The organism is Agrobacterium sp. 10T429, assembly GCF_056393925.1.
In genome coordinates this window covers 335,880-392,174 of the sequence record NZ_JBFTGV010000002.1, presented here as the reverse complement: position 1 = coordinate 392,174, position 56,295 = coordinate 335,880, and the positions used below count along the sequence as shown (strand labels likewise).

General features: G+C 58.5%; 56 protein-coding genes and 3 tRNA genes (2 of these 59 running past the window's edge). 23 read left to right on the top strand and 36 right to left on the bottom strand.

What is annotated here, in order from left to right; all coding sequences use genetic code 11:
- The 3 genes in view from AC1DCP_RS06915 to ccoG are tightly spaced (each overlapping or abutting the next) and all read right to left on the bottom strand, a layout consistent with a single transcriptional unit that may run on beyond the window.
- Positions 1-656, bottom strand: the beginning of a protein-coding gene (locus tag AC1DCP_RS06915) for a cation-translocating P-type ATPase (protein WP_081308410.1). 1,636 nt of this gene lie to the left of the window's left edge; the window shows 656 of its 2,292 coding nt (coding positions 1-656); its start codon is at positions 654-656; its stop codon lies beyond the left edge, outside the window.
- Positions 653-1,153 carry a FixH family protein gene (locus tag AC1DCP_RS06910; protein WP_065687355.1) on the bottom strand — a complete coding sequence of 167 codons (501 nt, stop codon included), beginning with the start codon at positions 1,151-1,153 and terminating at the stop codon, positions 653-655. The genes AC1DCP_RS06915 and AC1DCP_RS06910 overlap by 4 nt, the downstream gene beginning before the upstream one ends.
- Complete coding sequence (gene ccoG, locus AC1DCP_RS06905; protein ID WP_065687354.1) at positions 1,150-2,733, bottom strand: cytochrome c oxidase accessory protein CcoG; 1,584 nt, start codon at positions 2,731-2,733, stop codon at positions 1,150-1,152. Before ccoG ends, AC1DCP_RS06910 begins: the two co-directional genes overlap by 4 nt.
- Before the next feature lie 120 nt (positions 2,734-2,853).
- On the opposite strand from ccoG, the gene AC1DCP_RS06900 reads away from it, so the two are divergent.
- Together AC1DCP_RS06900 and AC1DCP_RS06895 are read left to right on the top strand one after the other, a co-directional pair.
- Entirely contained in the window at positions 2,854-3,258 is a 405-nt protein-coding gene (locus tag AC1DCP_RS06900) for an SRPBCC family protein (protein ID WP_003515301.1), read from the top strand.
- Positions 3,259-3,269: 11 nt separating this feature from the next.
- A complete protein-coding gene (locus tag AC1DCP_RS06895; RefSeq protein WP_003515303.1) occupies positions 3,270-3,626 on the top strand; it encodes a VOC family protein in 357 nt (118 codons plus the stop codon).
- Positions 3,627-3,674: 48 nt separating this feature from the next.
- On the opposite strand, the gene ccoP is transcribed toward AC1DCP_RS06895, so the two are convergent.
- The 5 genes from ccoP to cobU all read right to left on the bottom strand — a co-directional run bounded on the left by ccoP (position 3,675) and on the right by cobU (position 7,836).
- Entirely contained in the window at positions 3,675-4,538 is an 864-nt protein-coding gene (ccoP, locus tag AC1DCP_RS06890) for a cytochrome-c oxidase, cbb3-type subunit III (protein ID WP_065687353.1), read from the bottom strand.
- Positions 4,539-4,541: 3 nt separating this feature from the next.
- Positions 4,542-4,694, bottom strand: coding sequence for a CcoQ/FixQ family Cbb3-type cytochrome c oxidase assembly chaperone (locus AC1DCP_RS06885; RefSeq protein WP_003502810.1), 153 nt, complete (start codon positions 4,692-4,694; stop codon positions 4,542-4,544).
- A gap of 12 nt (positions 4,695-4,706) precedes the next feature.
- Entirely contained in the window at positions 4,707-5,438 is a 732-nt protein-coding gene (gene ccoO / locus AC1DCP_RS06880) for a cytochrome-c oxidase, cbb3-type subunit II (RefSeq protein ID WP_065687352.1), read from the bottom strand.
- A gap of 10 nt (positions 5,439-5,448) precedes the next feature.
- Positions 5,449-7,071, bottom strand: coding sequence for a cytochrome-c oxidase, cbb3-type subunit I (gene ccoN / locus AC1DCP_RS06875; RefSeq protein WP_065687351.1), 1,623 nt, complete (start codon positions 7,069-7,071; stop codon positions 5,449-5,451).
- A 243-nt stretch (positions 7,072-7,314) separates the two neighbouring features.
- Positions 7,315-7,836, bottom strand: coding sequence for a bifunctional adenosylcobinamide kinase/adenosylcobinamide-phosphate guanylyltransferase (gene cobU / locus AC1DCP_RS06870; RefSeq protein ID WP_013636175.1), 522 nt, complete (start codon positions 7,834-7,836; stop codon positions 7,315-7,317).
- A 506-nt stretch (positions 7,837-8,342) separates the two neighbouring features.
- On the opposite strand from cobU, the gene AC1DCP_RS06865 reads away from it, so the two are divergent.
- The gene (locus AC1DCP_RS06865; protein ID WP_013636176.1) at positions 8,343-9,035 is read left to right on the top strand and encodes a DUF599 domain-containing protein; all 693 of its coding nucleotides are present in this window, start codon (positions 8,343-8,345) and stop codon (positions 9,033-9,035) included.
- A 69-nt stretch (positions 9,036-9,104) separates the two neighbouring features.
- The gene (locus tag AC1DCP_RS06860; protein ID WP_112152864.1) at positions 9,105-10,070 is read left to right on the top strand and encodes a heparan-alpha-glucosaminide N-acetyltransferase; all 966 of its coding nucleotides are present in this window, start codon (positions 9,105-9,107) and stop codon (positions 10,068-10,070) included.
- Between the two features lie 160 nt (positions 10,071-10,230).
- Here AC1DCP_RS06860 and AC1DCP_RS06855 read toward each other — a convergent pair whose 3' ends face one another.
- Both AC1DCP_RS06855 and mgtE read right to left on the bottom strand, forming a co-directional pair.
- Positions 10,231-10,617, bottom strand: coding sequence for a MerR family transcriptional regulator (locus tag AC1DCP_RS06855; protein ID WP_003515319.1), 387 nt, complete (start codon positions 10,615-10,617; stop codon positions 10,231-10,233).
- Positions 10,618-10,702: 85 nt separating this feature from the next.
- Complete coding sequence (gene mgtE, locus AC1DCP_RS06850) at positions 10,703-12,130, bottom strand: magnesium transporter (RefSeq protein ID WP_013636179.1); 1,428 nt, start codon at positions 12,128-12,130, stop codon at positions 10,703-10,705.
- Between the two features lie 370 nt (positions 12,131-12,500).
- On the opposite strand from mgtE, the gene AC1DCP_RS06845 reads away from it, so the two are divergent.
- The 3 genes from AC1DCP_RS06845 to AC1DCP_RS06835 are packed head-to-tail and all read left to right on the top strand — an operon-like array spanning position 12,501 to position 15,632.
- Complete coding sequence (locus AC1DCP_RS06845; RefSeq protein ID WP_476774196.1) at positions 12,501-14,804, top strand: FdhF/YdeP family oxidoreductase; 2,304 nt, start codon at positions 12,501-12,503, stop codon at positions 14,802-14,804.
- 13 nt (positions 14,805-14,817) lie between these two features.
- Positions 14,818-15,120 (top strand): hypothetical protein, encoded by a 303-nt coding sequence (locus AC1DCP_RS06840; protein WP_013636181.1) that lies wholly within the window; start codon positions 14,818-14,820, stop codon positions 15,118-15,120.
- A 17-nt stretch (positions 15,121-15,137) separates the two neighbouring features.
- Complete coding sequence (locus AC1DCP_RS06835; RefSeq protein WP_038491055.1) at positions 15,138-15,632, top strand: peptide deformylase; 495 nt, start codon at positions 15,138-15,140, stop codon at positions 15,630-15,632.
- Positions 15,633-15,635: 3 nt separating this feature from the next.
- On the opposite strand, the gene AC1DCP_RS06830 is transcribed toward AC1DCP_RS06835, so the two are convergent.
- Positions 15,636-16,064: an OsmC family protein gene (locus AC1DCP_RS06830; protein WP_003515329.1), complete on the bottom strand. Its 429-nt coding sequence runs from the start codon at positions 16,062-16,064 to the stop codon at positions 15,636-15,638.
- A 121-nt stretch (positions 16,065-16,185) separates the two neighbouring features.
- On the opposite strand from AC1DCP_RS06830, the gene AC1DCP_RS06825 reads away from it, so the two are divergent.
- Positions 16,186-16,353 carry a Thivi_2564 family membrane protein gene (locus tag AC1DCP_RS06825; RefSeq protein ID WP_003502827.1) on the top strand — a complete coding sequence of 56 codons (168 nt, stop codon included), beginning with the start codon at positions 16,186-16,188 and terminating at the stop codon, positions 16,351-16,353.
- Between the two features lie 75 nt (positions 16,354-16,428).
- Here the strand turns inward: AC1DCP_RS06825 and AC1DCP_RS06820 are convergent, their stop codons facing one another.
- The gene (locus AC1DCP_RS06820; protein ID WP_003515332.1) at positions 16,429-16,854 is read right to left on the bottom strand and encodes a PAS domain-containing protein; all 426 of its coding nucleotides are present in this window, start codon (positions 16,852-16,854) and stop codon (positions 16,429-16,431) included.
- A gap of 559 nt (positions 16,855-17,413) precedes the next feature.
- Positions 17,414-17,498, bottom strand: a tRNA-Leu gene (locus tag AC1DCP_RS06815).
- Between the two features lie 189 nt (positions 17,499-17,687).
- On the opposite strand from AC1DCP_RS06815, the gene lipB reads away from it, so the two are divergent.
- The 3 genes from lipB to AC1DCP_RS06800 all read left to right on the top strand — a co-directional run bounded on the left by lipB (position 17,688) and on the right by AC1DCP_RS06800 (position 20,567).
- The gene (gene lipB, locus AC1DCP_RS06810; protein ID WP_003515336.1) at positions 17,688-18,419 is read left to right on the top strand and encodes a lipoyl(octanoyl) transferase LipB; all 732 of its coding nucleotides are present in this window, start codon (positions 17,688-17,690) and stop codon (positions 18,417-18,419) included.
- A gap of 69 nt (positions 18,420-18,488) precedes the next feature.
- Positions 18,489-19,556, top strand: coding sequence for an NAD(P)-dependent alcohol dehydrogenase (locus AC1DCP_RS06805; RefSeq protein WP_003515339.1), 1,068 nt, complete (start codon positions 18,489-18,491; stop codon positions 19,554-19,556).
- A 75-nt stretch (positions 19,557-19,631) separates the two neighbouring features.
- Positions 19,632-20,567 (top strand): DMT family transporter, encoded by a 936-nt coding sequence (locus AC1DCP_RS06800; protein WP_162696060.1) that lies wholly within the window; start codon positions 19,632-19,634, stop codon positions 20,565-20,567.
- Between the two features lie 14 nt (positions 20,568-20,581).
- Here AC1DCP_RS06800 and AC1DCP_RS06795 read toward each other — a convergent pair whose 3' ends face one another.
- The 5 genes from AC1DCP_RS06795 to yajC all read right to left on the bottom strand — a co-directional run bounded on the left by AC1DCP_RS06795 (position 20,582) and on the right by yajC (position 25,453).
- Entirely contained in the window at positions 20,582-21,040 is a 459-nt protein-coding gene (locus AC1DCP_RS06795; protein ID WP_003515343.1) for a hypothetical protein, read from the bottom strand.
- 160 nt (positions 21,041-21,200) lie between these two features.
- Positions 21,201-22,046, bottom strand: coding sequence for a phytoene/squalene synthase family protein (locus tag AC1DCP_RS06790; protein ID WP_112152865.1), 846 nt, complete (start codon positions 22,044-22,046; stop codon positions 21,201-21,203).
- A gap of 23 nt (positions 22,047-22,069) precedes the next feature.
- Positions 22,070-22,462 carry an Mth938-like domain-containing protein gene (locus AC1DCP_RS06785; RefSeq protein ID WP_003515346.1) on the bottom strand — a complete coding sequence of 131 codons (393 nt, stop codon included), beginning with the start codon at positions 22,460-22,462 and terminating at the stop codon, positions 22,070-22,072.
- Positions 22,462-25,026, bottom strand: coding sequence for a protein translocase subunit SecDF (secDF, locus tag AC1DCP_RS06780; RefSeq protein ID WP_003515348.1), 2,565 nt, complete (start codon positions 25,024-25,026; stop codon positions 22,462-22,464). Before secDF ends, AC1DCP_RS06785 begins: the two co-directional genes overlap by 1 nt.
- Positions 25,027-25,105: 79 nt before the next feature.
- Positions 25,106-25,453 carry a preprotein translocase subunit YajC gene (gene yajC / locus AC1DCP_RS06775; RefSeq protein WP_003515350.1) on the bottom strand — a complete coding sequence of 116 codons (348 nt, stop codon included), beginning with the start codon at positions 25,451-25,453 and terminating at the stop codon, positions 25,106-25,108.
- Between the two features lie 207 nt (positions 25,454-25,660).
- On the opposite strand from yajC, the gene AC1DCP_RS06770 reads away from it, so the two are divergent.
- Together AC1DCP_RS06770 and fdhA are read left to right on the top strand one after the other, a co-directional pair.
- On the top strand, positions 25,661-26,533 hold the full coding sequence (locus AC1DCP_RS06770; protein ID WP_476774195.1) for an ATP-binding protein: 873 nt from the start codon (positions 25,661-25,663) through the stop codon (positions 26,531-26,533).
- A 304-nt stretch (positions 26,534-26,837) separates the two neighbouring features.
- Positions 26,838-28,028 carry a formaldehyde dehydrogenase, glutathione-independent gene (fdhA, locus tag AC1DCP_RS06765; protein ID WP_025593503.1) on the top strand — a complete coding sequence of 397 codons (1,191 nt, stop codon included), beginning with the start codon at positions 26,838-26,840 and terminating at the stop codon, positions 28,026-28,028.
- Between the two features lie 93 nt (positions 28,029-28,121).
- On the opposite strand, the gene AC1DCP_RS06760 is transcribed toward fdhA, so the two are convergent.
- The gene (locus AC1DCP_RS06760) at positions 28,122-28,787 is read right to left on the bottom strand and encodes a TetR/AcrR family transcriptional regulator (RefSeq protein ID WP_476774194.1); all 666 of its coding nucleotides are present in this window, start codon (positions 28,785-28,787) and stop codon (positions 28,122-28,124) included.
- A 111-nt stretch (positions 28,788-28,898) separates the two neighbouring features.
- Here AC1DCP_RS06760 and AC1DCP_RS06755 point away from each other — a divergent pair, with 111 nt between their 5' ends.
- On the top strand, positions 28,899-30,293 hold the full coding sequence (locus AC1DCP_RS06755) for a cytochrome P450 (protein WP_080798479.1): 1,395 nt from the start codon (positions 28,899-28,901) through the stop codon (positions 30,291-30,293).
- Positions 30,294-30,347: 54 nt separating this feature from the next.
- Here the strand turns inward: AC1DCP_RS06755 and AC1DCP_RS06750 are convergent, their stop codons facing one another.
- The 3 genes from AC1DCP_RS06750 to AC1DCP_RS06740 form a co-directional block, all read right to left on the bottom strand.
- Positions 30,348-30,551, bottom strand: coding sequence for a DUF3126 family protein (locus AC1DCP_RS06750; RefSeq protein ID WP_003515356.1), 204 nt, complete (start codon positions 30,549-30,551; stop codon positions 30,348-30,350).
- 151 nt (positions 30,552-30,702) lie between these two features.
- Complete coding sequence (gene cysE / locus AC1DCP_RS06745; RefSeq protein WP_003515358.1) at positions 30,703-31,527, bottom strand: serine O-acetyltransferase; 825 nt, start codon at positions 31,525-31,527, stop codon at positions 30,703-30,705.
- 143 nt (positions 31,528-31,670) lie between these two features.
- On the bottom strand, positions 31,671-32,447 hold the full coding sequence (locus AC1DCP_RS06740; RefSeq protein WP_367078734.1) for an alpha/beta fold hydrolase: 777 nt from the start codon (positions 32,445-32,447) through the stop codon (positions 31,671-31,673).
- A gap of 170 nt (positions 32,448-32,617) precedes the next feature.
- Between AC1DCP_RS06740 and AC1DCP_RS06735 the strand changes: the two genes are divergently transcribed.
- Both AC1DCP_RS06735 and AC1DCP_RS06730 read left to right on the top strand, forming a co-directional pair.
- Complete coding sequence (locus AC1DCP_RS06735) at positions 32,618-32,863, top strand: zinc-finger domain-containing protein (protein WP_003495891.1); 246 nt, start codon at positions 32,618-32,620, stop codon at positions 32,861-32,863.
- Between the two features lie 29 nt (positions 32,864-32,892).
- Positions 32,893-34,062, top strand: coding sequence for an FAD-dependent monooxygenase (locus AC1DCP_RS06730; RefSeq protein WP_013636193.1), 1,170 nt, complete (start codon positions 32,893-32,895; stop codon positions 34,060-34,062).
- A 2-nt stretch (positions 34,063-34,064) separates the two neighbouring features.
- On the opposite strand, the gene AC1DCP_RS06725 is transcribed toward AC1DCP_RS06730, so the two are convergent.
- Positions 34,065-35,252: a cystathionine beta-lyase gene (locus AC1DCP_RS06725; RefSeq protein ID WP_003515364.1), complete on the bottom strand. Its 1,188-nt coding sequence runs from the start codon at positions 35,250-35,252 to the stop codon at positions 34,065-34,067.
- A 376-nt stretch (positions 35,253-35,628) separates the two neighbouring features.
- Between AC1DCP_RS06725 and AC1DCP_RS06720 the strand changes: the two genes are divergently transcribed.
- The 6 genes from AC1DCP_RS06720 to AC1DCP_RS06695 all read left to right on the top strand — a co-directional run bounded on the left by AC1DCP_RS06720 (position 35,629) and on the right by AC1DCP_RS06695 (position 40,950).
- Positions 35,629-36,651 carry an amino acid ABC transporter substrate-binding protein gene (locus AC1DCP_RS06720; protein ID WP_003515366.1) on the top strand — a complete coding sequence of 341 codons (1,023 nt, stop codon included), beginning with the start codon at positions 35,629-35,631 and terminating at the stop codon, positions 36,649-36,651.
- Positions 36,652-36,758: 107 nt separating this feature from the next.
- A complete protein-coding gene (locus tag AC1DCP_RS06715; protein ID WP_003515368.1) occupies positions 36,759-37,955 on the top strand; it encodes an amino acid ABC transporter permease in 1,197 nt (398 codons plus the stop codon).
- A gap of 3 nt (positions 37,956-37,958) precedes the next feature.
- A complete protein-coding gene (locus tag AC1DCP_RS06710) occupies positions 37,959-39,116 on the top strand; it encodes an amino acid ABC transporter permease (RefSeq protein WP_013636194.1) in 1,158 nt (385 codons plus the stop codon).
- A 12-nt stretch (positions 39,117-39,128) separates the two neighbouring features.
- The gene (locus tag AC1DCP_RS06705) at positions 39,129-39,902 is read left to right on the top strand and encodes an amino acid ABC transporter ATP-binding protein (RefSeq protein ID WP_476774193.1); all 774 of its coding nucleotides are present in this window, start codon (positions 39,129-39,131) and stop codon (positions 39,900-39,902) included.
- Between the two features lie 447 nt (positions 39,903-40,349).
- Positions 40,350-40,424 (top strand) — tRNA-Glu (locus AC1DCP_RS06700).
- Positions 40,425-40,875: 451 nt separating this feature from the next.
- Positions 40,876-40,950: transfer RNA gene (locus AC1DCP_RS06695), tRNA-Glu, on the top strand.
- Between the two features lie 129 nt (positions 40,951-41,079).
- On the opposite strand, the gene recJ is transcribed toward AC1DCP_RS06695, so the two are convergent.
- From recJ to AC1DCP_RS06670, 5 genes are all read right to left on the bottom strand, one after another.
- Positions 41,080-42,888 carry a single-stranded-DNA-specific exonuclease RecJ gene (gene recJ / locus AC1DCP_RS06690; protein WP_476774234.1) on the bottom strand — a complete coding sequence of 603 codons (1,809 nt, stop codon included), beginning with the start codon at positions 42,886-42,888 and terminating at the stop codon, positions 41,080-41,082.
- Positions 42,889-42,991: 103 nt separating this feature from the next.
- Entirely contained in the window at positions 42,992-43,216 is a 225-nt protein-coding gene (locus AC1DCP_RS06685) for a hypothetical protein (protein WP_025593517.1), read from the bottom strand.
- 187 nt (positions 43,217-43,403) lie between these two features.
- Positions 43,404-44,714 (bottom strand): homoserine dehydrogenase, encoded by a 1,311-nt coding sequence (locus tag AC1DCP_RS06680; RefSeq protein ID WP_013636198.1) that lies wholly within the window; start codon positions 44,712-44,714, stop codon positions 43,404-43,406.
- Positions 44,715-44,775: 61 nt separating this feature from the next.
- Positions 44,776-45,996 (bottom strand): LL-diaminopimelate aminotransferase, encoded by a 1,221-nt coding sequence (locus tag AC1DCP_RS06675; protein WP_003515379.1) that lies wholly within the window; start codon positions 45,994-45,996, stop codon positions 44,776-44,778.
- Positions 45,997-46,296: 300 nt separating this feature from the next.
- Positions 46,297-47,256, bottom strand: coding sequence for a nucleoside hydrolase (locus AC1DCP_RS06670; protein ID WP_065687344.1), 960 nt, complete (start codon positions 47,254-47,256; stop codon positions 46,297-46,299).
- 179 nt (positions 47,257-47,435) lie between these two features.
- Here AC1DCP_RS06670 and AC1DCP_RS06665 point away from each other — a divergent pair, with 179 nt between their 5' ends.
- A complete protein-coding gene (locus tag AC1DCP_RS06665) occupies positions 47,436-48,239 on the top strand; it encodes a TSUP family transporter (protein ID WP_026330928.1) in 804 nt (267 codons plus the stop codon).
- Between the two features lie 43 nt (positions 48,240-48,282).
- Here the strand turns inward: AC1DCP_RS06665 and AC1DCP_RS06660 are convergent, their stop codons facing one another.
- The 8 genes from AC1DCP_RS06660 to hemN form a co-directional block, all read right to left on the bottom strand.
- Positions 48,283-48,981 (bottom strand): hypothetical protein, encoded by a 699-nt coding sequence (locus tag AC1DCP_RS06660; protein ID WP_013636202.1) that lies wholly within the window; start codon positions 48,979-48,981, stop codon positions 48,283-48,285.
- A gap of 279 nt (positions 48,982-49,260) precedes the next feature.
- Entirely contained in the window at positions 49,261-50,190 is a 930-nt protein-coding gene (locus AC1DCP_RS06655) for a lipid A biosynthesis lauroyl acyltransferase (protein ID WP_065687342.1), read from the bottom strand.
- Positions 50,191-50,194: 4 nt separating this feature from the next.
- Positions 50,195-51,223 carry a zinc-binding dehydrogenase gene (locus AC1DCP_RS06650; RefSeq protein WP_065687341.1) on the bottom strand — a complete coding sequence of 343 codons (1,029 nt, stop codon included), beginning with the start codon at positions 51,221-51,223 and terminating at the stop codon, positions 50,195-50,197.
- 152 nt (positions 51,224-51,375) lie between these two features.
- Positions 51,376-52,659 carry a beta-ketoacyl-ACP synthase gene (locus tag AC1DCP_RS06645; RefSeq protein WP_003515389.1) on the bottom strand — a complete coding sequence of 428 codons (1,284 nt, stop codon included), beginning with the start codon at positions 52,657-52,659 and terminating at the stop codon, positions 51,376-51,378.
- A gap of 12 nt (positions 52,660-52,671) precedes the next feature.
- Positions 52,672-53,868 carry a beta-ketoacyl-ACP synthase gene (locus AC1DCP_RS06640; RefSeq protein ID WP_003515391.1) on the bottom strand — a complete coding sequence of 399 codons (1,197 nt, stop codon included), beginning with the start codon at positions 53,866-53,868 and terminating at the stop codon, positions 52,672-52,674.
- A 209-nt stretch (positions 53,869-54,077) separates the two neighbouring features.
- Complete coding sequence (locus AC1DCP_RS06635) at positions 54,078-54,557, bottom strand: ApeI family dehydratase (protein WP_003515392.1); 480 nt, start codon at positions 54,555-54,557, stop codon at positions 54,078-54,080.
- A gap of 89 nt (positions 54,558-54,646) precedes the next feature.
- Positions 54,647-54,931, bottom strand: a complete 285-nt coding sequence (locus AC1DCP_RS06630; RefSeq protein ID WP_019566223.1) for an acyl carrier protein — start codon at positions 54,929-54,931, stop codon at positions 54,647-54,649.
- A gap of 114 nt (positions 54,932-55,045) precedes the next feature.
- A protein-coding gene (gene hemN / locus AC1DCP_RS06625; RefSeq protein WP_025593527.1) for an oxygen-independent coproporphyrinogen III oxidase crosses the window boundary here: on the bottom strand, positions 55,046-56,295 show its 3' portion. 100 nt of this gene lie beyond the right edge of the window; the window shows 1,250 of its 1,350 coding nt (coding positions 101-1,350); the start codon falls outside the window, past its right edge — the gene reads right to left on this strand; it ends in the stop codon at positions 55,046-55,048.

Sequence of the window (56,295 nt, the reverse complement as noted above, 5' to 3'; positions counted from 1 at the left end):
AACCACGCATGTCCGCCATGATGAATCGTCTCCCATAGCGAGATTGCGTAGGATAGCGTGATGGCGAGCGCAATCGGCACATCCATATTGGTGCGGCCATGCTTCAGCGCATTCCAGGCCGACTGATAGAAGAACCGGCCGCCATAGATCAGCGCCGGCGCGGCAATCATCGCCGAAATCCAGTGGAACATGTCACGCGTCGCGGCATCGGCCCCGGACCAGACGGACACGGATAGAAGCATGATATTGGCGGAAGCAAAGCCGCACAGCGCCACCGCCCTGATCAGTTGCGAGCGCAACACGTCCGAAGCATCCTGTCCGCTCGCGAAAAGATGCGTCCGGTATCCGGTTGCAAGGATTGCGCAGGCAAGTTCGGCGGGATCTGTCCTGATGCCATCGACATCCTCTTTCCAGACAATCGCCACCCGTTTGGAGGACAGGTTCACGCGCGCCTGCTCCACCTGGCGGAGACGGCGCAGCGCCGTTTCGATGGTGGTGATGCAGGCGCCGCAATAAACGCCGGGCACGCTGAGATCTGTCTGGCGCAGCCCCTGCCCCAGATCGCGGCTTGCCAGCATCAGCTCCTCTGATGATGGTGGGTTGACCGGTTCGCCGAGTTGAAGCGACCCTTCCGTTCCCGGTGCACAGCAGCTCATTGACGCCCCCTGATCACCGCGATCCGCGTGCCTTCATGCACGATGATCCTGCCGTCTTTTACGGCGGTGACCTCGACGATCCATTGGCCGGGCAGCATGTCATGCGGGCCGGTGAAGACCCCGGTAGACACCGGGGTCAGCTCCATGTCGAAATTCTGGTGCTCGCCGACCGGCCGGCGAAAACGCGCCGTTACCGTATCCGTATCCACAGGGCCGATATCTGGATGAAACACCTCGTAGCGCACGGTCTTTTCATCCACCACGAGCCTGCCCTTGATGCCGGTCGCGGCCCTTGCCTTGGCGGCCTCGGCCTTGGCGTTGAACTGCTGGCTGGCAACATAGGTATTGGGCACCACCAGCCCGCTCCAGCTGGTGACAGCATTCCAGGCCATCACCATGTTGACTGTGATGACGATACCGAAAAACATCACCATAACACCCAGCATATGCCAGCCGGTGAAAATGAAACCGGACGTCTGGCGATTGGTCGTTGTCATTTTTTCACTCCCGGAGCGTTGAAGACGGCGTCGTAACGGGCCGTCTCATGGCCGCCCGTATCGCTGACGACGAATTCGAAATTTTCAGCAGCCCGCGCGACGTGACTGCCCGGCAGGGTGACGAACACCTTCAGCGTTGTCGCCTCGTCAGGTTCCACCATCACCTCGAAGCTGCGAGAGGCTGCATCCGGCATGCCGTTTATCTTCATCACCGCACTTGGAATGCCCTCTATCGTCAGGCTCATTAGGCGCGGTTGCGGCACCATGTTGAGGATGCGAACGGTATAGCCGTTGCGGATCGAGCCATTCGATTCTAGCACATATTGCGGGTTGCGGTCGTGCAGCACGTTAAGAGCCAGCCGCTCGCGCGTCACCAGAGCCAACAGCAAGCCGATGCCGACTGCACCCCATATTGCCATGTAAAGAAGCGTGCGCGGGCGAAAGACGATGCGCCAGTCGAAATGGCGAATGCTGTTTTTGAACCCGCCGTCCTCGTTGCGCACATTCGCAGGCCGGATTGCGTGCTGGCCGTTGCCGGTCGCAAGCGCCATGTTGGACTGGTATTCGGACAGCGTCGCATAGGCGATCAGCCCGCGTGGCTTACCAATCTTGTCCATCACCCCATCGCAGGCATCGATACAGAGCGCGCAGGTGATACATTCCAGCTGCTGCCCGTCCCTGATGTCGATGCCCATGGGACAGACTGCGACACAAGCATTGCAATCGACGCAATCGCCGACGCTCTCCCCTGTGGCCGCAGCCTTTTTGGCGTGCCTCGTGCGAGGTTCACCGCGCCAGTCATTATAGGTCACGACCAGCGAGTTCTCATCCAGCATCGCCGCCTGAATGCGCGGCCAGGGACACATATAGGTACAGACCTGCTCCCGCATCAGCCCGCCGAAAACATAGGTCGTGGCGGTGAGTATCGCGACGGTCGTATAGGCGATCATCGGTGCCTGCCCCGTCATGAACTCTCTCGCCAGCGTCGGCGCATCGGCAAAATAGAAGATCCATGCCCCGCCGGTCAGAACGCCGATCACCAGCCAGATTGCGTGTTTCATCACCCGCTTGCGCAGCTTGCCGAACGTGAAAGGTGCTGCATCGAGCTTCATGCGGGCATTCCTGTCGCCCTCGATCGCCCGCTCGACGACCAGAAACAGGTCCACCCAGACGGTCTGCGGACAGGTATAACCACACCACGCGCGTCCCACGGCGGAGGTTATGAGAAACAACCCCAGACCCGCCATGACCAGCAATCCCGCGACGAAAAAGAACTCCTGCGGCCAGATTTCGATGAAGAAGAAATAAAAGCGCCGGTTGGCAATATCTATCAGCACCGCCTGGTCGGGCGCATAGGGACCGCGATCCCAGCGCAGAAACGGCGTCAGATAATAAATGCCGAGCGTGACCAGCATAACCAGCCACTTGAACCGCCGGAACCGGCCCTCCGCGCGCTTCGGGAAAATTTTCTTGCGCGCTTCATAAAGGGGTTTACGCGTTTTTGCGGAATTGACAGCTTCCGCCTCCAGCCTTTCGACGGGCTGTTGCGGGCGGTCCTGTCCGACGGGATAGATGTTCATGATTGCAGTCCGTTCTTATCTCCTTGCTTTCTCCCATCTCACCGGCGAAACATCCTTGACTTACATCAAGCGCGGACAAAGTGGCGCAGCCTGCGGCCTTGCATTAACAGGGAGGATGAGATGCCAGTCATGCAGTCAAAAATCATTCATCTGTCGGTGGAAAAACCATGGAGCCATGTCTTTGATTTCGCCTCCGACCCCCAAAACATGCCGCACTGGGCCGCCGGTCTAGCAGGCGGTCTTAAACCAGACGGCGAGGACTGGATCGCCGATGGTGGCCCGTTGGGTGAGGTCCGCGTCAATTTCGCGCCCTTAAACAAATTCGGCGTGATAGACCACGTCGTGACATTACCGGATGGCATGAAGGTGTATAACGCGCTGCGGGTAACACCGAATGGCAGCGGTGCCGAAGTCAGCTTTACCCTGCTTCGCCTGCCGGACATGACGGACGAGGATTTCGAACGGGATGCGGAGACGGTCCGGGTCGATCTGGAGAAACTGAAGTCGCTGCTCGAAACGGATTGAAGGATAAAACGATGACCACGAATACGAATGACCGGCGCATCGACTATGTCGAATTCAACGTCGCCGATATCGAGCGCAGCAAGGAATTTTACGGCGGCGCTTTCGGCTGGTCCTTTAAGGATTACGGCCCGCAATATTGCGAGTTTTCCGACGGCCGGCTGACCGGCGGGTTCACCACCACGGCACCTGTGTCAGCCAAGGGTGGACCGCTTGTCATTCTTTACGCCGCCGATATCGAGAATGCGCACCGGCGTGTCGAGGCAGCCGGTGGGCAGATCAGCGTCGCCATATTCGCCTTTCCCGGCGGACGCCGTTTTCATTTCACCGATCCGGATGGATACGAACTGGCCGTCTGGTCTGATCGCTAAGAAAAAGGGCCGCATCGAGCGGCCCTTTCCATTTGTTGGCTGCGACGTTCACTCGCCACCGCCCAGCGAGTGCACGAAGATCGCAAGCTGCTTGACCGTGGTATCACCAAGCCGTTCACCCCAGGCGGGCATGACCCCGTGTTTTGGCGACCGTATCTGCGCAACGATCCCCTGCTCCCCATTGGCCTTCAGCCAGATCGCGTCGGCCAGGTTGGGCGCTCCGAACTCGCGGTTGCCCTTGGCGTTCTCACCGTGGCACGAGGCGCAATTGTCGGCGAAAATCTGTTTACCGGGTTCTACGAGTGCCGGGTTGGAAGGCGTTCCTGTCAGGCTGACCACATAGGCGGCGACCTCGCGGATTTCCTCGGACTTGAGGATATCGCCGAAGGCCGGCATTTCCGACAGGCGCGTATCGGGATCGTCGGCAAAACGAATGCCGTGCTTTACCGTCGTATAGATATCCTCGACGCTGCCTCCCCACATCCAGTCATCGTCGTTGAGGTTGGGGTATCCCTGCCCGCCTTCCGCACCCGAACCGTGACACTGGATGCAATTGACCTTGAAGGCGGCGGCACCGCCGGAAAGGGCAAATTGCCTTAGCGTCGGATCGGCCTCAATCTCGGCGAGCGAGGAACTGGCGATTCTGTCGGAATAGACGCTCTGCGCCTGTTTGGCGTCCGCCATATCGGCGGCGATCTCGGAACGGCTGCTCCAGCCGAGCAACCCTTGCGTTGCGCCATTGATCAGCGGCCATGCCGGATAGGCGATGGTGTAGCCGATGGCCCAGAGGATCGTGAAGTAGAAGGTCCAGACCCACCAGCGCGGCATCGGATTGTTAAGCTCGCGAATACCGTCCCATTCATGGCCGGTGGTTTCGACGCCGCTGATGTCATCAATGTGTTTTTCGGACATATCCTAGTCCTCCTTAAGCGGAATGCTGGCGGCGTCGTCCGCAGCTTTTTTCGATCCGGGACGAAGGGTGAAAACGACGACGCCGGCGAAGAACAGGGTCATGGCAAGCAGGCCCCAGCTATCGGCGAAGTGGCGCATGGCCGTGTAGGTTTCCATCGTATCGCCTCCTCACCGATATCCGGCGGCATCGTCATAGGTCGAGAAATCGACCAGCGTGCCGAGCATCTGCAGATAGGCAACCAGCGCATCCATTTCGGTAAGCTTGGCTGGATCGCCATCGAAATCGCCGACTTTCGCCTTCGGATAGCGCGCCAGAAGCTCGGTCGTATCGGCGTTCGGATCGGCCTGCGCGTGAAGATCAGCCGCTGATTCCTCGATCATCTCGTCGCTATAGGGCACGCCAACGGCGCGGTTAGCCTTCAGCTCCATCGAGATATCCGTAATCTTCAACGGCGTGGTTTTGAGGAACGCGTAGGACGGCATAATCGACTCCGGCACGACGGAGCGCGGATCGGCCAGATGCTGCACGTGCCACTCATTCGAATAGCGGTCGCCTACGCGTGCGAGGTCCGGCCCCGTGCGCTTGGAACCCCACTGGAACGGGTGGTCGTACATGGATTCCGCTGCCAGGCTATAGTGCCCGTAACGCTCCACCTCGTCGCGGAACGGCCGGATCATCTGGCTGTGGCAGACATAACATCCCTCGCGGATGTAGATGTTGCGCCCGGCCAGTTCGAGCGGCGAGTAGGGCCGCATGCCCTCCACCTTCTCGATGGTGTTTTCGAGATAGAAAAGCGGCGCGATTTCCACGATACCGCCGATTGAGACGACGAGCAGCGAACCGACCAAAAGCAGAGTGGCGTTGCGTTCGATGACGCCGTGTTTGTCGAGTATGGACATCGGCCTCTCCTTATTCAGCGGGCTGCAGCGAAGGTGCGGCGTCATTGCGGACGCCCTCCTCGCGTTGATGACCGAGGATGGTCATCGTGACGTTGTAGGCCATGATCAGCGCGCCACTGAGGAACATCAGGCCACCCAGCGCACGCATCACGTAATAGGGGAACAGCGCTGCGACCGATTCCGCGAAGGAATAGACGAGGAAGCCCTGCGTATCGTATTCGCGCCACATCAAGGCTTGCTGGATGCCGGCCACCCACATCACGGCGGCGTAGATGACAATGCCGATCGTGGCGAGCCAGAAGTGCCAGTTGACCAGTTGCAGGCTGTAGAGACGATCCCTGCCCCACAGTTTCGGTGTCAGATAATAGATGGCACCGAAGGTGATCATGCCGTTCCAGCCGAGAGCGCCGGAATGCACATGGCCGATGGTCCAGTCGGTATAGTGGCTGAGCGAGTTGACGGCCTTGATCGACATCATCGGACCCTCGAAGGTCGCCATGCCGTAGAAGGCCACCGCCATTACCATCATACGCACGATGGGATCGGTGCGGATCTTGTCCCATGCGCCCGAAAGCGTCATCAGGCCGTTGATCATGCCGCCCCAGGACGGCATCCACAGCATGATCGAGAACACCATGCCGAGCGTCTGCGCCCAGTCCGGCAACGCCGTATAGTGCAGATGGTGCGGACCGGCCCAGATATACATGAAGATCAAAGCCCAGAAGTGGATGATCGACAGGCGGTAGGAATAGACCGGGCGGTTCACCTGCTTGGGAATGAAATAATACATCATGCCGAGGAAGCCGGCGGTGAGGAAAAAGCCGACGGCGTTATGGCCGTACCACCATTGCGTCAGCGCATCCTGCACGCCCGAGAAAGCGGAGTAGCTCTTGACGCCGAGGAACGACACCGGAATGGCGAGGTTGTTGACGATATGCAGCATGGCGATCGTCACGATGAAGCTCAGATAGAACCAGTTTGCCACATAGATATGCGGCTCCTTGCGCGTGAGGATCGTGCCGAGAAATGCAAGGAGATAGGCGACCCAGACGATCGTCAGCCAGATATCGACATACCATTCCGGCTCGGCATATTCGCGGCCCTGCGTGATACCAAGCAGATAGCCAGTGGCAGCCATGACGATGAAGAGGTTGTAGCCCCAAAATACGAACCAGCCCAGATTGCCGCCGAACAGGCGCGAGCGACAGGTTCTCTGCACCACGTAAAATGACGTGGCAATCAGCGCATTTCCCCCGAAAGCGAAGATCACCGCGGAGGTGTGCAACGGCCGCATCCGGCCGAAATTGAAATAGGGCGCGATGTTGAGATCGGGAAAGGCAAGCTGAAGCGCCACCACGACCCCGACCAGAAACCCGACCACGCCCCAGAACACGGTAGCGACGACGCCGTATTTCACGACCTCATCGAAATATTCGGATTTCAGCCGGGCGCGCGCGGCCTGATCGACAGGCGCGAAAGAAACACGGCGCAGCAGAAGCACCGTGCTGACCAGAAGCGTAAAGAACAGCACCCACATATGGGCGGCGAAAAGACTGTCGTGAGCGAAAGCAGCCCCGAGCAGCGCGAGAAAAGCCCCAAGGGCCACGATCGCGGTTTCTAACGTGTAATTCATTGTTGGTTTCCCCCAACGTGCAAGCAGACCGACGAAAGGCTTGGCGCGCGCTTTACGAAGCGGAAACGGGCCTTTGCGTCGGTTGGAGCATTGCCACCGGCGTGGGGAAGCCACCTTGATCCAGATCAAGAAAGAGAAGCTGTCGCAGCACCGGCAAAACCGAGCCGGGATTTGGCAATAAAAAGTACATAGAAACTGATAGAACGGACGCCGACGCGCGACACCGGCTTTATAGGGCTTGCGTCAGCCCTTCATTTTCAGCGGCAGCCCGGCTGCGACGAAATAGACTTCATCGACGATGGCCGCGACGCGCTGGTGTAACCTTCCGGCGTGATCGCGGAATTCGCGCGCCATGCGGTTTTCCGGCACAATGCCAAGGCCGACCTCGTTAGAGACGAGAATCAGTTTCGCCTTGGTGGACGCGATTGCCGCTGCCAGCGTGGCGAACGCCGTCTCGATATCGGCGTTCTCCATCATCAGATTGGTGAGCCACAATGTCAGGCAGTCGATCAGGATGACATTGTCCGGCGCATCCAGCCGCACGAGCACGGCAGCGATATCAACGGGCGCCTCGTGTGTCGTCCACTCCTCGCCGCGCCGGGCCTGATGATGGTCGATGCGATCGCGCATCTCGTCATCCCATGCCCGGCCGGTGGCCAGATAATGCAGGCGCCCGTTCGCTTTGCCCGCAAGGTCCTCGGCAAAACGGGACTTGCCGGAGCGCGCGCCGCCTAGAATGAAAACGGAGCGGTTTTTATCTGTCATGAAGAACCTGGAAGAAAAGAATAAGACGGACCGGCATCATTGCGGTTTCGCAAGCCAGAGACAGCCGTACATGAAGGGAACGATTCGTAGAAAAAGGCGTCCCCCGGTTACTCATGCCGGACTGCCGATGATACCGGGTCGGAGACGACAAAACCTGTCCGCACGATGCGGGACATATGACAGCCTTGGCAACTCCGGATGCCGGAAACACCGGTCCTGACAAAAAGCTAGGTGCGAACGGTCATTCTGTCAATCGGCGAGCGGTATCTACGAAAAATCAAGCGGAACCGGTACGCAAAACCTTGACCCGGAACCGGCAGACCTTTCCGTCCGCGACGGGATTGATAAAGCCACTTGGTTACCGGAACGTTAGCAGAAAACGAAATGACGAAGCTGCAACGCGGCGGGAGAATGTTCGCCCATGGAGGCCGCTGCCATTGCCTTGCCATGGCCTTCAAATCAATATGGCCGCGAAGATTCGCAAACAGCAAGGTGACCTGCCCGTGATGACCGTCATGGACTATATCTCGATCGTCGTTTTTATCGTGTTATGGGCCACCTATACCCACCTCACGACGGGAACGACGCTGTTTTCGCGAACCAGCCTCAATCAGGCGATGGCGGAGCGCCGGCGCGACTGGATTTACAATTCTCTCAAACGCGACTTGAAGATGATCGACACGCAGATCATGGCGGGTTTGCAGAATGGTACCGCTTTTTTCGCGTCTACCTCGATCTTTGCCATCGGCGGCTGCTTTGCTCTTCTGGGGGCGACAGATCGGGTCGAAACCGTGTTTCGCGACCTGCCCTTCGTGCAGTATGCCGGGCGCACGGCCTTCGAACTGAAGGTCATGGGGCTAACCTGCCTTTTCGGCTACTCGTTTTTCAAGTTCGGCTGGTCCTACCGCCTGTTCAATTATTGCACGATCCTGTTCGGCGCCATACCCATGGTCCATGATGTCAACGCGGATCGCGACGCTGCCGAGCGTGCCGCTGAAAACGTCATAAAGATGAACATCATCGCTGCTAAGAACTTCAATGATGGGCTGCGGACGATCTTCCTGTCGATCGGTTATCTCGGCTGGTTCATCAGCCCCTATGTCTTCATCGCAAGCACGGTCATCATCATAGTGGCGCTGTTGCGCCGCCAGTTCTTCTCCGAGGCCCGCCGCGCCATCATGGACAGGCCCGGGCCTTGAAATAGCCTTACTTCACGGGCCAAGCCCTTGAGTAGACAACGGCTTCAGACAGCTGAAACAGCGGGAATTATGGAAACAGAAACAGCTGCAATCGACACCCGCCGCAAGGGCCGCATGGGCAGTCTCGATACACTGCGCGGGCTGGCGCTCATCGCCATGGCGTCTTACCACTTCACATGGAATCTGGAGTATTTCGGCTATCTGGAGCCGGGTACGGCAACCACCGGCCTGTGGAAGCTTTATGCGCGCGCCATTGCCAGCTCGTTCCTGTTCCTCGCCGGTTTCAGCCTGTTTCTCGCCCATGGCAAAGCCATAAACTGGCCGTCCTTCGGCAAGCGTTTTGCAATGGTGGCGGGCTCGGCGCTGCTCATCACCATCGCTACCTATGTCGCCTTTCCGGATAGCTTCATCTTTTTCGGAATCCTGCACAACATAGCCGCTGCAAGCCTTGTCGGGCTGCTGTTCCTGCGGGCACCCCCGCTGGTAACGCTGCTTTTCGCGGCTCTTGCCTTTGCGCTGCCGCAATACGTCCAGTCGGATTTTTTCAACAGCAAATGGCTGGCATGGGTCGGTTTCTCCACCATGCCGCCGCGCTCGAACGATTATGTGCCGCTCTTGCCGTGGCTCGCGCCCTTTCTTGCCGGACTTGCGGTTTCGCAATTCGTCACACCGCGCAGCTGGCTGGACCGTTTTCGCAACCCAAGCCCCCCCCGCAATCTGATAGCAACAGCGGGCCGTCACAGCCTTGCCTTTTACCTCATTCATCAGCCGGCGCTGATTGGCCTCGTTTATGCGGTATCACTTGTGGCACCGCCTCCTCCTGTCGACCAAGTGGAGCTTTACAAATCGAGCTGTGAAAAAAGCTGCGTCCAGCAGGCTAACGGCCAGGAATTATGCCAACGTTTCTGCGGCTGCACGCTTGAAAAGCTGCAAGCGGAAAGCCTGTTTGACATCATGATGGAAGGCAAGCTCAGTGCGGAGCAGCAGACGAAGGTCAGCGACGTGGCGCAACAGTGCACGGTTGAGGCGCAGTAAAGAACGACACACGCCCAATCTACGCTCGGCGTCATTCTCGGGCTTGACCCGAGGATCTATCCACGTCGCGTAAAATCAAAAGCATGACGGAGTGAGAGGTTTTTCCTCTCCGCGGGAAATCCAGGGCCATCACGTCAAGCGCGACGGCGGGAAACCTGCATCAGGTCCCTACGCCGATTTCGGCAAGGCGCGTAAGGCAGGCCTCTTCGACATTGTCGAGTTCAGCCAGCGTCTCTTCGATATCCTTGCGCTTTTGCCTGAGATCGGCGCGCTTCTCATCGACCTTCTTCATCAGAAGCACAAGCTGGCCTGATTCGCCCGGCGGCTCCTTGTAGACGTGAATGATCTCGCGAATTTCTGCGATCGTGAAACCGATACGGCGGCCGCGCAGGATTTCCTGAATGAGACGTCGATCCGCAGACCTGAAAAGCCTCGTACGCCCGCGTCGCTCAGGGTGAATGAGGCCCTCATCCTCGTAAAATCGCAAGGTGCGGGTGGAAACACCGAATTCGCGCGTCAGTTCGGTTATGCTATAATACTTGTCCAAGGGCCTATCCGATTCATAACCGGACAATTATTATTTGACCTTCACGTAAAAGTCAATTTTTCCTGCCGCTTTCGCCTGTTCTGGCCTATCCCGAAATACCGTACCACCAGGTAGCGATGCCCAGAAACGAAAAAAAGCCGACAATGTCCGTTACCGCCGTCACGAAGACAGCAGAGGAAACGGCGGGGTCTGCCCCGAACCTGTCGAGAACCAGCGGAATGAGAATGCCTGCCAGCGCCGCCGCCAGCATGTTGAGACACATGGCGGCAGCAATGATTCCACCGATATGGACATCCTGGAACCACACGCCTGCAACGATGCCGATGGCACAGCCGAACAACAACCCGTTCAGGATGCCAACGCCCGCTTCACGCCTGATAATGCGGGCAGCGTTGTGAATATCTAGGCTTTTGGTAGCCAGCGCCCGCACGGACACGGTCATGGTCTGCGATCCGGCATTGCCGCCCATCCCGGCAACCGTCGGCATCAAAATCGCCAGCGCAATGATCTGCTGGATCGTCGCATCGAAAAGGCTGATGACGGAGGCAGACAGAAAGGCAGTAAGGAGGTTGACCGCAAGCCACGGCACACGCGAGCGCGAGGTGCTGGTGATGCTGTCAGACAGTTCTTCGTCGCCCACACCGCCAAGGCGCAGCAAATCTTCTTCGGCTTCTTCCTGAATGACGTCGACCACGTCATCGATGGTGAGCACGCCAACCAGACGGCCGTTATTGTCCACCACGGCGGCGGATAGAAGGTCGTATTGTTCGAAAAGTTGCGCCGCTTCTTCCTGGTCCATTTCGGCCGGAATAGAGTGGTTGGTCTCGTGCATGATCGTTTCGATCTTCACCTGACGCTTAGCGCGCAGCACCTTGTCGAGATCGAGAGCGCCGACTAGCTTGAACGTGGGGTCGATGACGAAGATCTGCGTGAAGGAATCCGGTAACTCCTCCTCCTCACGCAGATAATCAATGGTCTGTCCCACGGTCCAGAACGGCGGCACGGCAACGAATTCCGTCTGCATGCGACGGCCGGCAGAGCTTTCCGGATAATCCAGCGCCCGCATCAGCCGCACCCGTTCGGTGAACGGAAGTTGCGAGAGGATGTCCTCGCGGTCCTCGTCGTCGAGATCCTCGAGAATGTAGACAGCGTCGTCCGAATCCAGCTCGCCAATACCGGCAGCGATCTGCTCGTTGGACATCTGGTCGACGATATCGAGACGGATGCCTTCATCCACCTCGGTCAGCGCCGTCATGTCAAAATCGGAACCCAGCAACCGCACGAGCGCGTGGCGCTGCTCCGGCATGATGGACTCCAGCACGTCGCCGAGTTCAGACTCATGCAGTCGCGCCACATTCTTGCGCAGGAAAAGCAGATCGCGGTCGGCAATCGCTGCCCCCACCATCGCCAGAAAGTCGGAGCGGACAGAGCCGTCCTCGGCGTAGATATCGGAGGGTGCCTCTGTCGGTTTCAACTCTTCGGGCGCGAGAAGATCGTCGTCACGGTCTGTCATCTGGCGTCCCCTTCTTTAAATGCCGCAGTGCACGAATTTGCAGGCAGAATGGCGTTAAAAAGTATATTGTCAACAACCGGATAGGTGAAAAACAACGGGCTTCGGAACTGCGACGAAAATGTCATGGACCGCCCTTTCGCAAGACCATGATCGAAGAGCGCGGCACTCCATGATGATGCAGCGGCAGGCAGTGCACCTCAATCCGCACAACGTCCGGAAAGCCCTTGCCGTTCCGTCGGAACCGGTAGGATAGAGATTGACATATGTCGTCCATAGACGATTCTGAAAGAGCTTTTTTTATATATGATCGGCCGTTGCCAAACGGTAAGTATCCCTGGGCGGCCAGGAAAATTTCAGGAAAATCACGACAATGAGCAAGACAGATTTCATCGGCAAGGCTTCCGCCGCCGCAGGTGGCTGGGGCGCGCTTAAAAGCGTCGGCAAACGGCTGATGGAATCCGGCGCGCCGATTTCCGGCGCACGCACGCTGCTGAAGGCAAACCAGCCGGATGGATTCGATTGCCCGGGCTGCGCATGGGGCGATCCGGAGCATGGCTCTTCCTTCGAATTCTGCGAAAACGGCGTCAAGGCGGTCGCTTGGGAAGCGACGGAAGCCCGGGTGCCGCCGGATTTTTTCTCCACCCGCACCGTCTCCGAACTGCGCGGCTGGTCTGACTACGATCTGGAAAAACAGGGCCGCCTCACCCACCCGATGCGTTACGACCGGGCGAGCGACAAATATCTGCCGGTCTCCTGGGACGACGCCTTTGCCGAAATCGGCGGCGTTCTCAACAGCCTCGACAGCCCGGACCGGGCGGAATTCTATACATCCGGCCGCGCCTCCAACGAGGCAGCCTTCATCTATCAATTGATGGTTCGGCTTTACGGCACGAACAATTTTCCCGACTGCTCCAACATGTGCCATGAGGCAAGCGGTGTCGGCCTGAAAGCCTCGATCGGCGTCGGCAAGGGCACGGTGCTCCTGGAAGACTTCGAGCAGGCAGACGCGATCTTCGTGATCGGCCAAAATCCCGGCACGAACCACCCGCGCATGCTGGGCGACCTGCGCCGGGCAGCGCTTCGCGGCGCGAAAATCGTCGTCCTCAATCCGATCAAAGAAAAGGGGCTGGAGCGCTTCGCCGATCCGCAGGACAAGATCGAGATGATCACCGGCGGCAACATCAAGATCGCCACCAATTATTACCAGCCCCGGCAAGGCGGCGACATGGCGGTGGTGCGCGGCATGAGCAAGGCGATCTTCGCAGCCGACGACGCCGCAAGGACTGCCGGAGAATCTGCCATCATCGATTACGACTTCATCGCCGAACATGCGGTCGAGTTCGAGGCTTATCGTGATGCCGTCGAGGCAACCAGCTGGGAAAGCATTCTCGACCAGTCCGGCCTCACCCGCGCAGAAATCGAAGAAGCCGCCTGCATCTACATGAATGCCGGCTCCGTCATCGCCACCTGGGCCATGGGCGTCACCCAGCATCGCCACTCTGTCATCATGGTTCGCGAAATCACCAACTTCATGTTGCTGCGCGGCAATATCGGCCGCCCCGGTGCCGGTCTTTGCCCGGTACGCGGCCATTCCAACGTTCAGGGTGATCGCACGGTCGGTATCGATGAAAAAGCGCCGCCGGCGCTGCTAGACGCACTGGAAAAAGAACTCGGCGTCGCCATGCCGCGCAAACCCGGCCACAACACCGTCGAAGCAGTAGCCGCCATGCTGGCTGGCGAGGCGCAAACCTTCATCGCGCTCGGCGGCAACTTCATGCGGGCAACGCCCGACAGTCCGCTGATCGTCAAGGCTTTTGAAAATCAGAAACTGACGGTCAATATCGCCACCAAGCTCAACCATTCGCATCTGGTGCCGGGCGAAATCTCCTTCGTGCTGCCCTGCCTTGGCCGAACGGAAATCGACCGTAATTCTGCGGGCAAGCCGCAGATCGTCACGGTCGAGGATTCCATGAGCATGGTGCATGGTTCCGGCGGCATCAATCCGCCTGCCTCGGAGGAACTACGCTCCGAAGTCGCCATCGTTGCCGGCATTGCGCAAGCGACCCTTGGCAATGCGCAGGTCGACTGGAAAGCGCTTGCCGAGGATTACGATCTCATCCGAGACATGATCGAGCGGGTCATCCCCGGTTTCGACAATTTCAACGAACGCGTCCGCGTGCCGCGCGGTTTTCGCCTGCGCAACACGGCCTCCGAACGGGAATGGAACACGCCGGCAAAAAAGGCCGTCTTTTATAGCGGCCCGCTTCCCGAACAGACTGAGCATCAGCAGGCGCTCACGGGCGACAATCTTTTCGTGCTGCAGACATTCCGCAGCCACGACCAATACAACACCACGATTTACGGCATGGACGACCGTTATCGCGGCGTTTATGGCGAACGCCAGGTCATCTTCATGAATCCTGCGGATATGGAGGCGCTGGGCGCCCACTCCCGCCAGCGGGTCGATGTCATCGGCGAATATGGCGATGGCGTGGAGCGGATCGCCCAAAATTTCCGGTTGGTCCCCTACAATATTCCGCGCGGCAGTGTCGGCGGATATTATCCCGAACTGAACGTGCTGGTGCCGCTGTCAAGCTATGGCGAAGGCAGCTTCACGCCAACGTCGAAATCGGTACTCGTCTCCTTCCGCCTGCTTGCCGGTTCCGCCTCTTGAACAGGATGGCTTGATGGGTGAGGAACAATCTGCAGCGGCTTTCATGGCAGCGGTGGAGCAGATCGTGCAAGGATCGTCGCAGGCGCTTTCGGCCACGTGCGCGGCGATCCTTCTTGCCATCAATATGGATATCGCCACCGACAGCCGCAGCATCGCCAATCGGCTGGGACTTGCGCATGCCCTCGTCCTGCGCGAAATCTCCGCCCTGTCACCGCGCTTTGTGCGGGTGACGAAACGCGACGCCCGCACCCAGCGCAGTTGGCTGGAGGTCACAGCGGAGGGACAGGCGCTCGCCGCGCTATCCTCTCAAACCTGAAACGAACGGAGCATTCCTTGGCAATCAGGCCGATCCTGCCCTACCCCCATGCCGGTCTTTCAGAGATTTGCGCGCCGGTCACTGTTTTTGACGACCACCTGCAAAATCTGGTCACGGACCTGATCGACACCATGCGCGCCGCCCCCGGCGTCGGCATCACCGCGGCTCACATCGGTGTGAAACAGCGCGTCTTCGTGCTTGAGCTGACGCCGAGAACCGTGCTGACATACATCAATCCCGAAATCGTCAGTCACTCCGCGCAGACCATGCGGCATGTAGAAGGCAGCGTCTCAATGCCGGGCTTCACCGAAGAGGTGGAACGTCCGTCTGAGGTCGAGGTGAGGTTTCAGGACGTAGCGGGCGTGGAACATCGAGAAAGCGCCAAGGGATTTCACGCCATCTGCATCCAGCACGAGATCGACCAGCTGGATGGTGTGTTCTGGCTGAAACGCCTGTCGAAGCTGAAACGCGACCGGCTGGTGAAGAAATGGGAAAAATCCCGAAAGCCGTGACGATCAGCTAGCGATCGAAAGTGCAAAGTCCGCGTCGCCCTTCAAAGTGTTGCTGACGGTGCAGATATCTTCGGCCGCATGGGCAATTGCGGCGCGCGTCGCCTCATCGAAACTCCCGGCAATCTCCATCCTGATATCGAAACGAATGATGCGATAGGGCTCCTGCGCGGATTTCTCACCGGAAACGTCAACGAGCACGCTCTCGAAGCCGTCCAGCAACCCCATGCGGCTCGCCGCAATCCGGGCGCTGAGCGCCAGGCATGCCGCAAGCGACGAATAAAGGAGGTCGATCGGATTGAAGCCCGGTTCAGAGACACCCGTCACAATTTCCAGGGCGCCGCCGGTCACTGTCGATATCAGTGGGCGCCCAAGCCGCCCGACCTTGGCGGTGGCGCCAACCGGCCTCAACTTCACCTTTCCACCATCTATCATTCAAATATTCCTAATTTAATCGCGTGCAACCAATCGCATGGAACCAAAACCTGTCTGGCGCTTTTTACTCACACAACGGTGAACGACCGTTGAACCTTTATTATACAGGGAGCTGGGACCTATGGTTACATCTACGCTCGTCAGCATTCTGATCACCTTCCTGGTGATCGTGCTCGTCTTGTGGCTCATCGCACGACTGCCCGTCGGCGGCGGCGCGAAACAGATCGCGCAAGTCATCGTCATCATCATCGGCATTATTTCGCTGCTGAAATATCTCGCCGTCTTCTGATATCACGGTAGCGTGCGAACAGAAAAAGGCGGCGAAAGCCGCCTCTTTTTTCGCCATTTTCATGACACTCGATAGCTATTGGCGTGGCTCGAACTGGTAGGTTTTTTTGAGAGTGATATCGCGAACGCTGCCGAGACCAAGAAACGGCGTATTTTCAGCATCGAAAATCGCCCTGCCCTTCGCCACGATCCAGCGGATGGAACCATCAGGCAGATGCACCTTGTAGCGCTGGTCGAAAAACACGCCGGTAGTGATGCTTTCGAAAATTGCCCGCGCCACCTGATCGCGCATTTCCACATCTATTCTTTCGAGAATATCCTCAATCGACACACCTCGCGATGCCACCGCTTCGGAAAAGCCATGACACTCCGCGGTGACGGTGTCCATGATCAACCTGTTGTCGGAAATGCTCCACATATAATAGCCGAGCGCATTGTCTGAATCCGCTTTGTCCCCCTGCACGAAAACCTCCAGACCTTTTTTTCTGACAAACGCTAACATCAGACCTCTAATATTCCACCCCTTGTTTTGAGGGGGTATTTAACCGGCTACTACAACGTGTATCGATATCCACCGAAATTTAATGGCGCCTGATCCGGATGCCGGTTTCGAAAGCACGATAATTTCCAAAAAAAGCGTCGCAAAGCCAACCGCTTGCACCTACATGACTGCAAGATGAAATTGCGAAGGATGCTCATATGCTGCGAACCGCTCTTACTTTTGGGTTGCTGTCGGCAACTGTCTTTCTAGCTGGCTGCCAGACGTGGCAAAGCCCTTATCGCGGAAACGAATGGCGGATGGACCAGGTCATGGATGGCGACCCCTACCGGGTCGGTGACGGCAATCGCGCGGGGAGACGCTAAGCCGCAAACATCTCATCCGAATGGCGGCAAGATCGATAATCTGACGCCCTGAAATTTTACAGCCCGGGCTGCCGAGACGAAACAAGTCGAAGTCGCCCGAGGCGTATCTAATCGACGTAACTGCTTCTTCTTTTTTGGGGAGGATCAAAGCCAAACAATTGGCAGAAAAAGAAAAAACCCGCCGAAGCGGGTTTCTTTGGTGCGGTCGAGAAGACTCGAACTTCCACGGGTTGCCCCACAGCGACCTCAACGCTGCGCGTCTACCAATTCCGCCACGACCGCATCGTGGTAGGCGTCGACTTGCGCCGACGGGGGTGCATGTAGCAAAAGGATTTTGGGTGCACAAGAGCGTCGTGACAGTTTTTTGAAATTAAAAATCGGCCCGGCCCACCCTATATGCAGGAAGCCCGGAAATGCTGGGGTTGCAGCCTTCTCATCATTTTGCGAGAAGGCTGTGGAAAGGACTTTTTCATGCTCACACGCACGGATATCGAGACAAATATGCTGCCCGTTCCCGGCTCGCCGCCTGTTCGCTGGCGAATCTCGGAAGGTCTCGTGCCTTACGAACTGGCTATAGAAGAGATGGAACGCGAAGTTGCCGCCATAGCCAATGGCGAGGCCGACGAACTCGTGTGGCTTCTGGAGCACCCGCCACTCTACACGGCAGGCACCAGCGCCGATGTTGCCGACCTCATCGAGCCGGAGCGTTTTCCGGTCTTCGCCACCGGTCGCGGCGGCGAATATACCTATCACGGGCCGGGACAGCGCGTCGTTTACGTCATGCTCGACCTGAAACGCCGGCGCCAGGATGTCCGCGCCTATGTTGCCGCGCTGGAGAATGTCATCATCCGCACGCTCGACAAGATGAATGTCCGTGGCGAACGGCGCGAAGACCGGGTTGGCGTCTGGGTCAGGCGTCCGGAAAAACCCCTGCTTCCCGATGGTAGCATGGCCGAGGACAAGATCGCCGCGCTCGGCATCCGGTTGCGCAAATGGGTGAGCTTTCACGGGCTGTCGATCAATGTCGATCCCGACCTCGCGCATTTTTCCGGCATCGTTCCCTGCGGCATCAGCGCCTATGGCGTGACCAGCCTTGTCGATCTTGGATTGCCGGTTATGATCGGCGATGTCGATGTTCTGCTGCGAGAAGCCTTTGAGGAGGTCTTTGGCCCGGCAGTGCCCGAAGCCGGCTCCGGCGGCTGAAACCCGCCGCAACTTTTTTATCGCCTGCCAGTGCATGCAATATCGATCACCACAAGAGGAGGAACGACCATGTTCACAACGTCAGCCTATGCCTGCGATGACGGTTCTTCGCCGATGAAGCTCGCGACCATCAAGCGTCGCGATCCCGGCCCGCGCGATGTCGAAATCGAAATCGAGTTCTGTGGCGTCTGCCACTCCGATATCCATACGGCCCGCAGCGAATGGCCGGGTTCTCTCTACCCCTGCGTCCCTGGCCACGAAATCATCGGCCGCGTCGGTCGAGTGGGCGCGCAGGTCACGAAATTCAAGGCGGGTGACCGCGTCGGCGTCGGCTGTATCGTCGACAGCTGCCGTGAATGCGCAAGCTGCGCCGAAGGGCTGGAGCAATATTGCGAAAACGGCATGACCGGCACCTACAACTCGCCTGACAAGGCCATGGGCGGCGGCGCACATACGCTTGGTGGTTATTCCGCCCATGTGGTCGTCGATGATCGCTATGTGCTGCGGATCCCCGAAGGGCTCGATCCAGCAGCCGCAGCACCCCTGCTCTGCGCCGGCATAACCACCTATTCGCCGCTGCGGCACTGGAATGCAGGTCCCGGCAAGCGCATCGGCGTCGTCGGTCTCGGTGGCCTCGGCCATATGGCAGTCAAGATCGCCAATGCCATGGGCGCTACGGTCGTGATGATCACCACCTCCCCCGGCAAGGCAGAAGACGCGAAAAAGCTCGGTGCCCATGAGGTGATCGTTTCACGCGATGCCGACCAGATGAAGAAAGCGGCTTCCAGCCTCGATCTTATCATCGACGCGGTTGCCGCCGACCACGACATCAACGCCTATCTTGCGTTGCTGAAGCGGGATGGCGCACTGGTGCAGGTCGGAGCGCCTGAGAAGCCGCTATCGGTGCACGCATTCAGCCTCATCCCCGGCCGCAAGACCTTCGCCGGCTCGATGATTGGCGGCATTCCCGAAACCCAGGAAATGCTGGATTTCTGCGCCGAAAAAGGCATCGCCGCCGAAATCGAGATGATCAATATCGATCAGATCAATGAGGCTTATGAACGCATGATAAAAAGCGATGTGCGTTATCGCTTCGTCATTGATATGAAGAGCCTGCCACGCCAGAAGGCCGCCTGACCTCGTCGAGGGGGAGCGCCCTCTGGCGCTCCTGTTTCCTCGTCGGACCTTTTGGTTGAAAGCGCAGCCCTACCCATGACCAGCCAGACCGGTTTGAACGATGTCGCCAAGGGCATGATGATCATGGCGGGCTGCATGTTCGTGCTGCCCGTCATGGATGCCATCGCCAAATACATGGCGGTGACCGGCGGAATGTCACCGGCGCAGGTCACCTTCTACCGCTTCTTTTTCCAGCTTCTGTGCACCCTGCCCCTGCTGCTGCTGGTCTCACCCAAAGCGCTGTTCAGCGCCAGACGACCGTGGATGAACTGCCTGCGCGGCGTGCTGCATGCCAGTGCCAGCCTGATGTTCTTCGCCGCCGTCAAATACATGCCACTCGCCGATGTCTTTGCCATCTATTTCGTCGAGCCATTCATGCTGACGATGATGTCGGCCCTCTTCCTTGGCGACAGGGTCGGCTGGAAACGCTGGACAGCGATTGCGGTGGGTTTCGGCGGCGCTCTGATCGTCATTCAGCCGAGTTTTGAGATCTTCGGCTGGACATCGCTCCTGCCGGTCGCCTGCGCATTTCTCTACACGCTCTACCTGTTCCTTAACCGCGCTATCGGCGATGCCGACAGTCCGCTTGTCATGCAGACCATGTCCGGCATTGCCGGCACGGTGTTCATGGCGGCAGCCCTTCTGGTCGGCGACGCCTACGGTGACAAGGATTTCGCGATCTCGCTTCCGCAATCCGGCTTCACCCTCACCCTGCTCATCGTGTTAGGGTCGATATCCGGCTATATGCATCTCCTGATCGTCAGGGCCTTCAGGCTGGCGCCGCTGTCGCTTCTGGCACCATTCCAGTATTTCGAAATCATCTCGGCGACAGTTCTCGGTTATGCGCTGTTTTCGGATTTTCCGACGCCATCGAAATGGCTCGGCATCCTCATCATCGTTGCATCCGGCCTTTTCATCATCTGGCGCGAGCGTGTGCAGACGGAAGCGAATCCGCCGCTCGACGGACAATGACGCCAAGAACGCTTTCAGGCGCCCGAGGGCTGCGGTCCTTCGTCGTGATGGTCCTGCGCCTCCACAAGGCTACCGAGCAGCCACAGCGAAACCTCGGCGGCCTCTCCGGCGGATTTGAAGCGGTATGAGCCGCTATATTTCGGCGTATCGAAAAACGTAACGACGAAACCGTCACCGCTTTCCAGACTTTCGACCCTTATCCGCTCGGGATCAATCATCAGGCACACATAATGGGATCCCATATTGCGCATGAAGCCGGCCTTGTTGTCGTGCAGCCGCACGAAGGCTGCGCCGCCATCCACCGTCATATGCAGGCTTCTGATCGCCTCGGTGGGAAACGCGCGGGCAAAATCCATGATCGCCTGCCCCACATCGTGGTTATTGTCCTCATCCGTTGCCCGTGTCATGCGCCAGGCATAAACAGCGAAGACCGCAAGCAGCACGAAAACGATTATCCAGACCGCCATATTCATGCGGGAAGGCTCCCTCAGCACCGAAACATCGCGATTCGCGAATCGAAACGATGCGAACCCGGCTCAAGCTCTTAAACACCGAGGCTTGCGTGAAGTGTGGCTCTTCGGCCTCGACGCGAAAATTGCTCCGATCTGTCTGCGCGATGTGCAGTTCGAGCGATCAGAAACGCTTGAGGAAAGACGCCTTTGCCAGCAGCCATTGCCGGCGAAGCTGCGACAGTTGCACTTCGCCTTCAAACACGCCCGCTCCCGCCTTTCTGGCAGCGGCGATGACCGGGCCGGACAAGGCAACGGGAAGATAGGCCGCAAAGACATTCCGGGACATCTTGGCGCGTCTCGCCTTCTCGATGTGATCAAGCGCGTGCGTTGCAAAAATCTCGATGGCGATGCCGATGCGTTGTTTGTCGTCGCCTTCCAGAAACGTCTCGCGATCAAGCCCGGCAGCCGCGAGCATATCGGCGGGGATATAGACCTGCCCACGACGACGGTGCAGCGGCATCAGCATTAGAATGCCGGCCATGGCCTGCGCAACCCCCGCATGTCCCGCAGCTTCCGCACTTGCTGGAGTGTCTTCCGGCGAAAGCACAAGGCTAGCCAGCTGGATCAGTGCCGAGGCGGTCTCCCCCGCATAGCCTTCGAGCGCGTTACGATCCACGAACAGATCGTCATAAAGATCGAAGATGCGCGCCTCGATCATATTGGCAAGAACCGGTCGCGGCAGGCGATGTTGCTCGATCGCCAACAAAAGAGCGGCAGCAACGGGGTGAGACTGGCTGTCCCCATGCGCATTGCCATCAAGGAGATCGCGCCACCATTGCATACGAACTTCGCCAGGCAGCGCCTCGCGCACGGAATCGCGGATTCGGGCAATTTCGGCATTGAAGGCATAAAGCGCGGCAAGCGCTGCGCGCTTGTCGGCCGGAGACAGAAGGCACGCGAGATAGCGGTCGCGATCGGTGTCGCGCAGCGTCGCGAGGCAGACGTCTAGATTCTCTGTGGGTGCCATGTTTCCCCGCGCGAAACGTCCTGTCAGCCTTCGACGGCAATCAGCGCCGCAGCCACGGCGCGCGATTCCGAAAGCATGATATTATAGGTGCGCACGGCAGCACCCGTGCTCATCGGATCGACCGAAATGCCCGCTTGCCTGAAGGCTTCGCGCAATTCCTTCGGCAAGACCCGCATGCCATCACCCGTGCCGATCAAAAGCACCTCGATATCCTGCGCATCAGCCAGAACCTTGTCGAAATGCTCAAGCGTCAATTCTTTCACATCAACCGGGCTCCAGCCGTGAATGCCGGAAGGCAACAACAGGAGAGAGCCGCGGTGCGACATGTCGGCGAAACGGAAACCGCCATTGCCATAGGCATCGATGGGCGCCCGGCCGGGAAAATGGGCCGGGCGTATTTCAATCCCGCCGGCCATCAGACGGCAGGCTTGCCGCCGATGGCATTGCCGGACTTCTCATCCTTCTCGTCTTCCGCATCCTTGCTGTCGGGACGCAGCTTGAAGGCGATCAGCACCGGAGCCGCGATATAGACCGAGGAGAACACGCCGATACCGACGCCGAACAACATGGCGAAGGTGAAGGAACGAATGACCTCGCCACCGAACAGATACAGTGCCAGCAGTGCCAGAAGCACGGTCAGACCAGTAAGGATCGTGCGCGAAAGGGTCTGGTTCAGCGATACGTCGATGATCATCGAAAGTGGCATCTTCTTGTATCGCCGGAGGTTTTCACGGACACGGTCGTAGATGACCACCGTATCGTTCAGCGAATAACCGATGATCGTCAGGATTGCCGCGATACTGGTCAGGTTGAACTCTATACCAAGGAAGACGAACAGGCCGATGGTGAAGACCACGTCGTGCACCATCGAGATGACCGCACCCAGTGCAAATTGCCACTCGAAGCGAACCCAGATGTAGATCATGATCGCCGCCATGGCGAGCACAACGCCGATCGTGGAGGTCACGGTCAGGTCACCGGACACGGCCGGACCAACGACTTCCACGCGACGGAAATCATACTTGTCCTGCAACTCGCCGCGCACCAGGGTGATTGCCGACTGCTCGGCATTTTCGCCGCCGTCCTGCGCCTGAATGCGGATGAGAACGTCCTGCGGCGTGCCGAAATTCTGTGCCTGGATTTCACCGAGGTTCAGCTGGTTCAGACGCTCGCGAATATCTGCAAGATCGGCCTCACCCTGCTTGGCGCGCACTTCGATAACCGAGCCGCCCTGGAAATCGATGCCGAGGTTCAGGCCCTTGGCCACGAAGCCACCGACGCAGGCGAGCATGATCACACCGGTGATCATGAAAACCACACGGCGATAACGCATGAACGGAATGTCGCGACCGTCGAACATGGCGGTGCGTACACCCTTCGGCAGATGTTTCGGACGGCTGCGGCGAACCCAGTAGCCAAACATCCAGGCCGTCAGAGTATAGGCCGTGAAGACGGTGGTGATGATACCGACCGCAAGCGTCACGGCAAAGCCCTTGACCGGACCCGTGCCCATGTAGAACAGCACGCTTGCAACGATCAGCGTCGTCAGGTTGGCGTCGATAATGGTCGCAAAGGCGCGTGTGAAACCATTATCCAGTGACTGGATCAGCGGTTTTCCGCTCTTCACCTCTTCGCGTATTCGCTCGTAGATCAGAACGTTGGAGTCCACCGCCATACCGATCGTCAAGACGATACCGGCAATACCGGGCAAAGTGAGCGTAGATCCGATCACACTTAGGACGGCGATCAGCATGACCACGTTGACGATGAGGGCGATGTTCGCAAGCAGGCCGAAGAAGCCATAAAAGACGAACATGAAGATGAGGACGCCGACGGCGCCGATGGCGCTTGCCGTGAGGCCGGCGGTAATGGAGTCGTTACCAAGGCTCGGACCGACGGTGCGTTCCTCAACCACGGTCAGCGTGGCCGGAAGTGCGCCCGCACGCAACAGGACTGCAAGGTCGTTGGCGCCCTGAACCGAGAAACTGCCGGAAATCTGTCCCGAACCGCCGATGATCGGCTCACGGATGACAGGTGCGGAAATGACCTGATTGTCGAGCACGATGGCGAAAGGCTTGCCGACATTCTGCTGCGTCGCCTGCGCAAAGCGCTGCGCACCGCGGCTGTCGAAACGGAAGGTGACGACGGGTTCGTTGGTCTGCTGGTTGAAGCTTGCCTGAGCATCGACGAGATTGTCGCCGGAAACGAGCGCGCGGCGTTCCACCAGATAGGGAACCGGCGGATCGTCCTGCGAATAAAGAACCTCTGAGGTCGCAGGCGGACGGCCATTCATCGCTTCCTGCACCGGCATGGTGGTATCGACCATGCGGAAGGACAGCTTTGCCGTCTGGTTGAGAAGCGATTTCAGGCGCTGCGGATCCTGGAGGCCCGGCACCTGTACGATGATGCGGTCGGAACCCTGACGCTGGATGAGAGGTTCGGTGGTGCCGACTTCGTCAACACGGCGGCGCACGACTTCGATGGACTGCGACACGGCCGAGGACAGGCGATAATCCACGCCTTCATCGGTCAGGTTGAGCCGCAGCAGATTGTCGCCGCCGTCGTTCATCGTCACTTCTGTGATCGAACCGCCGACCAGCGTTCCGGCGGACACCGGCTGCGTCAGGTCGCGAAGCGCGGTTTTCGCCGCTTCATATTGAGCGGGATCGCTGATGCGAACCTGGATCTGCTGGCCGTTGCCGGTAAGCCCCGAATAGCGGATGTTGGCGTCGCGAAGCTGCGTGCGCACGTCACCCACGATCGTTTCAAGCCGTTCCTTGACGATGTCGGAACGCTCGATCTTGAGCATGATGTGCGAGCCGCCCTGAAGGTCGAGACCGAGCGTTACCTTGTTGTCCTTGTACCAGGCAGGCATGCCCTCCAGCTGTTTGTCCGAAAACAGGTTGGGAGATGCGATGAAGACGCTTGCCAGCACAAGCAACCAGATAAAGACTGTTTTCCAACGGGAAAAATGAAGCATTTCGATCTCGGTCAGGGTTGGGGTTGCGCGATGCGCAACCCGTCAAATTCGGAAGCGGACGTTCAATTATCCGGCAGGATCAGGAAGCGGCTTCCGTCTTGACCACTTCGCCCTTCACGCGCACTTCGGCAATGTAAGCACGAGCGGCACGGATTTTCACGCCTTCGGCGATTTCGACTTCGAGTTCATTGTCGTCGATGACCTTGGTCACCTTGCCAACGATGCCGCCACCAAGAACGACCTGATCGCCACGGCGAATATTGGTCAACGTTTCCTGACGCTTCTTCATCTGCGCGCGCTGCGGGCGAATGAGGAAAAAGTACCAGACCACCATAAGCGGTGCAAACAGGAAAAGCATCTCAAGGCCGGAACCGAATGCAGACGCGCCGCCCGCCGTGTCCTGGGCAAAAGCTTGACTAATGAACATATAAAACTCCTCAACGATTACAGCACGACGTCGTATGCCGCCCCAGCTTTCAAGCCGCCGGAATATAGTGGGGAACGCCGGGAATGCAACAGATGCAGAAGCCACGCCGTACCGATTCCGGACCTCTTAACCTTTATGGGCCTGAAACGCCATGCTAGGCCGGGTTGAAAACATCGTTATGAACATCGGATAAGCGGAAGAAACACCATGATTCGAGAAGAGACGGCCACCCTGCTTCTTGCCGAACTGCGCCGGCTTAACGTCGCCATGGAACGGCTGGCAGGCCCGGCACCTGCCGTGAACGACTGGAATGCGGCGGATTGCTTTGTCTGGACGCCGGTCAATTCCTTTCTGCAGCCGGTCTCGCGTCCGAACCGCATTGCGCTGAAACTCATTCGCGGCGTCGATCATGTGCGCGATATCCTGCACGAGAACACACTGCGTTTTGCCGATGGTTTTCCCGCCAACAACGTGCTGCTCTGGGGCGCACGCGGCATGGGCAAATCCTCGCTGGTCAAGGCCGTTCACGAAGATGTGCGCGCCGCAAGCGGCGTTCCCTTGAAGCTGGTCGAGGTGCATCGCGAAGATATCCACACCCTGCCCGCCTTGCTGGATATATTGAAAGCTTCCGGCGAACGCGTCATCGTCTTCTGCGACGACCTCTCCTTCGATCACGACGACACGGCCTACAAGTCGCTGAAGGCAGCCCTCGATGGCGGCGTAGAGGGGCGTCCGGACAATGTGCTGTTCTATGCCACGTCCAACCGCCGTCATCTTCTGCCGCGCCACATGATGGAGAACGAGCAATCGACCGCCATCAACCCTTCGGAAGCCGTTGAGGAAAAGGTCTCGTTGTCGGACCGCTTCGGCCTGTGGTTCGGCTTCCACAAATGCGGCCAGGAAGACTATCTGACAATGATTGACAGCTATGCCGAACATTTCGATCTCGGCCTTGATCGCGAAACCCTGCATCACGAGGCGCTGGAATGGGCGACCACGCGCGGCGGCCGCTCCGGTCGCGTCGCCTGGCAATATATTCAGGATGCCGCCGGGCGCCTGAGAAAATCGATCGACAGATAACGCCACCGTGACATCTGGCGAGAGCCGGTGTCGTTGCGGCTATAGGCGTTGTCGTATTCCCGACCGCCACATCGCCCGCCAAATGGTTTGCTGCACATATCCGGCGTAATGCCGGGTATCTGCGGCGGGCGGTGATCAAGAGGCAGGCGACGTTTGTCCAGACGCGCCGATTGTTCTTCTTTCCATCCCTTCGCCGATTGAGATTCCACGCGAGCCGCATACGGGTCCGCGCATGAGTTTTGACGATATCCTGTCCGCGGAGGAGCGGGCCGGTATTGGTGTTCAACCCAAGGAGGAGATGGATATGAGCAAAAACAGAGGCGTCGTCTATTTGCGCCCCGGCCAGGTCGAGGTCCGCGACATCGATGATCCGAAGCTGGAGGCGCCGGATGGCCGCCGTATCGAGCACGGTGTCATTCTCAAGGTTATTTCCACGAATATCTGCGGTTCGGACCAGCATATGGTGCGCGGCCGCACCTCGGCGATGCCCGGCCTCGTCCTTGGCCATGAGATCACCGGCGAAGTCATTGAAAAAGGCGTCGACGTCGAGATGCTTGATATCGGCGATATCGTCTCGGTGCCGTTCAACGTCGCCTGCGGTCGCTGCCGCTGCTGCAAGTCGCAGGATACCGGCGTGTGCCTGACGGTGAACCCCGCCCGTGCCGGTGGCGCCTACGGTTATGTTGATATGGGAGGCTGGATCGGCGGACAGGCCAGATACGTGACCATTCCCTATGCCGACTTCAACCTTCTGAAATTTCCCGACCGCGACAGGGCAATGTCCAAGATCCGCGACCTCACCATGCTCTCGGACATCCTGCCGACCGGCTTTCATGGCGCGGTCAAGGCCGGCGTCGGTGTCGGCTCCACGGTCTATGTCGCGGGCGCCGGTCCGGTCGGTCTGGCGGCTGCCGCGTCTGCCCGTATTCTCGGTGCCGCCGTCGTCATGATCGGTGATTTCAACAAGGATCGCCTTGCGCACGCCGCCAAGGTCGGCTTCGAGCCAGTCGATCTTTCCAAGGGTGACCGGCTGGGCGACATGATTGCCGAGATCGTCGGCACCAACGAGGTCGATAGCGCCATCGATGCCGTCGGTTTCGAAGCGCGTGGCCATTCGGGCGGCGAACAGCCGGCCATCGTTCTCAACCAGATGATGGAAATCACCCGTGCCGCCGGCTCGATCGGCATTCCCGGCCTTTACGTCACCGAAGATCCAGGTGCGGTCGATGCCGCAGCAAAACAGGGCAGCCTGTCGCTTCGCTTCGGTCTCGGTTGGGCCAAGGCACAATCTTTCCATACCGGCCAGACGCCGGTGCTGAAATACAATCGCCAGCTCATGCAGTCGATCCTGCACGACCGCCTGCCCATTGCCGACATCGTCAACGCCAAGATCATCGCACTCGACGACGCCGTACAGGGATATGAAAGCTTCGACCAGGGTGCCGCAACCAAGTTCGTGCTCGATCCGCACGGCGATCTGCTGAAGTCGGCCTGATAACGGCGGCTTAAGACCCGCGAGATGGGAAACGCCCGCGACAGATATTGTCGCGGGCGTTTTTGCCTGCAACATTGTCACCATCAGGTGAAATCATGGATCAACTTCAAGCATCGCCTCCAGCTCGGAGGTGGCCAATGGTGAGAGATAGGGTCGAAACAGGCTGGACACCTGCCGAAGTCCCCAGTCCAGTTGCTGCGGCCCGAATTCGGTGACCCCTTCCTGAAGGTTGAGATAAGCCGCCCAATAGGTCGAGACGATCCATAGATTGGTAAGAAGGGCCGCCCGCTCGGTTTCTGGAATCTCTGCAAGCCCTGCCCTCTCCATCCGGCTGACGATATCATCAACGGCAAGTCGCATTGCCGCGCTTATTCCGCGAACCGGCTCCACCAGCGCAGGCGCGGAGGAAAGAAGGCCGACAAAATCACGAAACAGGAAGCGGTACTTCCACACCAGCGAAAACCAGAGCCGCAGAAAGCCAGCATATGTCGATGCGGCAACTTCGTCCTCTTCGTCAATCTTTGCGAAAACCGCCAGCGCGTCGGTCTCGAACAGGGCAAACTGCGCCAGCACCAATGCCTCCTTGGTGCGGAAATGATAATAAAGATTACCCTCGTTGATATTCACTGCCCTTGCGATCTCGGCTGTGGTTACGTGATCAGGCCCCCTCTCGTTAAATAGTTGGAGTGCGGCAGCGATTATTCTCTGTCGTGTGGGGGAAGGACGCCCCGTCGATCGTCCGGCCTCGCTTTTCTTCATTGATATCGGACCCCGCTATTGAAACCTAAGGTGCACACCTTAAATGAATAAAATAAGGTACACACCTTAACAAATAAATTTGAGTGTTCAACGCGAATAAAGGACCTGTCCATGCCCGGAACCGACCTTCGCACCCCGCTCCCGGATACATCCGCTGCAGCACCCGTATCGAAATTCGCCACAGCACGTTTGGCCCTCTCACTCATCCGCAATCCGCTGAACGCATTGCCACCGGAGATTTTCAACGAACCGGCGGTGTTTATCCGTGTCGGCGGTACGATGCGCGTCCATCTTGCCGATCCTGTCCTTATTCATGAGGCCCTCGTCAAGAACGCTCATCTGCTCGGCAAGGGTGAGGACGTGCGCCGCGCGCTTGGCCCCGCTCTCGGACAGGGCCTTCTAACCGCCGATGGCGATCACTGGAAATGGCAACGGCAATCCGTTGCCGCCGCCTTCCGGCACGAAAAACTGCTGGAGCTGCTACCCGTCATGATCGAGGCGGCGGAGCGAACCGGCAGACGCTGGCGCGCATCTCCTTTCGGTGACATCGATATCGGCCATGAAATGATGCGGACCACCTTTGACATCATCGTTGAGACCATGATGTCCGGCGGCCACGGGATCGATATCGGGCGCGTGGAGCAAAGCATCACCGACTATCTGAAACCGACAGGCTGGACCTTCGCTCTAGCCATGCTTGGCGCACCCGAATGGCTCCCTCACCCCGGTCGGCGCAAGGCCCGGGCGGCTGTCGGTTATCTGCGCTCCAGCCTGTCGACTGTGATTGCGGACCGGCGGCAGAACCCTGTCGAGAGAAACGATCTGGTCTCCATGCTACTTCAGGCGAAGGACCCCGAGACGGGACGCATGATGAGCGACAAGGAAATCATCGACAATCTGCTCACCTTCATCACCGCCGGTCACGAAACGACTGCGCTCGGTCTGGCATGGACGTTCAATCTGCTGTCGCAACACAGCGACGTGGAGCGGAAAGTCGTCGAGGAAATCGCAGCCGTCACGGGTGGAAATCCCGTCGCCGCAGAGCACATCGCCCAACTGACCTATACCAGACAGGTATTTTCCGAGGCGATGCGGCTTTACCCACCTGCCCCGGTGGTTACCCGCACGGCGTTGCAGGATTTCAAGCTCGGCGACCATGATATTCCTGCCGGAACCGTTCTTTATGTGCCGATCTACGCTGTCCACCGGCACACGGCGCTATGGGACGAACCGGAACGTTTCGACCCTTCCCGCTTCGAGCCTGAAAAGACCAAGGCGCGCCACCGTTACGCCTATATGCCCTTCGGTGCAGGTCCGCGTGTCTGCATCGGCAACGCATTTGCGATGATGGAGGCCGTGTCGATCCTGGCGGTGCTGTTGCAGAACGTCCATCTCGAAAACAGATCGGCAAGTCCGGCGGAGCCACTGATGAGGGTGACGTTGCGGCCGCAAAGCCGCTTGATGATGCGTATCACCGACCGCAAAAACAAATCGCCCGCGGCGTGAACCACCGCGGGCGACTATTAATCCGGGAAAACACCCGTCACCGGGCAGTGACGATCAAAGATCGACGTCGAGGATTGCCATGGAGAAGTTGTACGAGCGGTCGCCGTCCTCGTCATCGATGTAGACAACGCCAAGGAACTCTTCGCCAAGATACACTTCGGCGGAATCGTCCTTACGGGGACGCGCCTTCACAACCATCTTTTCATTGAAGGTGCGCTTGAAATAGGCGTCGAGTTTTTTGATTTCGTCGGCTTTCACCACTATTCTCCTGTGCGGTTCGGGTTGCGCCGCTTTTGGCATGGGACAAAGGCGAAAGTAAAGTGAAAGCGGCACATCGCCAATGTCTTTCACAGGCCATGTCTTTCACGCGGAGCCTTCCACACGGACGATTGAGAAAATATCGGACCCGTCAGATATCGGCTCCGATGACCTGATCCATCAGGCGCGAGGGTTCGGAACACCCTGCCTCTCCCACCACCCGCGCCGGCACACCGGCAACGGTGGTCTTCGGCGGGACCGGCTTCAGCACCACAGAACCGGCGGCGATGCGCGAGCAGCTGCCGATCTCGATATTACCGAGGATTTTCGCGCCCGCTCCGATCATCACGCCATTGGCGATCTTCGGATGACGGTCCGCCCCCTCCTTGCCGGTGCCGCCAAGCGTCACGCCATGCAGGATGGAAACGTTGTCGCCGATAACGGCCGTCTCGCCGACCACAAGCCCGGTGGCATGATCGAGGAAGATACCCTTGCCGATGCGTGCTGCCGGATTGATATCCGTCTGGAAAATGCTGGACGAGCGGCTTTGCAGATAAAGCGCCAGATCCCTGCGGCCCTTTTGCAGCAGCCAATGGGCAAGGCGATGCGTCTGGATGGCCTGAAACCCCTTGAAATAAAGGAGCGGCTCCATGAAGCGCGTGCAGGCCGGATCGCGATCGTAAACCGCCTGAATATCGACGCGCAGCACGCTGCCCCATTCGGGCCAGTCATCCAGCATGTCCTGAAAGGTCTGGCGCAGAAGAACGGCCTGCATATCGGGATGATCGAGGAGTTCACAGATGCGATAAATCACGCATTCTTCCAGAGACCGGTGATTGAGGATTGTCGAATAAAGGAAAGCCGAAAGCAGCGGGTCCTGCGCCACGGCGCTTCGTGCCTCATGCAGCAAGCTGCCCCAGATCGGATCGACGATCGCCAGCTGTTCCGGCTGACGGGCCTCGGTACGTGCGACCATGAATGGTCTCCTCGTTTGCAGTAGTCGTTCTTTATACAGAAAAAGACGTGCATAAGAAATGGGATTCGAATGACGACTTTAAAGGCGGCAAGGCTTCAGTTTTTCTTCATGCAGCATGAAAAACCGTTTCTTGCCGCCACCCATCAAAGGCTGCGGTAAAATTCCAGAACCGCCGCCTTGAACACCCGGTCGCCAACGGCCAGCATGTGGTCACGGCCGGGAATGTCGATAGCGCGCGCATGCGGCATGATCGCCGCAAGTTCGGCACCCGATCCGGCGATATCGTCATTGGTTCCGACCGCGATCAGCGTCGGGGCATCGATCTTTGCGGCCTGTTCGCGGCTGACGAGGACACGCGACGTCTCGATACAGGCGGCGAGTGCCAGCCGGTCGCTTTTCGTCTGGTCGGCAAAGGCGCGGAACATACGGCCGCGCTCATGCGTGACGACATCGAGCGAGGGCGCTAGCAGCGCTTCGGCGATCGGATCCCAGTCGCCCACACCTTCCACCATGCCGATGCCAAGTCCGCCGAAAACCAGTGAGCGGACACGCTCCGGATGTGCCATCGCCAGAAAGGCCGAAATGCGTGCGCCCATGGAATAGCCCATCACATGAGCCTCCGCGATGCCGAGATGATTAAGCAGCGCCACCGCGTCGCCGGCCATGACGGGCGGATAATAGGCTTGCGGATCATGCGGCTTGTCGCTTGCGCCATGGCCGCGATTGTCGATGGCAATCACCCGGTAACCGGCGTCACCAAGCGTTTTCAGCCAGCCTGGATGCACCCAGTTGACGTTGGCGCTGGAGGCAAAGCCGTGAATCAACAGAACCGGATCGCCCGCCGGATCACCCTCATCGAAATAGGCAAGGCGAAGGCCGTCATGGGAAAAATCGGAAAATTGCGGCGTGTTGAGATTCATCAAGGACATCCTTTTTGCCGGACCATATGGCAGGAAATCGCAATTTTGAACATGTTTTCCTGACGATTTTTATGGAGATGCAATGCGTTTGAGGCTACATATCCGCAGCAATAAGCCCATGCTCGATGACGACCTGCGGCTTAACCACGATATTGCATTTGGAGACGAACATGGCCGGGCATTCCATTCCCCACTTCCAGAACGATGGCGGACACAGCGTGATCGAGATCGGCGTCAAGGAATTCATGTGCACCGGCGCTTCGGTGCCTTTCGATCATCCCCACATCTTCATCGACATGGGCGACGACAACGAGAAGGTCTGTTCCTATTGCTCCACCCTTTACCGCTACAATCCGTCGCTGAAGGCCGAGCAGACCAATCCTCCAGGCTGCGTCTTCCATGTGAAGGCCGCCTGACCTTCCACCTTTCCTGATCGGGGCGCGACATGCCCATCAAATCCGTAGCCATCGTCGGTGCCGGCATCGCCGGTCTCACCGCAGCGCTTTCTTTTGCCCGCCAGGGCATCAGCTCTGACATCGTTGAACAAGCCGGCGAACTGACGGAAGTCGGTGCGGGCCTGCAAGTATCGCCCAATGCCGCCCGCATCCTTGCCGAACTCGGCGTGATGGCTGAGATAGAGGCGCGTTGGACCGAGCCGGTCAGTGTCGATCTGGCCGATGGCAAATCGCTTGCCACGTTGCTTTCCTTACCCGTGGGTGCGACGGCCCGCACACGCTGGGGCGCACCTTATGGCGTGCTGCATCGCTCGACGTTGCAAAACGCGCTTCTCAATGCGGTAACGCGCAATCCGCTCTGCCGCCTGCATCTTGGCAAACGTATCGAAAACGCGACGACAGACGTCATCGCTGCAACCACGTTCCGCGATCACGACCTGATCGTCGGCGCAGACGGTGTCTGGTCCGCGGCCCGTTTCGCTGTCCCCTCCGCCCCCACTGCCACTTTCTCCGGCAATATTGCCTGGCGCTTCACGGTCGCGGCAAAAGATGTGCCGTCAGCCATCAACAAAAGCGCCGTCACCGCCTATCTCGGTTCGGGTGGCCATATCGTCGCCTACCCGCTGAAGGAAGTCGGCGGCTTCAACATTGTGGCCATCGCACTCGGCGCCGATCCCGGCGCAACATGGCGGGCGGAATCGAGCGGCCAACAGAAAGCCATGCTGCTTGCGCAGTTTCGCGGGTGGAGCCCGGATATCGTTCGGCTGCTGGCATCGTCGGAAAATCCGACCTTCTGGCCACTTTATCAGGCCGGTCCCGGACGCTGGCACAATGGTCGCGATACGGTGCTGATCGGCGACGCTGCCCACGCGATGATGCCCTTTGCCGCACAGGGGGCGGCGATGGCCATCGAGGATGCATTTGAACTGGCGGGCACATTGACCGGAACATCCCTGCCCGTACCACAGGCCCTTGCCGCCTTCGAAGCCCTGCGTCTGCCGCGCATAGAAAAGGCCCGCAAGCGGGCCTCTCTCAATCGTTTCGCCTATCACGCCACAGGCCCGGTTCGGCTTGCCCGGGACTTCGTCTTCTCGACACGTCCGAGGGCAGCCTTCCTGAAGGACTTCGACTGGCTATACGGCTACCGCGCCAAAGGCTGAGGTTAGACCGCGGCTGCCGCAGCAAACCCGGCCTCGAGATCCTTCTTGAGGTCGGCGATATCTTCAAGCCCTATCTGCAGACGGATGACCGGACCTTCCGACGGGCCTTTGGCAATCGTCCTGTCGACAAGCGACACCGACACGGCAAGCGATTCGTATCCACCCCAGGAATAGCCGAGCCCGAAGAAGGTCAGCGCATTCAGGAATGCCGCCGCAGTCTGCTTGTATTTGCCCTCTTCGGCCTTCAGCACGAAGGAAAATACGCCGCTCGCGCCCTTGAAATCGCGCTTCCAGAGTTCATGCCCGGCAAAGCTCGGCAGCGCCGGGTGCAGAACGCTCACGACGTCGTCGCGGCTTTCCAGCCAGGTGGCGATGTCGAGGGCGCTTTTCTGGTGGTGCGCAAGCCGAATGCCCATGGAGCGCATGCCGCGCAGGATCTGATAGGCGTCATCAGGCGTCACGCAGATGCCAAGATTGGTGTTCGCTTGATAAAGCGTCTTCCAGTGCTTTTCATTGGCGGAAACAAAGCCCATCAGGACATCGGAATGACCTGACGGATATTTGGTGGCGGCATGGATGGAAACATCGACACCGAAATCGAGCGGCTTGAAATAAAGCGGTGTCGCCCAGGTATTGTCCATCGTCACGACGCAATCGTGCCTGTGGGCGATCTCGGTGATCAGCCGAACGTCCTGAATCTCGAAGGTATTGGAACCCGGCGCTTCAAGATGCACCAGCTTGGTATTCGGGCGGATCAGCGCTTCGATACCCGTCCCGATGGCCGGGTCGTAATACTCCACCTCCACACCAAGCTTCTTCAGCATCGTGTTGCAGAAGCGGCGTGTGGGAAAATAAACCGAATCGACGATCAGCGCATGATCGCCGGCGCCAAGATAGGCGAGGAACGGCACGGTGATCGCTGCAAGGCCCGATGGCACTAGAATGGTTCCGAAAGAACCCTCCAGCTCGTTGACGAGATTGCATAGCGCATCGGTCGTCGGCGTGCCGTGGGTGCCATAGGTGTATTTCTGGTTTTCGGTCGAAAGCGTCTCGGCATCGGGGAAAAGAACGGTAGAACCGCGCACGATGGGCGGATTGACGAAACCGAAACAGTCGGCGGGATCGTTGCCGCCATGGGTCAGGCGCGTATTCATACCTGCGGTGGAAAGCAGGTCATTGGTCTTGGTCATTTCAGATCAGCTTTCGAAGGGATATTGACGCGAGCGACAATGCGGAGAGCCGGAGGCAAGGTCAAGTCCCGCAGAACATTCGTAGATGGGAGGATTGATCTACGCGTCAACAGCATACAAGAAGTATACAAAATTCGTGCAAGTGTATTTTTCCGCAAAAATATGCTTATATTTTCACCCTTTGCACACTTCCCGACCAAAATTTGGAAAATTCCGTTTTATAGGCACAATTATTGTCGGCATGTCTTGACCCCGCTGCCAATTACGATTGTGATAGAAAAAGCGGATCGAAAAGATCTGCTGAAGGGGGGAGCTGGGGCAAAAACAATATGCCGGTCCTCTTCCGATTGACGATAACAAACAAAGGTTGGGAAAAATGAAAAAGGCAATTCTGTCGGCCGTTATCGGCGCAGCAGTTTTGGGAGGAGCCTCGGTCGCTTCGGCTGCGACGCTTCAGGACGTGAAGTCGAAAGGTTTCGTCACCTGCGGCGTGAGCGCTGGCATTCCGGGATTTTCCAATCCCGATGACAAGGGCGAATGGTCCGGCATCGACGTGGACTATTGCCGCGGTATTGCCACTGCGGTTTTCGGCGATCCTACGAAGGCTAAATTTGTCGCTCTTTCGAGCAAGGACCGTTTTCCGGCTCTCCAGTCTGGCGAGGTCGACGTTCTGACCCGTAACACCACCTGGACGATCAGCCGCGACACATCGCTCGGCTTCAACTTCCGTACCGTCAACTATTATGACGGCCAGGGCTTCATCGCCAAGAAAGGCCTCAACGTGAAGTCCGCGCTTGAGCTTTCCGGCGCCGCCGTCTGCGTTCAGACCGGCACGACCACCGAGCTCAACCTTGCCGACTACTTCAAGACCAACAACCTGCAGTACAACCCGGTTGTTTTCGAAAAGGAATCCGATGCGACTTCGGCTTATGATTCCGGCCGTTGCGACGTTTACACCACCGACCAGTCCGGTCTGTACGCTATCCGTCTCAAGCTGAAGAACCCCGACGACAACATCGTTCTGCCTGAAGTGATCTCCAAGGAGCCGCTTGGACCGGCCGTTCGCCAGGGCGACGACCAGTGGTTCGACATCGTGACGTGGGTTCACTACGCAATGGTCAACGCCGAAGAGCTGGGCATCACGTCGAAAAACGTCGACGAGCAGAAGAACAGCGCCAACCCTGATATCAAGCGTCTGCTTGGCACTGAAGAAGGCACCAAGATCGGTACCGATCTCGGCGTGACGAACGACTGGGCCTACAACATCGTCAAGAAGGTCGGCAACTACGGCGAAGTCTTCGACCGTAACGTTGGCGCCGGCTCGCCGCTGAAGATCGAGCGTGGCCAGAACGCGCTTTGGACCAAGGGCGGCCTGCAATACGCACCGCCGGTTCGTTGATCGGCACTATCGTTGGCTAAGGACTGAAGGGAGGCTGGGCAATGCCCGGCCTCCACTTGAAATTATAGAATAAGCTCGCAAAGAGCATATAAAAGGGAAAGGTGCCTATGGCAGGCAACGCGGTCAGTTCGCAACGATCGCGCGCGCAAAGCGCGTCGTCACTCATTTACGATCCACGCATACGCGGAATTTTTTATCAGGTTCTGACAGTCGTCATCCTGACCGCCTTCGTCTGGATCATCGTGACGAATACGATCACAAATCTTCAACGGTCAAACATTTCGTCCGGCTTCGGCTTCCTCAATGGAAGAGCCGGCTTCGATATCGGCCAGTCGCTGATCGCTTACACCAGCGATGCGACCTATGGCCGGGCATTGCTCGTTGGTATTCTCAACACAATTCAGGTCGCATTTTTCGGCATCATCGCCGCGTCGATCATCGGTTTCATCGTCGGTATCGCCCGGCTGTCCAACAACTGGCTAATCTCGAAGCTGGCGCAGGCCTATGTGGAAATCTTCCGCAACATCCCGCCCCTGCTCGTCATCTTCTTCTGGTACAAGGGCGTCATCTCCGTTCTGCCGCAGGCCCGCGATTCGCTGCAGCTTCCACTTGGAACCTACCTCAACAATCGCGGCTTCTTCTTTCCAAAGCCTCTCTGGGGCGAAGGGACGTGGCTGATACCGCTCGCTTTCGTGGTCGCCATCGTCATCAGCGTCTTCATTTATCGCTGGGCGAAGGCCAGGCAGGAAAGAACCGGCGAGCAGTTCCGCACCGGCATCACCGCAACACTTCTCATCATCGGCCTTCCGGCTGCGACATTCCTCGCGCTCGGCTCACCCCTGACATTCGATTACCCGATTGCCGGGCGGTTCAACCTTGCGGGCGGTTCGGTCGTCGCACCTGAATTCATGTCGCTGTTTCTGGCGCTCTCCTTCTACACCGCTTCCTTTATCGCCGAGATCGTTCGCGGCGGCATCAAGGCCGTGGCAAAAGGGCAGACCGAGGCAGCGGAGGCATTGGGTCTTCGCGCCAGCACGACGACACGTCTGATCGTCGTTCCTCAGGCGATGCGCATCATCATCCCGCCGCTGACAAGCCAGTATCTCAACCTGACCAAGAACTCATCGCTCGCGGTCGCGGTCGGTTTCGCCGACATCGTCTCCGTTGGCGGCACGATCCTGAACCAGACGGGACAGGCGGTCGAAGTTGTCGCTATCTGGCTCGTTCTCTATCTCTCGCTGTCCATTCTCACGGCCGTGGTCATGAACTGGTTGAACGCGAAAATGGCCCTGGTGGAGAGATAATAGATGACGATCAGCAATCACGCGTTCGTGCGCCACACCATTGAAGAAGCCAAACCCGCGCCTTCAAGCGCGGTTGGCATCAGCCATTGGCTGCGCACTAAACTTTTCGCCACGCCGAAGGACACCGTCCTTACGGTTCTTGCCATCGCGTTCCTCGCCTATCTTCTGCCACCAATCTTCAAGTGGCTGTTCGTAGACGCGGTATGGACCGGTACGGATCGCATCGCCTGCCTCACCGCCTCCCAGGGCGGTGCGCTGGCCGATGGCCAGTCCGGCGCATGCTGGGCCTTCGTTTCGGCGAAGTTCGGCCAGATCATGTTCGGCCGTTACCCGATCGATGAACGCTGGCGTCCTATCCTTGTGATGGTCATGTTCACCATCCTCCTGGTGCCAATGCTCATTCCGAAAGCGCCGTTCAAGCGGCTCAATGCGCTGGCGCTTTTCATCATCCTGCCAGTCATTGCGTTTTTCCTCCTCATCGGCGGCGTCTTCGGCCTGCCGGTGGTGGAAACGCAGCTCTGGGGCGGCCTGATGGTCACCCTGATCCTGTCTTTCTTCGGAATTGCAGTGTCCCTGCCCTTCGGTATTCTTCTGGCGCTTGGCCGCCGGTCGAACCTGCCGGTAATCAAAATGCTGTGCGTGCTTTTCATCGAAGTTATCAGAGGTATTCCTCTGATCACCGTCCTGTTCTTCGCCAGCATCATGCTGCCGCTGTTCCTTCCCGACGGCTGGACCTTCGACAAGTTCCTGCGCGCTCTGGTCGGCGTGTCGCTCTTCTCGTCCGCCTATATGGCGGAGGTGATCCGTGGCGGCTTGCAGGCCATCCCGAAGGGGCAATATGAAGGGGCAGACTCGCTCGGCCTGAACTATTGGCAGAAAACCCGGCTGATCGTGCTGCCGCAGGCGCTGAAGCTCGTCATTCCGGGCATCGTCAACACGTTCATCGGTCTTTTCAAGGACACGTCGCTGGTCTCGATCATCGGCATGTTCGACCTGCTTGGCATTGTCACACTCAACCAATCGGATGCGAACTGGGCGACACCTGTCACCGCAATGACGGGCTATATTTTCGCCGGGTTCATATTCTGGATATTCTGCTTCGGCATGTCGCGTTATTCGCTGTTCATGGAACGGCACCTCGACACCGGGCATAAACGATAAGGGACGCTCAAAATGGCAGAAACCCAAACAAAAAAACTGGCCGTTTCGACAACGGACGTGGCAATCGAACTCGTCGGCATGAACAAGTGGTATGGCGACTTCCACGTCCTGCGCGACATCAACCTGAAGGTGATGAAGGGCGAGCGTATCGTCATCGCCGGCCCTTCGGGATCGGGCAAATCGACCATGATCCGCTGCATCAACCGGCTGGAAGAACATCAGTTGGGCACGATCAACGTCGACGGTATCGAACTCACCAACGATCTGAAGAAGATCGATGAGGTGCGTCGTGAAGTCGGCATGGTGTTCCAGCACTTCAACCTCTTCCCTCATCTGACAATCCTTGAGAACTGCACACTGGCGCCGATCTGGGTTCGCAAGATGCCCAAAAAGGAAGCCGAAGAAGTGGCGATGCACTATCTGAAGCGCGTCAAGATCCCCGAACAGGCGCATAAATACCCTGGCCAGCTCTCCGGCGGTCAGCAGCAGCGCGTGGCAATCGCCCGCTCGCTGTGCATGAAGCCGAAGATCATGCTGTTTGACGAGCCGACCTCGGCGCTTGACCCGGAAATGGTCAAGGAAGTGCTTGATACCATGGTCAGCCTCGCCGAAGACGGCATGACGATGCTGTGCGTGACCCACGAAATGGGCTTTGCCCGCCAGGTCGCAAACCGCGTCATCTTCATGGACCAGGGCCAGATCGTCGAACAGAATTCGCCTGCCGAATTCTTCGACAATCCCCAGCACGAGCGCACGAGGCTGTTCCTCAGCCAGATCCTGCACTGAAACGCTGCAATCAGCTAACATCATGGAACGGGGCCATTTCGGCCCCGTTTTCATTTGACGACAGCCTCTCCACGCTCGACCTCATCCATGGGCTTGTCCTAAGGATCTAAGTCAACAAAATCGAGCGGTTGCAGATCTCGGGAAAACCCCAAGGGTGACGCCGGAATGTTTGGCAAGGTTCGCCATTCATTTTGATGGCTTCTTTCGCACCAGAAGCCCCGTTGAGTGAATCACCGGCCCCTGCAAATCGTCGTTTCACATCGTTCTTCATCCGCGAGAAGCACTGAAACTGCCAAGCCGACCTCGGTTTAACCATTTGTTACGAAACGGAAATCCTTGTTTTCCAAGGGTTCTGACAGCCAATGTCATTTTTTTGTCAAATCATGCATTTTTCCGCTTGCGGACCACGGGGAGCCTGACTATAAGGGCGCCACACCACAAGCGCACGCGCCCTTCGTCTATCGGTTAGGACGTCAGATTTTCATTCTGAAAAGAGGGGTTCGACTCCCCTAGGGCGTGCCACTTGCCTTCGTGTTTCCCCCTTCGAAAATATAAAGCAGCTTCGCAGACAGCGGATTCGTCACGCGTGATCGATGAGCCGGAACCGATTCCCGGGCGACACGTTAGAGTGCTGTCCCCCCGATGGAAGGCAAGCCGGATGAATCGCCAGCGGGCAAATCGACCGGCTTGCCTTTCACCTTCCAGCCAAATCACAGCGCCGGTTCATTCTGGCGGGCAGCAGATGCCAGCTAAGGGTTGGAAAAGCACGCCCCGAGGCCTTCCACGAGTCATGAAGGCATTGCTGGCGCGCAGTGATAGCGGCGAAATTTCAAGGCCTTGGCCAGTCCCGGCGCAGTTTTCCACAGCCGTTCCGGCCTCCATAAAAAAACTCGTCACGAAGCGGAAAAAATCAATTTTTCCGCTTGCGGAGCAACGGGAGCCTGACTATAAGGGCGCCACACCACAAGCGCACGCGCCCTTCGTCTATCGGTTAGGACGTCAGATTTTCATTCTGAAAAGAGGGGTTCGACTCCCCTAGGGCGTGCCACTTGCTTCTCCTTGAAAATCAGCATTATGCGTTCAAATCTTCACGTGATGTGTGAGATAGAGGATGCATGCCGTTTCCGGCCGTCCTTCAGCTTTTCCCGTAAAATCAAGTCTCGATCTGTGCCGACTGTCAGGGCGCGAAAGCCGCGTCCAGAACACGCAGCTGCACACGCCTCTGGCCCTGCCAGAGATCGGCACCCACGGTGCCTGCCACGTGGATGGACCTGCCACGCGCATTAAGCAGCATCTGCCCCAGAGGCGCCTCTGCGGCGCGGAATGCGATGCCGTCCAGCCGTGAGCCATCCATGGCCTCCAGCGTGATCTTGACGTGGGAGGTGCCGACCAGACGCACATCGCGCAGCCGGTGGGCAGGCACGGCAAAAATGGGCTGAGAATGGCCGGAGCCATAAGGACCAGCCTGTTCCAGCTGATCGACAAGCTGCAGGGTCGCGCCAGACGCGCCGATTGCACCGTCGATCTTCAGCACGCTGCTTTCCACCAGCTCGCTCACCGTCTTTGCGGCGGCTTCCTCGAAGAAGGTCCGGAGTTTGCCGAGATTGGCGCGTTCCACCGTCAGGCCCGCGGCCATGGCGTGACCGCCACCCTTGACCAGCAGGCCGGCATCCACAGCGGCGCGGACCATTCTGCCCATATCGAAACCATTGATCGAGCGGCCGGAGCCTGTGCCCTTGCCAGAGGGATCGAAAGCGATGGCAAAGGCCGGGCGGCGGAAACGGTCCTTGAGGCGTGAGGCGAGCAGTCCAACGATGCCAGGATGCCAGTTTTCCCGTGCGGTAACGATGACGCCAGCGCCAGACCCGTCGCCATACTCATAAAGCGCTTCCGCTTCGGCTTCCGCCAGCATCACGGCTTCCATCGCCTGTCGCTCGCGGTTCAGCTCATCCAGCTTTTCGGCAATCACGTCCGCCTGTGACGAGTCGTCGAGTGTAAGCAGACGGCTACCCAGTGCGGCATCGCCAATACGGCCACCGGCATTTATGCGTGGCCCGATCAGGAAACCGAAATGATACGGTGTCACCGGCCCGCCCAACCCCGCCTTTCTGAACAGCGCCGCCAGCCCGGCGTTGTTCATATGGCGCGCGGCAATCAACCCCTTTACTACATAGGCGCGGTTCAGCCCCTTCAAGGGCACCACGTCGCATACGGTTGCGAGTGCGACTATATCCAGCAGCGCCAGCAGATCGATCGTGAACGCCTGTCTGTTGCGCCTGTCCTTCAACAGCCTGAGGGTGGCGACCAGAACCAGAAACACCACGCCTGCGGCGCAGAGATGCCCCTGCCCCGAAAGATCGTCTTCGCGGTTGGGATTGACCAGCGCCACCGCCGGCGGCAGTTTCGAACCGACCTGGTGGTGATCGATCACCACCACATCTGTTCCCGCATCCTTTGCGGCATTCAGCGATTCATGGCTGGTGGAGCCGCAATCGACCGTCACGATCAGGGTCGCGCCATTGGCGGCAAGCTGCTGCATCGCCGCCGGGTTCGGCCCATAACCCTCGAAAATACGATCTGGAATATAGATTTCCGGCGTCAGCCCGAAATGCGCGAGAAACCGATACATCAGCGCGGAAGACGCGGCGCCATCGACGTCATAATCGCCGAAGATCGCCACCTTCTCGCCGGTCTCGATGGCGCGGACCAGCCTTTCGGCAGCCTTTTCGCAATCTGTCAGCACATGCGGGTCGGGCATCAATGAGCGAATGGTCGGATCGAGGAAAGCGAGAGCCTCATCCACCCCCACCCCTCGCCCGGCCAGCACCCGGGCAATCAGTTCGGGAATGGCATGGATCTGGGACATGGCCAGCGCACGGTTCTGTGCGGCCTGATCCAGCCGCGAAACCCAACGTTGCTCTGTCGCCGACCGCTCCACGCTAAGAAATGCGCGGACCACGGTATCGGCCGGCTCCATCATTGCCATCCTGTCCATCGTCCTGTCATGCGAATGCGTATCCGCGCCTTGTCATGACAACGGGCTAAATGGCGATGGCGCCTTTTTCAAGCAAAAACGCCCGTATGAGGTTTCACACCGAGAAAATCGAGAAAAACGGGCTGACGATCGATACCGCGCCGACCAGCAGCAACAGGGAAAACACCGCAAGTGAACACCAGTTGCGCTCATATTCGGCAATATCGAATTCCATGCCTCGAATATTGTCGTTGGCATTGTGAGGCCGCGCCCGATGATGGGCGGCCAGAACGCTTTCGCGCTTACTGTCCTTGAAAAGGATAATCGATGTCACAGCCACGCCTCCCTCGCTTGGTAACATGATTAACCATAGAGCCGAATCGCGTTGTTTTCCAGCGGTTCTGAGGCGATCCCCTCAAATTTTATGGCGGCTTATCCGGTGGTCGCCAAAACAGGTTTCGGGAGAAAAAAGACCGCGCCTCCATGTGGTGGCGCGGCCCTCAAATTCAGAAAAATCGTAAAGCGTCTCAGGTCCGCTCGATGCGGATGACCTGCGGTTCGCTGACCAGATATTTCTCGTTCTTGATCGCCTTGACGGCCTTGCGGATCGCATCTTCCATCGTCGCGTGGGTCACGAGGATAATCGTCTGCGGCGCGCCTTCCACATGCACGCGCTGGCGCTGCACGATGGATTCCAGCGAAATGTTGTTATCCGCCATTCGGGTAGCGATGGAAGCGAAGACGCCCGCCTGGTCCTTCACCGTCAGCCGGATGAAATAGCCACCTTCATGGCTCTTCATCTTGGCGCGACGATAATCGGTCAGCGACTTCGCCGGACGGCCGAGCACCGGAACCTGCTGGGCACCGGGACGGCTCTTGGCGATATCGGCGATGTCACCGAGCACGGCAGAGGCCGTGGCGTTGCCGCCCGCACCTGGGCCAACCATCAGAAGCTCGCCAAGAATATCGGACTCGATCGCCACCGCATTGGTGACGCCATCAACCTGCGCAATAACGGAATCGAGCGGCACCATGGTCGGATGCACCCGCTGCTCGATACCGGATTCGGTCACCTGCGCCACGCCGAGAAGCTTGATGCGATAACCGAGCTCGGCGGCCGCCTGAATGTCCTCGCTGGAGATGTTGGTGATGCCTTCGAGATAGATGTCGTCGGCCGAAATCTTGTTGCCGAAGGCAAGCGTCGTCAGAATGGCGAGCTTGTGGGCGGTGTCGTTACCCTCGATATCGAAGGCGGGATCGGCTTCGGCATAACCCAGCCGCTGCGCTTCTTTCAAACAGACCTCGAACGACAGCCCTTCCTTTTCCATCTTGGTCAGGATGTAGTTGCAGGTGCCGTTCATGATACCGTAGATGCGCGACACGTTGTTGCCGGTGAGAGATTCACGCAGCGCCTTGATGACGGGAATACCGCCGGCCACAGCCGCTTCGAAATTGAGAAGCGCACCCTTTTCTTCGGCAATCGTCGCCAGCTCGACGCCGTGCTTGGCGAGCAGCGCCTTGTTGGCTGTCACCACATGGAGACCGCGCGAAAGTGCTGCGCGCACGGCTTTTTCCGCCTGGCCGGAAGCACCGCCGACCAGTTCCACCAACACGTCGATATCGGCTTCATTCGCAAGCTGCTCCGGCGTATCGAACCAGGTAATACCCTTGAGATCGATGCCGCGGTCACGCGAACGGTCGCGCGCGCTCACTGCAATAATCTCAATCGCGCGTCCGCAGGTAATCGCAAGTTCGTTGCTTCTCTGCTGGAGGATGCGCACGAGCGAAGCGCCGACAGTGCCGAGCCCCGCTATGCCGATTCTCAATGAATCTGCCATGGGTATGTTCCTGATTTGCTGGTGATGGTGACGGCCGGGACCCGGCCGCCTTCGGTTGCCCTTATCTGTGGGCATTGAGCGAAACGACATTGTGCATCGTTTCGTCAGCACTCGACAGGAAACGCTTCAGATTGCGCGCTGCCTGACGAATTCTATGCTCGTTCTCAACGAGCGCGAGGCGGACGTAATCATCGCCCATTTCGCCGAAGCCGATGCCGGGAGCAACGGCAATGTCTGCCTTCTCGACCAGAAGCTTGGAAAACTCCAGGCTGCCGAGATGGCGGAACTTTTCCGGGATCTTCGCCCAGGCGAACATCGTCGCCGCCGGCGGTGGAACTTCGAAGCCCGCCTTGCCGAACGTATCGACCATGACGTCGCGACGGCGGCGATAAACGCTGCGTACTTCCGCGATGTCGGAGCCGTCGCCGTTCAGCGCGTGCGTCGCCGCAACCTGGATCGGCGTGAAGGCACCGTAATCGAGATAGGACTTCACGCGGGTCAGTGCCGCGATCAGCCGCTCGTTGCCAACGGCAAAGCCCATGCGCCAGCCGGGCATGGAGAAGGTCTTCGACATGGAGGTGAATTCCACCGCAACGTCGATTGCACCGGGAACTTCGAGAACCGAAGGCGGCGGATTGTTGTCGTCGAAATAGATTTCCGAATAGGCAAGGTCGGAAAGCACGATGATTTCGTGCTTCTTCGCAAATGCGATCACGTCCTTGTAGAAATCGAGCGAGGCAACGTGCGCCGTCGGGTTCGACGGATAGTTGACGATAAGCGCCAGCGGTTTCGGAATGGAGTGGCGCACCGCCCGCTCCAGAGGCCCGAAGAAGCTCTCGTCCGGCTCCACATTCATGGAACGGATAACGCCGCCCGCCATCAGGAAGCCGAAAGCGTGGATCGGATAAGTGGGGTTCGGACACAGGATCACGTCACCAGGCGCGGTGATGGCCTGCGCCATATTGGCGAAACCTTCCTTGGAACCAAGGGTCGCGACGACCTGCGTATCGGGGTTCAGCTTCACGCCGAACCGGCGGGCATAATAACCAGCCTGCGCGCGGCGAAGGCCGGGAATGCCCTTGGACGAGGAATAGCGATGGGTGCGAGGGTCCTGAACGACTTCGCACAGCTTGTCGACGATCGCCTTGGGGGTCGGAAGGTCGGGATTGCCCATGCCGAGATCGATGATATCGGCCCCGGCCGCTCGCGCGCTCGCTTTCAAACGGTTGACCTGTTCGAAGACGTATTGCGGCAGACGCCGGACCTTATGAAACTCTTCCATCACTTTCCTCATGGAAATGGACCGGTTCTGCCGGCCCATAACGAAGTTCGTTCTTGTTGTTAAACGCCGCCGACACGAACCGATCCGGCGGGCGCTATTCATTGTACCGCAAAGCACAAGAAAACCTACAGCGGTTTTCTCGGTCCACGCGGCATCGCGATCATCCGCCTTGTGGCTCCGGCGCGGCCTTTTCAGACCACAGGCAAGGCGAATTGCGCAATGTAATCAGGAAACCTGCATAACGCCAGATTCTTGGAAATTGCAAGGCAGACCATGCTCAAGAACGGCCATTCCGGCCGTTCAGTCGCGCTCGCCCTTCACAATTGCCGCGCGGATGACGGAAAGCACCTGCTCCGGCTTGATATCGGTGCAGATGAGCTGGCTCGGATGCCCGTCCCAGTCGCCCGGCGGAAAGGCGCGGCCATCCGGCTTCTGAATGGTCTGGCCATCGGCAAGCCCGCCGCAGACGACGCGTATTGGGCCGCTGCGGGTCTCGAACAGTTCGGGCGCGACAAGGTAAACGCAGGCGCAGCTGTCATGCACCACCATGCCATCGCCGGTGCGTGTCTTGTAGAAATCGATGTAGAATTGCGACAGATCGGAAAGCAGTTGCACCGGCTTGCCGCCCGCCTCTGCCATCTCGGCCATGAAGGCGCTGGTCATCACCGTTTTCGTCGTCACGTCCAGGCCGACGACGACCACGCGCCAGGGCGCGGTGAAGACGAGATCGGCCGCTTCCGGATCGCCGTGAATATTGGCCTCAGCCGCCGGCGACACATTGCCGTTGATATCGAAGGCGCCGCCCATGACGATCACCTGCTTCACCAATGCCGCAAAATCCGGCTCTTCGCGCAGCGCCAAGGCCAGATTGGTCATGCGACCAACAGCGATCAGCGTCACCTCGCCGGGATTGGCCTTGACCGTCTCGATAATAAAGCGATGCGCGGGACGCGGATCGAGCGGCAGATCGATGGTCTCTGGAATATCGATATCGCCGAGACCGTTTTCGCCATGGATGAAAGTCGGCCAGTGGCCTTCCTTGCGGGCCGGATCGAAGGTCACGCCCGCACCTTTCGCTACCGGCGCCGTCATCTGCCATTCCCGTTTCAGGAAGAGCGCATTGCGGGTGGTGATATCGATGGGCGCGTTGCCGAAGACGGTGGTGACGCCGATCAGATCGATATCGGGGTGACGGTGCAGGAAAAGAAGCGCCATGGCATCATCTACACCGGGGTCCGTATCGAATATCACTTTATGCATAATGCCCTCATCCTGATGTCTCGTCATCGCCGCGTCTGGCGGTGCGCCACGGAAACATACCCATAAGCGGCAACACCGCAATCCCCCTGCCCGTCCCGGATCGGAGAGAAAAATATTGCGTGGCGATCTTTTCGGTGAAAGAAGAGGCCCTCTCCCTTAAGCCCGCCTGGACATGCCAAGTGCAAGACATCGCTCTCAACGTTTTCCTCGTTCTTTTCTGCGTCGCCATCTTTGCCGGATTTATCGATTCCATCGCCGGCGGCGGCGGTCTCATCACCATCCCGGCCATGCTGATCATGGGAATTCCGCCGCTCGATACGCTCGGCACCAACAAGCTGCAATCGCAGTTCGGCTCGGCGTCGGCCACCATTGCCTATGCCCGCCGCGGCCATGTCAATCTGAGGGAACAATTGCCGATGGCGATCATGGCGATGATCGGCGGCGGGCTCGGTGCTTTCACCGCCGCCTTCGTGCCGTCAGACCTCCTGCGCACCATCATGCCCTTTCTGCTGATCGCGATTGCCCTGTATTTCGCCTTCAAGCCGCAGCTCAGCGATATCGACAGCCATCGCCGCATCACGCCTTTCGTGTTCGGCCTCACCGCCGCACCGCTCGTGGGTTTCTATGATGGCGTTTTCGGCCCCGGCGCGGGTTCCTTCTACATGCTTGCCTTCGTGGGGCTTGCCGGCTTCGGCATGCTGAAGGCAACCGCCCATACTAAGCTTCTGAACCTGGGTTCGAACTTCGGCGGCTTTGTTGTTTTTGCGGCTGGAGGCGCGGTTCTCTGGAAGCTTGGCATCGCCATGGGCATCGGCCAGTTCGTCGGCGCGCAGATCGGATCGCGTTTCGCGATGAAAAACGGCGCGAAGATCATCCGCCCGCTTTTGGTTCTTTCCTGTCTGGCAATGGCGACGAAGCTTCTTGCGGATGCATCATCCGCATGGTCAATCGCCACGATCTGGGAAACCATCTTCCCGAAATGACAGGAAAAGGACACGGCTCGACGCTTGCGTTCGGACCGTGAATTTATGCCGTGGCGCGACGGCGCCTACGATCGGCGATTTCGCGGATGACCACCATTGCGCCAACCAGCTTGTAGTTGGAGGAATAGCAGGGCGACATTTCCAGCGATTTTACGATCGTATGGCCGTCGTGATCTTCGGCATAGGTGTATTTCGACGTACCGCCCTTGAAGCAATTGTCGAGCCTCTCCCGCAGATCGTTCTGAAAACGGTGCACTCCGACAAGCTCGGCGATATGACATCCCAAAGGCCCTTCCGGCGTATTGCGCGGAAAAGCATCGATCCCATTGGAGAATGACACCCGATAACCGGGAGAGACGACAACCACGGGCTCGTCTAGGTCGTTCAGCATATCCTCATCGAGAATAAGATGGCGGTGGTGCCACTCCAGGATGTCCTCGTCCTCGTCGCCGATCACCTTTGCCTTGAGCGGCATGCCGACATAGCGGTCGACCAGCGTTCTCAAAAGATCGGAATTGCGCTGCACGCAGCCGAGATCTTCCGCCTCGTGATTGAGGAGGTCGATGGCGAAACGGAATTGCTCACGAATGTCCTCGGAACTGCCGGTCTTACGCCCGATGACCCGATCAAGCAGCAGCTCCAGTTCACGCTCCAGCACTGCGATCTTGTCGGCCTCGTTCTTACCAACCGCTGATTGCAGTTCCGTATAACGCAGCCAGAACAGCTCAATCAAATCTTTCAACCCAACTCTCCCTGAACGGGTAAACAGCCCGCTCCCAATCCGAATGGATAGACACTTATCCCCTCATTGTAGCGTCTGTGCATTAAAAAATGACGTAACGACACGCAGGACCGCCGTAGGGATTAATCTCTAAAATATCATAGCTACTGCTATTTTTTCAATTTCGATAATCCATGAACGAAAAATAAGGTTCCACTAATAAGTAAAAATACTTAAAAACGCAATTTTACGGCCGAATTCTGTAAAAAATCACTAGAAATTCGGCCGCGCTGCAAATAATCAGATCTGGTGTTTAACGTCCCAACGGTCGTGATACCACAGCCATTGTTCGGGATATTCGCGGACCCAGCTTTCCACCTTGTCGTTCAAAAGCTGCGCCGTCGCCTGAATATCGACATTTCCTTTTTCATCGCGCGGAATTTCAACCCTCGGCTCTATTTCCAGCCGGTAGCGGTTATCGGGCAGGCGCACGCAACGGGCGGGATAGACATCGCAATTGAACTGCCGCACCAGCTTGGCAAGAAGCGGGTTGGTGCGCACCTCATGGCCGAAGAACTTCGTCGTCAAGCCTTTGCCGAACTTCTGGTCGACGAGCACGCCGACACCGCCGCCCCTTTCCAGCTGCCGCGCAAGCGCGAAGGAAGAGCCGGCATGCGACGGCACGAGATTGCCCATGCGTTCCTTGCGGAACTTGAACACCTTGTCGGCCACGAAAGGATTATTCGGCGGCCGGAACAGCACCGTCACATCCAGACCGAAGGCAGAACTGGCCACCGGCAACAATTCGAAATTGCCGCTATGGGCAGTAAATACGATGAAGGGCCGCGGGTTATCGCGAAGCTCGATAAAGGTCGAAATACCCTCGACCCGGATACGGCCCGGCTCGCTATTTTCCGGATCGAAATCGAACAGCCTGTCGAGAAAGACATATTCCGCCGCAAGCCGCCCCATGCTGCCCCAGCTGTCCATTGCGATGGTAAGCCGCTCCTCTTCGGATTTCTCCGGAAAGGCGCGCGCCAGATTGTAGAGCATCAGCTTGTGGCGGCCGGTTTTCGGCCCCACGAAACGCGCCAGCCTGTCGGCAGCGCGAATTCCCGCGTCAGCTGGAAATATCTTCAGCAGATTGAGAAGGCCGAAGGCAAACGTCGCAATCAGCCATTGCCGGAAATGGTCCAGCCTCAGGACGATCCGCGTAATGAACAGTTTCAAGGCGTCAATCCATCCGCAGAACGATTTTGCCGAATACCTGGCGCGTTTCCATGCGCTCCAGCGCCCGGTCGATATCCTCGAAGGTGACTTCGGTGTCGATAACAGGATGAACGATGCCGCGCGCCATCTTCTGCATGGCGTTGGCCATGTTTTCCATGCGGCAACCGAAGGAGCCGAGCAGCTTCAGCTGCTGCTGGAACAGCATCATCAGGTTGATATCGGTCGATACGCCTGACGTGGAGCCGCAGGTGACGAGACGGCCGCCACGCTTCAGCGAGAACATCGATCCCGCCCAGGTGTCTTTGCCGACATGCTCGAACACCACGTCTACACCCTTCTTTTTCGTCAGCTTGCGCACGACGCCTTCGAAACGGTCGGTCCGGTAGTTGATGACGTGATCGGCACCCAGGGCCTTCGCCCGTTCGATCTTGTCGTCGGAGCCGACCGTGGTGATGACGGTGCAGCCCATCTTCTTGGCCAGCTGGATCGCCGCCGTGCCGATGCCGGAACCGCCGGCATGCACGAGGATCGTTTCGCCCGATTCCAGCTTGGCATTGTCAAACAGCATGTGCTCGACCGTGCCAAAGGTCACAGGCGCCAGAGCCGCGCCGATGGCATCGACGCCATGCGGAGCCGGAACGAGCTGGCGGGCCGGAATATTGATCTTTTCCTGCGCAAAGCCGTCGAGATGGAAACCGTGCACGCCCTGAACATGTTCACAAAGATTGTCACGGCCTTCACGGCACGGCTTGCAGATCCCGCAGGTGTGCGCGCCGTAGATCGCAACGAGCTGGCCAGGCAGCACATTCGAAACGCCCGGGCCAATGGCTTCCACCACTCCGGAAGCCTCAGCACCGATCGTCAGCGGCATCTTGCGCTTGGCAAAAGCCATGCCGCGCCAGCCCCAGACGTCGATGTGGTTCAGCGCCACGGCCTTGACGCGCAGCGTCACCTCGCCCGGACCTGGTGCATCGGGTTCAGGCAGGTCCACTTTTTCGAGCTTCCGGTCGTCCACGAGTTGAAGAGCGCGCATGTTTTTAGTCCTTCGCCCGGAGGCGTCTATCTCAAGAGTAATTCCAGCAAAACTCTGTAACGGTTTTGCGGTCGGAATGTGTAGTCACACCAGCGAGAGCGTTCCCGGGCTTCGTTCAGGCCGGAAACGCCCCTGTCTTCTGGCGGAACCGGTTAAGCCGGTTCACGCGTCATGACAAGGCTGGCATTCTGCCCGCCGAACCCGAAGGAGTTGGAAAGCACGGCATTGACCGTCGCGTCCCGCTTCACATTCGGCACCACATCGAGCGAAATGGTCGGATCGGGGTTGTTGTAGTTGATCGTCGGCGGCAGGGTGCCGGTCAGCATGGTCTGTAACGAGAACACCGCCTCCACAGCACCGGCCGCCGTCAGCGTATGGCCGATCATCGACTTGTTGGATGACAGCGGAATGTCTTTCAGGCCTTCGCCGAAGACGGCAAGCATCGAGCCATATTCCATCTTGTCGTTTTCCGGCGTCGAGGTGCCGTGGGCGTTGATGTAGCCGATATCGCTTTCAGCAACACCCGCATCCGCAAGTGCGGCGCGGATCGTCGCGATCGCCGGGCCGCCATCTGGCGAGGAACGCGTGCGGTGGAAGCTGTCGGCCTTCTCGCCGGCGCCCTTGATGATGCCGAGAACCTTCGCGCCGCGCGCAATTGCCGATTCCAGCGATTCCAGCACCAGCGTTGCCGCACCTTCGGCGATCACGAAACCGTCGCGGTCCTTGCTGAACGGCTTGGATGCCTTTTCCGGCGGCTCATTCTGGGTCGACAGCGCCGAGAGAAGCGAAAAGCGGATCAGCGCTTCGGCGCTGACCGAACCGTCTGTCGCAACCGTCAGCGCGCGCTCGGTGCGGCCCTGGCGGATAGCCTCGACACCAAGCTGGATTGCGGTCGCGCCGGATGCACAGGCCGTCGAGAGCGTGACCGGCAGGCCGCGTGTACCAAAGCGGTCCGAAAGACGCTCCGAAATCGCGCCGAAAAGAGCCGCTTCCTGAAACGCCGGGTCCGGACGTTGACGGAAAGCCGTCAGGAACCGTTCATAGGCATCACCCGGCTGGGCGGCCGGAGGAGACCGGTCGGCAAGCTCGAAACGCGCGCTCCATTCCGGCTCGATCGGTGGTGCAGCCAGAAACAGCGGGCCATCGAAATCGCCCGATATGCCGGCCTGCGCCAAAGCCTCAATCGTTGTCTCGCGTGCAAAGGCATAAGAGCGCTCGACGGAATTCGGAACCGGGATGTCGATGAAATCGACGGTGCCGCTGATCCTTGTGGAAAGCCCCTCCGTCGGGAAACGGGTGATCTTGTGGATGCCCGACTTGCCCGCAGTCAGAGCCGCCCAGTTATCGGCAAGACCCTGCCCGAGCGATGTGATGATACCCATACCGGTGACTGCAACGATCGGGCGACCGAGATGATCCTTGAAGTTGGAAGTCATGGTCTTTTCTCCTCACACGTCACGGGACAGAACGGCGACACCTTCGCCGCGCACATGGCCGACGGTGGTGACGACCGCTTCGCTGGCCGCCTCGCCCATAGGCTTTTCCGCGGCGCCATCGAAAGTAGGAACCTTCGCGCCGCTTTCAAGCGTCAGGGCAGCAAGCGCCAGCCCAAGCGGGAACTGTGCTTCAAGTCCATGGCCGGTGATACCGCCGAAACCGCGAATGACGGCCTGCGGCAAAGCTTTTTCGAGAATATTCTTTTCACGCTGCGTCACGGCGTCGTAACCGCTCGCACCGGAAAACACGACGGTCGCAGCACTGTCCTTTGCAGGGGCAAGCAGCCGTTCCATGCGCTTTTCCATCTTGCCGTCATCACGGCTACCACGATCGCCCTCGATGGCGTCGATGCGGGCATAGATGCGTGCGCCGCGTTCACTGGCGTGCTTGCGCGATTCCAGCACCAGGAAGGCTCCCAGCGAACCGGAAATCATCCCGCCGCCGTCCTGGCCGCCACGCGACCAAAGCGGCTGCCAATCGCCCTGCGCATGCGCGCCGATCGCTTCAAACAGCAGGATCATGTCCGGGCGCTCGGCCGAGAAGGCGCCGCCCACCAGGGCGTGGCTGGATTCGCCGGAACGGATACGGTGAAACGCAGTCTCGACTGCGGAAATGCCGGCTGCTTCCTCGCCCATGAAGGTGCGGGAGGACCCTGTGACCTTATGCACGATGGAGATGTTACCGGCCATCAGATTGGAAAGCTGGGCGAGAAACAGGGTCGGACGCAATTCCGTCGTCAGCTTCTCGTTGAGCAGCACTTCGCGGTCGTTGCGTTTCAGCGCCTCATCGACAATCAGCGTATCGACATTGATGTCGCGCTCGCCACCGCCGGCAGCCACGATCATGTCCATGGTAGCGCAGGCTTCCGGGTTTTCCTTCAGCCCTGCATCATCAAGCGCGAGGCCGGCGGCAAAAACGCCGAGACGCTGCCAGTTTTCCATCTGGCGCTGGTCGCCGCGCTTGGCAATCTGCGTGGACCAGTCGATCTCCGGCATGGGATGAACCGGATAGGGTTTGAACTTTTCGGTCTCGATCACCGTTGCCGGCGCCGCAGTTCCCGAAAGAAGCGCAAGATGCGCCTGGCTGCCGACGCCGTGACAGGTCACGATGCCGACCCCGGTTATCACCACATCATTGTCAGATTTCATCGTCTGTCATCCTTTGCAGCCTGACCCATTGAAGCGGTCACGGCTATCCAACAGCGGTCGCAAACGACCACTCCATGCGTTGCGGAATAAAGCGCGCGATGCGGATTGGCAATGGTGAAGGCCCGATCCGCCAGCACAAGCCCACGATTTTCGTGAATCAAAACCGGGTCTAGGGGAAAAATGCCGTCTCCCGGCATCAGCGGAAGCGCTTATTTTTGCGCATCCGCGACAATCGCCGCCATCAGGCCGACTTCCTCGGCCCGCTTCCTGACGATAGGCGCGAGCGGAATTTCGCTGAAAGGCATTGTCCTGAGCTTCAGCTGCGCATCGCAGACCTTCTTGCCTTCGCAAGTGATCTTCGCTTTGGTGACTGCAAAACCCGAACCGTCATGTTCCAACACCGCCTCGATATCGAGAACCGCGCCCGGCTCCACGAAGGTGCGCATCTTGGCGCCGTCAACCGACATCAGGAAGGGCATGGCGGAAAAATCGCTGAACGCCAGAACCATCATGCCGGAAGCCTGCGCCATGGTCTCGATCAGAAGCACGCCCGGAACCAGCGGCATGCCGGGGAAATGTCCCTCGAAAACCGGGCTTTTGTCGGGAACGACAGACCGCGCCTTCAATGTGCGCGTCGCCATATCCACGGCTTCGACCTTGTCGATCATCTGAAAATATTCAAGCAGCATCCGTCCGGCCCGTTTCTGGTCGGTTACGACCCGTCCCTGAAGGTCAGGTCCAGAAAAAGAAATGCCCGCTCGAAGCGGGCATTATCGCCTCAGCCCTTGGCTGCGCGCAATTCGTCGATCTTGGCACAGAGGTTCTTCAGCACGAAATATTCTTCGGTGGTAACCTTGCCTTCGTTGACTTCCTGCGTCCACTGCTCGAGCGGAATCTTGATACCGAATTCCTTGTCGATGGCGAAAACGATATCCAGAAAGTCGAGGCTGTCGATGCCCAGATCGTCGATCGTGTGGCTTTCCGGCGTAATGGTTTCGCGGTCGATTTCGCTGGTTTCGGCGATAATGTCGGCAACCTTGTCGAATGTAGCTGTCACGCCCATAATCCTTATTGTCGTTCGTATTAAATATCCTGTCTGACGCACCACATAGGCAAGTCGCACAAAAAAGCCAATGGTTTCGTGACGTAACTTTGAAATTTGCCTTAAAACTGTTGCCTAAACAGCAACCGAATGACGGCCGCGTCCGCTGCCGAGATAGGCGTCAAAGGTTGCCGCGATATGACGGACAAAGGGTTTTCCCGCCTCCGTCACGGCAAAAACATCGCCATCCATCCGCACCACACCGTCCCTGTCGCCGCCAGCGAAAAGCTGCGCCTCCATGCTGACGGAATGGCTGGCCTTGCCGAAACGCCGCTTCAAATCGCCCAGATCGAGCGAAAAATCGCACATCAGCCGCTCGATGACATAGGAGCGCAGGTGATCCTCGTCAGACAATTCTATTCCCTTGAGAACCGCGAAACCACCCTCGCCCACCATCCGCTGATATTCCCCTGTCGCCACCATGTTCTGCACGTAGCCCTGGGGCAACCGGCCGATCGCGGATGCACCAAGCCCGATCAGGGCATCAGCCGTGTCAGTGGTGTAGCCCTGAAAATTCCGCCGCAGCTCCCCCGTCTCGACCGCCCGGCTCAGAGTGTCGGCGGGCTTGGCAAAATGATCGATCCCGATTGCCCGGTAACCCGCCTTGCCGAGCATCTCCGCCGCCATCGTCATCTGGCGGTAGCGCTCGGCAATATCTGGCAATGCCTGCTCAGGGATCAGCGACTGGTGTTTTTTCATCCACGGAACATGCGCATAACCGAACAGCGCGATCCGGTCGGGGTCGAGTGAGATGATCTGGTCAACCGTCTGTTGCAATGTCTCGCAGGTCTGGAACGGCAGGCCATAGAGAATGTCGCAATTGACCGAGTGAACGCCCCTTGCCCGCACGGCATCTACCACCGATTCCGTCTGCTCGAAGGTCTGAATCCGGTTGATGGTTTTTTGCACTTTGTCATCAAAGTCCTGCACACCGAGGCTCGCGCGCGTCATGCCGATGACGGCAAGCGCGTCATAGCGACTTTCGTCAAGATCGTTCGGGTCCATTTCCACGCTGATTTCGGGCGCCAGACCAAAGGTGAAATGGCGTCTTAGACAGTCCATCAGGCCCACCATGTCTTCAGGCCTCAGCATAGTGGGAGAACCGCCGCCAAAATGCACCGCGCTGACCACTGCATCGGGGGAAACAAGCGAGCCGACGGCTTCTATCTCCCGCCTAAGTGCCTCAAGATAAACGGCAATCGGCTCGTATTTCAGCGTGTGCTTGGTGTGGCAGGCACAGAACCAGCACAGCCGGTCGCAATAGGGAATATGCAGGTAAAGCGATATCCGGTTCCTGTGGCCAAGCTCGCCGAGCCAGCGGCGAT

Bases quoted from the DNA above. Each gene is read 5' to 3' on its own strand.
- ccoN (WP_065687351.1), bottom strand. From the start codon at position 7,071: ATGAATTACACGTTAGAAACCGCGATCGTGGCCCTTGGGGCTTTTCTC.
- AC1DCP_RS06725 (WP_003515364.1), bottom strand. From the start codon at position 35,252: ATGACCAAGACCAATGACCTGCTTTCCACCGCAGGTATGAATACGCGC.
- mgtE (WP_013636179.1), bottom strand. From the start codon at position 12,130: ATGACAGACCGTGACGACGATCTTCTCGCGCCCGAAGAGTTGAAACCG.
- fdhA (WP_025593503.1), top strand. From the start codon at position 26,838: ATGAGCAAAAACAGAGGCGTCGTCTATTTGCGCCCCGGCCAGGTCGAG.
- AC1DCP_RS06760 (WP_476774194.1), bottom strand. From the start codon at position 28,787: ATGAAGAAAAGCGAGGCCGGACGATCGACGGGGCGTCCTTCCCCCACA.
- AC1DCP_RS06790 (WP_112152865.1), bottom strand. From the start codon at position 22,046: ATGGCACCCACAGAGAATCTAGACGTCTGCCTCGCGACGCTGCGCGAC.
- AC1DCP_RS06895 (WP_003515303.1), top strand. From the start codon at position 3,270: ATGACCACGAATACGAATGACCGGCGCATCGACTATGTCGAATTCAAC.
- ccoO (WP_065687352.1), bottom strand. From the start codon at position 5,438: ATGTCCATACTCGACAAACACGGCGTCATCGAACGCAACGCCACTCTG.
- ccoP (WP_065687353.1), bottom strand. From the start codon at position 4,538: ATGTCCGAAAAACACATTGATGACATCAGCGGCGTCGAAACCACCGGC.
- AC1DCP_RS06715 (WP_003515368.1), top strand. From the start codon at position 36,759: ATGGCAGGCAACGCGGTCAGTTCGCAACGATCGCGCGCGCAAAGCGCG.
- AC1DCP_RS06825 (WP_003502827.1), top strand. From the start codon at position 16,186: ATGGTTACATCTACGCTCGTCAGCATTCTGATCACCTTCCTGGTGATC.
- AC1DCP_RS06635 (WP_003515392.1), bottom strand. From the start codon at position 54,557: ATGCTGCTTGAATATTTTCAGATGATCGACAAGGTCGAAGCCGTGGAT.
- lipB (WP_003515336.1), top strand. From the start codon at position 17,688: ATGCTCACACGCACGGATATCGAGACAAATATGCTGCCCGTTCCCGGC.
- secDF (WP_003515348.1), bottom strand. From the start codon at position 25,026: ATGCTTCATTTTTCCCGTTGGAAAACAGTCTTTATCTGGTTGCTTGTG.
- AC1DCP_RS06800 (WP_162696060.1), top strand. From the start codon at position 19,632: ATGACCAGCCAGACCGGTTTGAACGATGTCGCCAAGGGCATGATGATC.
- AC1DCP_RS06650 (WP_065687341.1), bottom strand. From the start codon at position 51,223: ATGCGCGCTCTTCAACTCGTGGACGACCGGAAGCTCGAAAAAGTGGAC.
- AC1DCP_RS06740 (WP_367078734.1), bottom strand. From the start codon at position 32,447: ATGAATCTCAACACGCCGCAATTTTCCGATTTTTCCCATGACGGCCTT.
- AC1DCP_RS06865 (WP_013636176.1), top strand. From the start codon at position 8,343: ATGACCGTCATGGACTATATCTCGATCGTCGTTTTTATCGTGTTATGG.
- AC1DCP_RS06645 (WP_003515389.1), bottom strand. From the start codon at position 52,659: ATGACTTCCAACTTCAAGGATCATCTCGGTCGCCCGATCGTTGCAGTC.
- AC1DCP_RS06630 (WP_019566223.1), bottom strand. From the start codon at position 54,931: ATGGGCGTGACAGCTACATTCGACAAGGTTGCCGACATTATCGCCGAA.
- AC1DCP_RS06860 (WP_112152864.1), top strand. From the start codon at position 9,105: ATGGAAACAGAAACAGCTGCAATCGACACCCGCCGCAAGGGCCGCATG.
- AC1DCP_RS06735 (WP_003495891.1), top strand. From the start codon at position 32,618: ATGGCCGGGCATTCCATTCCCCACTTCCAGAACGATGGCGGACACAGC.
- AC1DCP_RS06805 (WP_003515339.1), top strand. From the start codon at position 18,489: ATGTTCACAACGTCAGCCTATGCCTGCGATGACGGTTCTTCGCCGATG.
- AC1DCP_RS06910 (WP_065687355.1), bottom strand. From the start codon at position 1,153: ATGACAACGACCAATCGCCAGACGTCCGGTTTCATTTTCACCGGCTGG.
- AC1DCP_RS06900 (WP_003515301.1), top strand. From the start codon at position 2,854: ATGCCAGTCATGCAGTCAAAAATCATTCATCTGTCGGTGGAAAAACCA.
- AC1DCP_RS06730 (WP_013636193.1), top strand. From the start codon at position 32,893: ATGCCCATCAAATCCGTAGCCATCGTCGGTGCCGGCATCGCCGGTCTC.
- AC1DCP_RS06675 (WP_003515379.1), bottom strand. From the start codon at position 45,996: ATGGAAGAGTTTCATAAGGTCCGGCGTCTGCCGCAATACGTCTTCGAA.
- AC1DCP_RS06885 (WP_003502810.1), bottom strand. From the start codon at position 4,694: ATGGAAACCTACACGGCCATGCGCCACTTCGCCGATAGCTGGGGCCTG.
- yajC (WP_003515350.1), bottom strand. From the start codon at position 25,453: ATGTTCATTAGTCAAGCTTTTGCCCAGGACACGGCGGGCGGCGCGTCT.
- AC1DCP_RS06830 (WP_003515329.1), bottom strand. From the start codon at position 16,064: ATGATAGATGGTGGAAAGGTGAAGTTGAGGCCGGTTGGCGCCACCGCC.
- AC1DCP_RS06755 (WP_080798479.1), top strand. From the start codon at position 28,899: ATGCCCGGAACCGACCTTCGCACCCCGCTCCCGGATACATCCGCTGCA.
- AC1DCP_RS06680 (WP_013636198.1), bottom strand. From the start codon at position 44,714: ATGGCAGATTCATTGAGAATCGGCATAGCGGGGCTCGGCACTGTCGGC.
- cobU (WP_013636175.1), bottom strand. From the start codon at position 7,836: ATGACAGATAAAAACCGCTCCGTTTTCATTCTAGGCGGCGCGCGCTCC.
- cysE (WP_003515358.1), bottom strand. From the start codon at position 31,527: ATGGTCGCACGTACCGAGGCCCGTCAGCCGGAACAGCTGGCGATCGTC.
- recJ (WP_476774234.1), bottom strand. From the start codon at position 42,888: ATGGCAATGATGGAGCCGGCCGATACCGTGGTCCGCGCATTTCTTAGC.
- AC1DCP_RS06640 (WP_003515391.1), bottom strand. From the start codon at position 53,868: ATGAAATCTGACAATGATGTGGTGATAACCGGGGTCGGCATCGTGACC.
- AC1DCP_RS06785 (WP_003515346.1), bottom strand. From the start codon at position 22,462: ATGGCCGGCGGGATTGAAATACGCCCGGCCCATTTTCCCGGCCGGGCG.
- AC1DCP_RS06720 (WP_003515366.1), top strand. From the start codon at position 35,629: ATGAAAAAGGCAATTCTGTCGGCCGTTATCGGCGCAGCAGTTTTGGGA.
- AC1DCP_RS06820 (WP_003515332.1), bottom strand. From the start codon at position 16,854: ATGTTAGCGTTTGTCAGAAAAAAAGGTCTGGAGGTTTTCGTGCAGGGG.
- AC1DCP_RS06840 (WP_013636181.1), top strand. From the start codon at position 14,818: ATGGGTGAGGAACAATCTGCAGCGGCTTTCATGGCAGCGGTGGAGCAG.
- AC1DCP_RS06705 (WP_476774193.1), top strand. From the start codon at position 39,129: ATGGCAGAAACCCAAACAAAAAAACTGGCCGTTTCGACAACGGACGTG.
- AC1DCP_RS06710 (WP_013636194.1), top strand. From the start codon at position 37,959: ATGACGATCAGCAATCACGCGTTCGTGCGCCACACCATTGAAGAAGCC.
- AC1DCP_RS06770 (WP_476774195.1), top strand. From the start codon at position 25,661: ATGATTCGAGAAGAGACGGCCACCCTGCTTCTTGCCGAACTGCGCCGG.
- AC1DCP_RS06845 (WP_476774196.1), top strand. From the start codon at position 12,501: ATGAGCAAGACAGATTTCATCGGCAAGGCTTCCGCCGCCGCAGGTGGC.
- AC1DCP_RS06795 (WP_003515343.1), bottom strand. From the start codon at position 21,040: ATGAATATGGCGGTCTGGATAATCGTTTTCGTGCTGCTTGCGGTCTTC.
- AC1DCP_RS06670 (WP_065687344.1), bottom strand. From the start codon at position 47,256: ATGCATAAAGTGATATTCGATACGGACCCCGGTGTAGATGATGCCATG.
- ccoG (WP_065687354.1), bottom strand. From the start codon at position 2,733: ATGAACATCTATCCCGTCGGACAGGACCGCCCGCAACAGCCCGTCGAA.